Raw genomic sequence first — 57,671 nt, 5'->3', positions numbered from 1 at the left:
CAGGCTTTCCTTGGTTTTGGGTTGTAATTAAATTACAGCAAGATCTGAAAGTAAAACAATCGCCATTTTAGGTGTCAGTATTTATGTCACCACGTCTAAGTGTTTAAATATATGGTGTTTTTTAAGGCTGGTGACGTTGTTACTTCTATTTTTAGCGGATACGAGTGTATGAATGTTCAGAAGCAGACAAATGAGGATTTCATCTAAAAACAGTGCGAGATAAGTAACGACGGTAATGTTCAAAACCGATACCGCGAATGGCTTACCACCGCTTAGAGCAAGCTTCGTTGCCACATATGTGCTTTACAGAATAAGTATTTAAAAAGCTTACGAGGCGTAAGGTGTTGTGTAGAAGTCGATTAAGGAATGCGGCGCGTATCAATTTGAGAATGCTATTGATGACGTTATTACAGATGGTGTTGTAGCAAACGGTGTTATAGCAGATGGCGAGAGCGCGCTTATAGTCATACGAATCGATTTAAGTTCTGATGAGACAGCAAAGCTTATGGGCTTGTTTGGTCAGCACTTAAGAATCTAACGGGTGCTTAATTGGAGAGTAGATATCGACAGGGCATTAATGGCGTGTGATTGAGTATTGGCCGAGAGTTGAATGTGTAGCTGCAGTCCAGTATAGCGAGCCTTAATAAAACGTAACGACTTGGTTTCTTCCGTTGTCTTTAGCTTGGTAGAGCGCTTTGTCTGCACGTTTGATGGCAGTACGTATCGATTCATGCTGTTTAAGCTGTGTTACTCCGGTCGAAGTCGTTACTTGAAGCGCTTTAGGCCAAGGGCTTTGGTTCATTGCTAGGTAAAAATTATCGATAGATTCGTTACACTGTAGCGCAGTTTGTTCCAGGCAAACTAAAAGGAACTCCTCACCACCCCAGCGATAAAGCAAGTACTGTTCACCAAGGCTCTCGTTCGCCGTTGCGACAAACTGAATAAGTACTTTGTCACCCACTTCATGGCCATGTTGATCATTGATCTGCTTAAAATGGTCTAAATCAAACAACGCGATGTGAATCGTTTTTCCTTGTTGCGCCAGCCATTCGAAATCATAGAAGGTATCTAACGCTTCGGTTCGGTTTCTACATCCGGTCAACGGATCGGTTGTGGCCTTTACCTTTAGCTCTTCAATTTCTTGGGTTAAATGGCGTTGTTGCTCTGCTGCACGCGTTTTGCTTCTTTGCGCGATATGTAACGCACAACCCACATAATAGATGGCATACGTCACCCATAATCCAACCAAAAGCTCACCCAACAAAGCTTTGCTGATGACTTTACCGTGGAAAACAATGCTCGAGATCTTAAGTGAATGGTGTCCATCTAGCGTGCTGGCTCCAAGCCCGAGCTCAACAGACACCGCATTTGTAATGTCTACCGCGCTACTCGTAATAGGTTGGTTGTAATGATCAATCCACCAAAAAGGAACGTTGAAGTAGTTTAAGTCGATGTGGTTTTTATCTGGTAGCGAGAAGTCTAAGCGATTGAACTTGTTCGACATAGCATCGCCTTTCACGCTGTAATTCTTGTCGTAATTACGAATGTAGAAGCGAAACCTTGGGTCTTCTTGGCCTTGGTAATCCATATTAATGGTGACCGAATCGAACGTTGAGAGATCGAGCCCTTTACCTTGTGTCGATATAACGAACTCAATTTCACAGAAGGGTAAACTATAGGTCCGTTCAAAGTCACACTGTAACTCAATTCCATCTTCTAACTTATGTAATGAGCCTACGGTGCCACCATCGTGGTCTCTGTCTGTGTTAACGCGTGTAGGGTATTTGTCTGGTGTAATAACGTAGCTCTTATTCATGAGCGTATTAAAAGAGCTCAACGACACTAGCGTGATTGCTAGGCAAAAAATCGAAAGGAATATGTTGAGTTTTCGGAATGCTTTGTCGCTCATGATACTAACCCGTACACGTGATTCGAATGTAATGCGCAATGCCTTAGAGTTGGCGCAATCGGAGATTAGAGTATTAGCATTGATAAAATTGCTATACCCAAAACTGATCCAGAATTGACGTTTATACAGGAAAGCGCACCATTAGACCAAATTCAAGTTTAAAAATTGAACGCAGACTCTTGATTCTGAATGTTATTTGCTCAATAAGTACGGTTTTTACGGGGGGCATAATTTAACTGTATATTTATACAGTTAAATTTAAAGTGGCTCGGTTTGTGTAATCAGAGCGGTGTGTGCGAGCTTTATGGCTTGCTGTGATACGAGTCACGAGGCCACTGTTACTGCTCATCAATTAAAGTGGAGGGCTATTTTGTTACAGTGTCACTTTTTAAGCTCAAGTTTTATCGAAACACTTTGTTGTCTATGAGAGCGTTCGTACCACTCATCTAATCTTTCATTCCCAATTACGCGCCATGGTGCGATACCTACTTGAATACTACGCATCTCGATGGAAAACGAAGTGATGGCGTTACTTGATGCGTTAATCATCGCACTTATTACAGGTTGAGTCTCAAGCCTTGGCACGATTGCGGCTTTGAAAACGGACATCAACTGGATAAAGCGAGTGCAGCAAGACCAAGAGCAACGGATACGAAAACTGGAGATACCGAATGAAAGGACACAAGTGCAAAGGCCGCCGCCCAAACGGCCAACTTAAGAAAGGTTACACGATCAAGAATGGGCGCGTGGTGAGGGCGAACACCACACGAAAACGCTACAAGAAACGCCGGTAAGAACACAGAATTTAAAGAGCTGCTTTGTTATAAAAGTGGCTTTTTTTTATTTCTTCTATAGGAGACTAAATCCTTAGCATCTAGTTTTACAGCTAATGATTTAAATCACTGTTATAAATAGGATTAATAGTTATAATCCTTGTTCGGAATTCACGCAGACAGAACTATATCTGTAAGTCGAAATGTTCGCCAATACTGCAGATAGTCTATGTCAATTAAAGTCAATAGGAATGTTATGGATAAGCGCTATCAAGTATTTGTGAGTTCAACCTATGTTGATCTTCAAGACGAAAGGCAAAGTGTGCTGCAAACATTGATGGAGATGGATTGCATTCCTGCGGGAATGGAGTTATTCCCTGCAGCAGATGAAGAACAGTGGGAATTTATAAAAAAAAATCATTGATGACTGCGATTATTATCTATTAATAATTGGAGGTCGTTATGGTTCAACCGCTGATGACGGGCTCAGTTACACAGAAAAAGAGTTTGATTATGCAGTAAGCAAAGGTATTAAGGTAATAGCTTTATTACATAAATCACCAGATGAATTACCAAGGGCAAAATCAGAAAATGATGAAAGTAATTACCAAAAGCTACAAGATTTTCGTGAGAAGGTCAGTGAAGGTCGATTAATTCGTTTCTGGGACAATCCAGCCCAGTTACCAGGCCAAGTTTCACTTAGTTTAAACAAAACCATGAAAATGTTTCCAGCTATAGGCTGGGTTCGCGCTGACTCAACAGCTTCCCCTGAGTTATTGGCTGAAATAAATGAATTAAGGAAAGAAAACAATAGGCTAAGTATAGAGTTGGCTGAAAGTAATTCTCCATCAACACTAATTCCCGAAACCGAGTTAGCAAATTTTAGTAGCAAAATAATACTTAAAGGCGACTACAGCATCTATGCGAAAAGCTTTAATCAAAAGACTCGATATGCTAATTGGTCTAAAGAAACTACTTGGGATGAGCTTTTTAGCACGATTTCACCATTCTTGGTAGATAATCCATATGAAACCTCTATTAATGAGTTTATTGCTTCACATTATAGTGGTACGGATACAAATGATTATAATATTAGTAGTTTGCTTGTCGATACACAGGTGTTTTTTACTATTCGCATTCAGTTTGTAGCATTAAATTTAATCTCTATTAATAACGAAAGTGCTGTTTCCAAATGGGGGTTAACAGAGCTAGGCTTTAAAAAAATGTTGGAGACTAGAGTCGTTAGGAAGGGGGAATCAACTGAGCAGTAATTGTTGCCAAAAAAATGGTTTATTTAGGCACAAGTGGGCTATTTCTTCTTCGCTCTATTACGGCACACTGGTTTTTTGCCCTTCACAAGGCGTTCTACTTTTAATGCCAACCCGATGATTTATCGTTTAAAAGGTACAAGTGGTGTTTCAACAAATTATAGGTAAATGTGAAAACTCGTCTTTGAACTATGAGCTAGTTGAGGGGCAAGGTCTTCTTAAAATCGACATACCCAAAGCAAGAAAAACGTCTTTATTATTGATTAGTCACCACTCTTGTGAATATATACAGGAACACGACGTTAAGTTTTATGACTTCAAATGTATCGAAGGTTACGAGGCGATTTGGTCATCTGTTCATGACGTTATTGAGTGTGAGGTTGAGTTGCCACATAGAGGTTTCCCTTTTCGCCGAATGTTCAGAGAGCATGAAAGCTTAACTGAGGATGGTAAGTGGTTCATAGATACTCATATCGACGGTGTGCAAGCTGAAATTTCCGAAGCATCGAAAGAGTTCATGATATTTGAGTTGTGTCGAGAACGCGGTAGAATTCGCCCTTCGTTTCCTATAGAGAGGCTAGAAAAGTATAGGGCTTCAACAACTACAATTAAGATCCACGGTTGCGAGATTCAACATCACGATAAAGCCTTAGATATTATTGAAACAATTTTTGCTGCGATTTGCTTTGAGTTTGATTGTAAAACGAATATGCCTTTGATGTTGTCAACAGAAAATACATACCCACGAGGTGTGCCTCTTAAAGCAAACACAGACTTCACCTTGTCTAAGATTGGTCAAAAGTATGATAGTGAAGCGTTGTCTTTATATTGGTACGCACAATCTGCAATTGGTATGCCTTTACTAAGGTATTTGGCGTTCTATCAAGTAGTAGAGTTTTACTACCCGATTTATTCAGAATTGGCAGCTCAGAAAAAAGTAAGCAATCTACTTAAAGACCCTTGCTTTAACTCTCATAGCCAAAAAGACATAGCTAAAATATTTAATATAGTAAAAGCTGCTGATTCTTCTCGTTCAGAGTTATCACAGTTAGAAGCAACAATTAAAGAATGTGTAGATCCTCGTATTTTACGCGAGTGGCTAACTTCCGATAGTAGACGAGAAGAGTATTTTCGCTCCAAAAATGCCGTTAAACTTTCTACTTTTAAGATATTTTCAACAGCCGAAGACGATGATTTGTTAAGTCAAATGTGGCAACGTTTCTACAACATTAGATGTCGAATTGTGCATACAAAGGGAGCTGAAGGTGATCTGGAAGTCTTGCACCCTCAAAGTAAAGAAATTAAACACTTAGAACACGAAATCGAGCTTGCAAAATTTTTAGCACATAAACTTCTAATTGCGTCAAGTAAGCCATTGGGTGCCGTGTAGAAAATTTCTAAGAGAACGCTTTATGCAGACGTAATCAAATCTATAACTAGGAGTCATTTTGAGTGAAAAATCATGAACCATTACCAGTATTATCTATTACGAACCCAAACAAGGTATGGGTCTGTGAACAGTTAGACTCCCTTATTCATGAGTGGTTAGAATGGAATGACTTTTGCCAAAAGATAAACGAGGATAGTCCTGATTACAATCCAAGTACTTGTTCAGAAGCAATCAAAGACGGTTATGTAAATATTAGGAAGCATGAAATACTACGAGAAAAAACTCTGGTCTTTTTACGTAATCACTTTGCGGGTGCTGAGTTTGTACTTAACAATTGGAAACCTCATCCCCATGAAGATGTATGTTCGCGATTGAATAAAAAGATACCTTACTGGGTTCATCGCTTAGAAGTTATCAAAGCTTCTATGGATTTTATTTTAGTTCCTGAAAGCTATTGGAAAGAACAAGGTAAGGAATTTCTTAACACTCTATCTAGAAGTACCGCAGAAACAGCGGTTGAAGTTGCTGCATCATATCTAAAAAACCCTTTAGGTAAGTAAGTCTCGAGTATCGAGGAAGTGCTTAAAACGGAACTGCTATTGTTTGTTCCTCATAGCTTTACCAACTATTTATGCCTGCTTAAGCGGGCGTTGTTATCTTGATTTATTTAGAGGATTTACTTTTGAATACGGTTTATAACCCTGCGACAGAATTGTTGGGTCTCATCAATAAAATTATTGTACCAAAATATTCCAATACCAAAGCGAGAGTCATTTGGTTGGCAGTTTTAAATCTTGAAAATGAGCATATAACTCGACTATATGAAGAGCTCTCAAATATAACAAAATTACCAAATGAAATAAGGTTTAAACTAGAAGAACTAAATTTCCCGACTGAAACTATTGAGCAGTCTTTAGGTAAAGTCGATCATTTGTTTAAAACTATGGACTTTAACACTCCTGGTTCTATATTTGCTCAGCATTTAAGTGACGATGTTCAAAACCATCTCAAGCAAGTTATATGGTACATAAACCATCCAAGTATCAGTTCTTTTTCTCCAGATGAAATATCAACGCTCGGAGAACTTAATGAACAGTTAAAAAGTTTGTTTGAAGCTATATCAGGGGTCGAAGACATATCTCCTGACTTGAAAGTTTTTTTAGATGTTTACATTGCAGAACTAATTTCAGGTATCGAAGCATATTTGAAAGACCATGATATCCAATCCCTAAAAAGAGCGGCTACGTCAGCTATTACTGTCCTTGGATTAGAAAAAGAAATTCTTGAAGCAGCTCAGGATACTGAATTCGGGATTCAGTTCAGAACTATTTTGTTGAGTGTGATGGAATTCATAGGGTATGGGAATGAATTAAAGCAGTTATCTGACAATATTCAGTTACTCTCGTCGGCAGTAAACTAAGAATTTAATTACTAAAAATTGATAAAGCGTTATTTTCAACGCGCTGCTTATTCAGCAAAAGTTGATTTTAGTATTTACGACCTTAGCTAGTAGGTGGTTAACATCTATCACCCTAACTATAAGAAAAAACACTTGTTTTAGACGCTTCCTTCGTGTTTGTCAGCCTGTTTCTTCTGGTTTTTTCTCAACGCTTCGAGTATTTGTTTCATGCGCTCTGGGGTCGCCTTGGGCGCCGGCGCTGTGCGGTTTGTAGAGCGGGGAAGTTGTGCTGCCATATTGTCGCCCTCCATTGAGGCCCATTCGGCGATGAGCTCGTGATATTCTTCAATTTTAGCCCCGATGTATTCTCGGTAACTGGTGTCAGTATAACACAAGTTGTCGTAGCGCTGAGGCCACACTTTCTTGTGGATCCCGTTGCCGTGACTATGATTAGAAGCAATTCGCTTGAGTGTTGTACCTGCCTTATTTGAATTTAGTCGGCACCCAAGGCTTCGATGGTAAACTACGGCCGCCACGAAATGGCAATGGATGCTCTTTAGGTGGGTAGAACTTTGGGGAATCAATTCGACCGTGGCGTTCGTCGAGCCAATACGCAAAACTGAGCAATTCTTTCGGATTAAACTCGCGTCGTTCAGGCGTGATCAAGGTAGCACGGCCAAAGTGTATCTAAATCCATTCCAACGATGATCTAAGGGTCAAGTAACCACGAACGTGAATGTTTGTGAGTTTCGGTAAAGTAACTTAGTCCATGTGAACATGTCTGTTCGTGACATTACGTAGATCTGAGGAACACAGAGTAATCCAACAATCTAACCAACAAACATAAACTTTAGAGCGAGCTGTAAAGTTTGGTTTAAAAAACTCAGCATGGAAATTTACAGACGAGTTCACACGAGAAAAATTAACTGGCTTAGTGGATAACACAAAACAGAATTCAACGTGTGTAGCCAACAAGAAACACGGTGGCGTGTGTAAAATCTAAAAAAGAAACGACAGCAATGCCCACAAGGTTTACACACAGCGCGGTGAATCATGTAGATGGCGGCCACACGTATAATGATTGAGTTAAAAGAGCGTTTAAAGAATGCTGGTGAACTCAATATGCTTGAGGCACCAGTTGTATTAAGGGTTTAAGAGGAAACGATGATAAGGATAGCTTTGGAAAATAGTGACATTACTATCTGGGTCTTACAGTCTCAGTGCGTATTATGTACGTTATGTTAAATGGATTTTGATGTTTATAAGGCAGGTATCTTTGTGTGATGCCCTGCCTTTGTATTGTGCCGATATTCTCTAATTTATACTGTGTATTTAACCATACTGGCTATTTACCATAAAATACCTAATAACCAGTGATAATAATCTTCGATTTTAACCCTGGTATTAGTTAGAGATTAACCGCCAGCAAATTTAACTTTGTAGCCTTTCTTTTCAAGGTGCGCTTTGATCTTGTCGCGCGCGTCACCTTGAATTTCGATGTTGCCATCTTTTACTGAGCCACCGCAGCCGCAAACTTTCTTGAGTTCTGCTGCCATTAGTTTTAATGGTGCGTCATCTAGGTCTAAGCCAGTTACGACAGAAACGCCTTTGCCTTTACGGCCTTTGGTTTCTTTTTGGATTCGAACGATACCATCGCCTTTAGGACGTTGGACTTTCTCTTCTTCAGGCTTAATGCGACCTGTTTCTGTTGAATATACTAGGCTCATAATTTACTTCTTTTGTTGCTCTGCTTTTTGTTTTGCGAGTAAGTAAGCTTCTATATGGCGTTGGATTGCAACCTTGCCGCCTTTGATTAAGCGACCGTTAAACATGCAATACCACGCATTAGGCTCACCGGTGTCATTCTTGATTTGGTAGCCGTTGAAGTTTTCAGTCGAGCCACCAGTTCCTCTCGACTTATTTAATGACATGAATTCTTTTGGATCAATAATAGATGCGGTATCAATCCACCAATCAATACTCTTTTTCACGGCAGCTAGGTTGCCCTGAATAACGTTGTTTTTTAACTTAGCACGCCAAACTGTGTTGTTAGCATCTATCGATTGAAGATGGACGCTTCGGTAAATTGAATTAGCCATATCTATTAATCATCTTTCTGTTTTCACTGCATTAATCATAAGTATACTAATAATGATATCAAGCATAATATGGTAAAAACACCTGTCGAGGTATGGTAATTTGAGAAAAAAAGTCCCTATTTTAACTGACTCTGTGATAATTAATTCATTTGTTGAAAAATTAAACAGCAACGCGACAATAGAAATTATAGATGAGTTGACAGGATTTCAATACTCTCGCAATTCACTGTTGGGCATTTACAGTGATTGGAATCGCTATCATGCGTTCTGTACCAAACATCGTATTAACACACTTCCCGCATCTATAACCGCTGTTCGTCGTTTTCTTGAAACGGAGTCTAACGATAGAAAATACGCATCGCTAAAACGTTACACTGCAACGCTTAGCATGTTACATACTGTGTTGAGCTTTGCTAACCCGATCAAGCACAGGCAAGTTCGCTTTACCCTACTCCACTTACAATCTCAAATGGCCGGTGACGCTAAACAAACCAATGCTATGACATCTGTGCATCTCACTGATTTGAATACGTTACTCTCCCATGAGAAAGCAAACCTGAAAGAGATCAGAGACATTGCTATTTATAACGTGATGTTCGAGTGTGCTTTAAAGCGCTCAGAGCTTAAGTTGTTATCGATGAGTGATGTTGAGTACGTTGAAGATCATTACCAAGTAACAGTCAAAGATTCGGCTTATCAGTTGTCACAAATAGCCAGTGTTGCACTTCAACGTTGGCTTTCGTTTACTGGTATACAAGATGACTTGCCAGTATTTCGTGCGATAGACAAGCATGAGAATATTGGTTTGCAGCCTTTAGATGATTCGTCCATCTATAGGATATTGAGAAGAGCTAGCGACTTACTTCAACTGCCAGAAAATCACCATTTCTCTGGAAATTCGATTCGTGTTGGTGCTGCACAAGAGTTGTCGAAACAAGGTCTTAAGGTGAGAGAGATTCAGGACTTTGGTCGTTGGCTTAGCCCGGCAATGCCAGCTCAATATGTCGGTTTCACGGGAACGGCTGATAGTGAGAAGATGAAGTTTAAGGCGTTAATACCTTGGCAATGACGGGTCGCAGATTACTTGGATATTACTATTTTGATATAAGTTATGGTTAAAACGATATTTGTAAAAACGGTTAGCGTTAAAAACAAAAAGCGCCTTGGCGAAAGCTCAAGGCACTTGTTGGTTCAGCTCTAAGTGAACGAAAACGAGTTAGAAACCTAAGAAAGGCTTGTTCTCACGCAGTTTTCTAAGAACTGGCTGAATTTGTGGCCGTCATGCTCAACCATTTTAGGGAACATGGAGATTGGCGTCATACCTGGGAAGGTGTTGACTTCGTTCAGGTAGATTTCGTTGTCTTGCGTTAAAAAGAAGTCGATACGAGACAAGTGACGAAGCTTCATCTGGGTGAAGACTTTTCGTGCGCTGTCTGCAATCAATTCACGCTGTTCGTCAGTTAAATTACTTGCTTCAACTTCAGTGATCGAGTGGCTGTCTGCACTGTACTTCTCTTCGTAAGAGTAAAATGCGCCATTCGGTGCAATCACCTCACCCGGCTTGCTGATGTGTAGCTCGCCATCGATTTCATAAGCAGCAATTTCTAGCTCTCTAGGCACCACTGATTTCTCAACCAATACTTGGTCCGAGAAAGTGAACGCCTTGTTGATAGCCTCGCTTAAATCTTCTACTTGGTTAACTTGGTAACAACCTACAGAAGAACCTTGACGAGCCGCTTTCACAAACACTTTACCCCACTTTTCAAATGCTTGAGTTGCTTGTGAGTGAGCTTGATCATTGTTGTCTGATAAGAACAGGTACGGCGTGTTTGGAATACCAAGTGCGTCGTACCAAAGCTTTGACGTGATTTTGTTAAAGCTGTTGTTGCTTGCTTCTGGACCACAACCTAGGTATGGAATTTTAGCCATTTCAAACAGTGATTGAATGTCACCTGTTTCACCTGGGAAACCGTGTATGCAAGGCACAATGAAATCGACTTTAGATGCTAAATTGTCACCGCGTAAGGTTTGGTCGTTAATATCAAGATAAACCAATTCACCTGAATCAAGACACCAGCCTTCGTTCTTAATTTCAACTCTTACAACGTTAAAATCTGCAACGCTATTAAGTTGTTCAAAAAGGTAATTGGCTGAAACTAAAGATACTTCATGCTCTGAAGATCCACCGCCGCAAAGTAGAAGGATGTTTGTGGTGTTCATGGGTAAATTCGGTCCTTGAAACTAGGAGTACTGACTTCAATGATAAACAAAAGTCGAGATAGGTACAGTGTTTTGATTGTTAAAATTGCGCTCGAAAGATCGAGCGATTAACTATTAAACAAAACTGTTCGTCTTAAAACAAAAGAAGGAGCATTTGCCCCTTCTTTATGAATTAAAACTTAGTTCAACTTGTTAAGCGTTGGGTATTCAGAGTTTTTGATGTCATCAATGCTCTTAACAAACGGCTTCAAGTTTTGGAAAGTGGTCGGCAGAGTTGAAATTGCCTTTTTAGCTTCTAAGCGTGTCGCGTAATCACCGTAAAGGACAGTGAACCACTTAGTGCCGTTAACCATTTTGTAGTTTTCCCAAACTGGTTGAGAAGTCGTTGGTAGCATTTTCACGAAAGAATCGACTTTAGTCTGGCTGCCAACTGCAACAACTTGAACTGTGTAACCAAAACGCTGGTTCATGTCTTGTTGTTTCTTAGTTGGGCCTGTTACTACTGCAACGGGTTTAGCCCTAGTCGTTTGAGTCACTTTCTGTTCAACAGGTTGGGTCTTGATAACGTTGACGACATTCTCTTCAACAACGCCTGTTTGCTCAGATTGAGATACAACTGGAGCTTCAACTTTGGCCGTCTTGTACTCTTCTTGATAACTATCTGAAGTGACATTGGTAACGTAGTCGTCAGATACACACGCAGCCAAGAGCAGTGGCAAAGTCACAATTGCAAATTTTTTCATGGAAAGCTCTATATCCTTAATAATAATTACTATAAATCATGCCGATACGTCGGTTTAGAATCAAGTTAACTTTGGGATTATACACCATTAGTGGGTGACCTATTTCACAAACTTTATGCAGTGTTTGCTTATTCATCTGAATTCGGTGAATTTGCCATCAACCTGTGAGTGCAAAGTAAGTTACGATGAACTTACGTGCATTGCTAGGATATGTCTATGAATCATCTTGATCCCCTACTTAAACCCCGTTCAATCGCTGTTGTTGGTGCTTCTCAACGAGAAACACGCGCAGGATATATTGTTATGAACAATTTGTTGCATGGGGATTTTAAAGGTGCGGTGATGCCGGTTACGCCGAAATATGATTCAGTGGCCGGTGTGCTTTCTTACAAGAACATTTTGTCGTTACCGATTGTTCCTGACCTCGCAATCTTGTGTACCAATGCGACCCGTAATGTCGCTATTTTTGAAGAACTGGCTGAGAAAGGTATAGCCTCTGTCATTGTGCTTTCTTCAGACATGCAGCAAGAAAGCGATAATGGTGAGACGTATGATGAACGATGCCTAGCGATTGCCAAAAAGCACAACATTCGAGTGTTGGGTTCCAATAGTTTGGGGGTGATTGTTCCTTGGTTAAATTTGAACGCCTCATTCTCTCCAGTGACAGCATTACCCGGTAAGATCGCCTTTGTTTCTCAGTCGGCAGCTGTGTGTACCACTATTCTCGATTGGGCTAATGACAAAGAGATCGGTTTTTCGGCGTTTATCTCTATAGGCAATGGTAGCGATATCGAATTCTCGGAGTTATTGGATTATCTCAGTACCGACTCTCACACCGAAGCGATATTGCTTTATGTAGACAGCATTACTGATGCGAGGCGCTTTATTTCTGCAGCGCGTGCGGCTTCGCGTAACCGACGAATTTTGGTGTTGAAAGGCGGTCGAACGGCGAAAGGCAGAGCCGCAGCAATGGCTCACACTGGCGGTGCCGATACATTAGATATTATTTATGATTCCGCAATCCGACGCAGCGGCATGCTACGAGTTAAGAACTTACATGAACTGTTTGCTGCGGTAGAAACACTGACTCATTCAGTACCATTGCGAGGCGAGCGCTTGGCTATTGTTACTAATGGTGGCGGCCCTGCGATTATGGCTGTGGACACCCTATTTGACCGCGGTGGTAAGCTCGCAGAGTTTTCAGAAGAGACACTTGATAAGTTGAACAAGGTTTTGCCATCGAGTTGGTCTCATAGCAATCCTATCGATATTGTCGGCGACGCTGGTGATCAACGTTATATCGACACTATAAACATCTTACTCGATGGCGATGAAGCAGACGCGATTCTTATCATGCACAGCCCTTCAGCGGTCGCACATTCCGCTAAAACGGCAGAACGAATTATTGAAGCGATTAAGAAGCACCCTCGCCACAAGCGCTTTAACATCCTGACGAATTGGTCTGGTGAGCTAACAGCAAGGCCCGCACGAAAGCTGTTTACCGAAGCGGGTTTCCCAACTTATCGGACCCCTGAAAGCTCTGTGGTCGCATTCATGCACTTAGTCGAGTACAGACGTAACCAACGTCAGTTAATGGAAACGCCGACCACTGCAGAAAAAGTACACATTGAAGATCTAGCAGATGCGAAAGGTTGGATAGAAAGAAAACTACTGGATAAAGATACAGTTAGCCTTGATACTCACCAAAACAGTCAGTTTTTCAAGAGCTTCAACCTCGATGTGTTACCAACTTGGATCGCTTCTGACCCAAGTGAAGCGGTACACATCGCTGAAACGATCGGTTATCCCGTCGCAGTAAAATTACGTTCGCCGGATATTGCACATAAGTCAGACGTACAAGGCGTGATGCTCAATTTGCGAAACAGCAGTGAAGTTGCCAATGCGGCTCAGGCAATTCTCGATCGTTCTCAATTATCCTTCCCTACAGCAAACATCCACGGCTTGTTAATTCAAGGTATGGCTAAGCTCGCGGGCGGCCAAGAGTTGCGTATTAAGGTTACAACAGACGAAACCTTCGGCCCAATCATATTACTTGGACAAGGTGGTTCGGAGTGGGATGAGTCGATTGATGCCGCAGCTGCTTTTCCACCGCTCAACATGACACTGGCGCGTTACTTGATTATTCGAGCGATAAAAAGCGGCAAGATTCGTCTACAAAAACTCCCTAACCCCATCGATATAGAAGGTTTGTCTGAGTTATTGGTACGTATATCGCAAATGGTAGTGGATTGCCCTGAAATACATGATTTGGATATCCATCCAGTACTGGCAAATGGTGACAAGTTCACGATATTAGATGCCGATATCATCTTGAAAGCGTACGAAGGCGATCCACAGGAACGTCTTGCGATTCGCCCTTATCCGGTCGAGCTTGAAGAACGTATCCAGCTAAAAGATGGAACCGAAGTGTTGTTACGCCCTATTCTTCCCGAAGATGAACCGCTTCATGCTGACTTCATTAACCGTGTGTCTAAGGAAGATCTCTATAAGCGTTTCTTTAGTGATGTCGGTGAATTCAATCATGAGGCGTTGGCGAATTTCACTCAGATTGATTTCGATAGAGAAATCGCCTTTGTGGTCGTTCGCGAGGAACAAGGCGTTCCAGCGATCATCGGCGTGTCCCGTGCGCTGATTAACCCTGAGAACACAGACGCCGAATTCGCAATATTGATTCGTTCTGACCTTAAAGGTGTTGGTCTAGGTCGCATTCTTATGACCAAGGTTATCGATTACTGCCGTGCGAAGCAGACCAAGCAGATGTCGGGTATGACGATGCCAACCAATAGAGGGATGCTGACACTAGCTCAAAAGCTCGGTTTTAAGCTAGATATCAGCTTTGAAGATGGTACTGCAGATATGGTGTTACCGTTACTTTAACGCCCATGTCTTTTTAAGATGTTGGATACACCAAGACTTGGCGTCGCCCATTTTGTTGCGTCGCCAAGCCATAACAATATCGATCGGTTGTGGTTCTGTACCGGAGATCTGCTGTAGTACGCCAGATTCAATCAAAGGTTTAGCGACACTATTCGGTAAGGTGCCAATCCCTAGTCCTGATGTCAAAGCCTCTACTTTCGCAGGAAAGCTTGTCACGGTTAAACGTGGCTGTTTCTCTAGAATATTGATGCTTAGTGCTGGCTGATCGCGTGCGGTGTCTGCAATGGCAATAACCCTGTAACTTTCTCTCGCCTTCTGATCGAATTCACCAGAACGATTGTGAACATAGTGGCTTGATGCCGCGACCCACACCATCTCCATTTTACCAATTACGTCACTTTTCATATCGTTTGGAATTGTATCGAGCTTAGGGCATATCAATAAGTCAGCACGACCATCTGTGAGAGATTCCCAACAACCCGCTAAGATTTCCTCTTGCAAACGAACGCGTGTTTTACTGATTTTTCCTAGTTCATCTACCAGTGGGAAAAAGTTAGCAATCGGGATAATGCCATCAAAGGCGATGGTCAAATCGAGCTCCCAACCATTGGCTAGAATGCTTGCCTCGTTAACAAGACGTTCTGTAGCTCCAAGAATGATTCTACCTTGCTCAAGTATCAACTGACCCGCTTCCGTGAAATTTGCACGGTGGCCTGAGCGGTCAAAAATCATGATGTCTAGATCTTGTTCAAGCTTCTGTATTTGATAGCTGAGTGATGAAGGCGCTCTGTCCATTTCATTGGCCGCGGCGGCGAAACTTCCACGTCGGTCGATGGCGTCTAGGATGTGTAACGCTTCAAGTGTTATTGGACTATGCATAGCTTTCCTACTTTATAAATGAGACTTGAATCACAAAAAAAGAAGCATTCAAACTGTGAATGGAACTGTAAAAGTCTTTTTAATACAGATATTTAAGAGTATTAATTATGAATTAGTTGATAAAGTTGAAAATTAATTAAATGCAAATAATAGTAATTATCATTTAGATCCAATATCATCTTCGCAAATCAAGATAATACTATGGAACTAAGGTAACTATCAGATGTATAAGCAATCCCTACTCTCTGCTTCAATCGTTTTAGCGCTTTCATCAACATCAGCCTTTGCTGAAGATTATGCCCTATTTGATGAGGTTGTTGTATCTTCGACTCGTACTAATCAACAACTTGAAGATGTTGCTGCGTCGATAACTGTGATTAACGATAAAGATATCGAAAAAAACATGGTTACGGATGTAGAAGACTTATTTAAGTACACACCAGGTGTCACGGTGACTACGAATTCTCGCCAAGGGATTCAAGGTATTAACATTCGTGGTATGGAAGGTAACCGAGTAAAGGTTATCGTTGATGGAGTATCACAAACTAGCCAATTTACTCCAAGTGGTACTCAGTCATATAACTTCATTAACTCTTCACGCATTGATGTCGATACGGATATGTTGAAGTCTGTCGAGATTGTTAAAGGTGCGGCTTCTTCTCTGTATGGGTCTGACGCGATTGGTGGTATTGCTGCGTTCGAAACAAAAGACCCGAGTGACTTTTTAAAAGACAAAGACTTCGGTGGCCACGCGAAGTTCAACTACTCTTCATCTGATAATACCTTTAGCGAATCGGTTGCTTTAGCAAATCGTATTGGCGACCTAGAAACGTTAGTTGCTTATACTCGCAGAGACGGTGAGCAAACTGATAACTTTGGTACACCTGATGAGCAAGATACTCAGAACAACAACTTGTTGGTTAAGCTTCAGTACCAATTAAACGAACAACACCGTTTAGAGTTTTCTGGTAACTTCATTGAGAATTCTGGTGATACCGATTTAAATAGTGCAAGTTACACCGACTACACTGGCGAAGACACAACTAGCCAACAGCAAATCGGTATCAAACATATTTGGGATGCTGACCTAGCGTTTGCAGATACTATTACTTGGCAAGCTGACTGGCTGAGCAAAGAAGAGAATGGCGTAACTAATCGTACTTCTAATGGCGGTATGTTCCTACCTCCGGCAGGTAATGTTCAGAAAAAGGACTATATCTACGAGGATGAAGGTTATCAATTTGATGTGCAATTCGATAAGTTCTTCATGACGGGTAATGTAGAAAACTACTTTATCTATGGCGCTTCATATTCGGACAAAGACATTAAAAACGTTAATAACGAATATAACTCCATCAGCGCAGACCAAGTTATTTTCTACATCCCTGCCGCATCTGAAAGAAAATATGGATTCTTTGCTCAAAATGAAATGACGATCGGAAATTGGATGATTACTCCGGGTGTTCGTTTTGATGGTTTTGAAACTGATCCAGGTGATACAAGTCAAAACCCAAGTGGTAACCCAGAAGAGTCTTATGCAAAATATTCAGACTCAGCTGTTACCGGACGTTTGGGTACAACTTACACGCTTAATGATGAAAATAAGATCTTCGGTCAAATCAGCCAAGGCTTTAGAGCTCCTGATTTCCAAGAGCTTTACTACTCATTTGGTAATCCTGCTCACGGTTATTTGAATGCCCCTAACCCTGACTTAGAAGCTGAAGAAAGTATTTCATACGAGTTAGGTTGGCGTCATAACACAAATTATTCATCAAGCGAAATCGCTATCTTCTACAGCGATTATGATAACTTTATTGATAACGTAGCAGTTAGTGGCTCAGCCACTCCGGCCGATCCAACAATATATCAGAATGTAAACATTGATGAAGCCGTAATTAAAGGTATCGAAGCGTCAAATACACAGTCTTGGAATAGCTTCATGCCAGTGAAAGGTGTTAGTACTCGTGTTTCTGCAACGTATACTGAAGGTGAAGATGGCGAAGGTAATCCTCTTAACAGTGTAAACCCTTGGAACGCTGTCGTTGGTTTTAACTATGATGCTCCTTCAGCACTATGGGGTACATCACTTAACATAAGCTACACAGCAGGTAAGAAGTCTAGTGATATCAACAGCGATGGTTTGAATGATGAAATTCTACCAATTGATTCAGCAACTGTAGTTGACCTAACAGCATACTACTTGCCGATGAAGGATCTTACGCTTAGAGCAGGTCTCTTCAACGTTACGGATGAAGAGTACTACTCGTGGAATGACGTTCGTGGATTCTCACAAGAAGATAAAGATTACACGCAAGCAGGTCGTAACTGGTCAATTACAGCTAAATACGAATTCTAACTCGTTAGAAAACTTAACGACAGAATCTGATACAGCAGAAACTAAAAAGCCAGCTTAATTGCTGGCTTTTAATTTATTTCACTAAAAAATTGTATAAAAAAGGTAATAAGTGAAATTACTTCTCTGCCATCTCTTTTTTAACCATTACTGCAGCAGCAACGATGAAAGTGATGATTAGGCCTAGTTCCATGATTAACTCCAAAGAAAATTAACATTAAACATATAATTCGCGAGCATAATAACACAGCGGATACAGAATGATACTTTTTAACCACTAATTTACTTTTTATTCGATTAAGATCAAAAAAGATGCCCGAAAGCATCTTTTAATTTTTGAATCATTCACGAAACCACTAGGTTAACCAGGGAATCCATTCGGGTTTGTTGACTGCCAGCGCCATGTATCTTCGGTCATTTCAGCCAATGTGCGGCTTGCATTCCAGCCCAGTTCTTTCTGAGCTTTAGCTGGATCTGCCCAACACTCTGCGATGTCACCAGGACGGCGTTCAACTAGCTTGTAAGGGATCTCTTTACCGCTTGCTTGTTCGAATGCTTTAACCATGTCTAACACACTTGAACCGTTACCCGTACCAAGGTTGTAGATATGAAGACCGTCTTTGCACCCTACTTTCTCAAGCGCTGCGATGTGGCCATCAGACAGATCCATTACGTGGATGTAATCGCGAACGCCAGTCCCGTCTTTTGTTGGATAATCGCTACCAAATACAGATAGGAATTCACGGCGGCCCACTGCTACTTGAGAGACAAATGGCATTAGGTTATTTGGGATACCTTGCGGGTCTTCACCTAGCTCACCACTTGGATGTGAACCTACAGGGTTAAAGTAACGCAGCAGTGTAATGCTCCAATCAGGATTGGCTTTTTGGAAATCGGTTAAACACTCTTCAACCATTAGTTTACTACGACCATATGGGTTGGTAGCGCTTGTTGGGAAGTCTTCAGTAATTGGCACACTTGCAGGATCACCGTATACCGTTGCTGAAGAGCTAAATACCAAGGTTTTTACACCCGCATCACGCATTGCATCAACAAGAACTAAAGTGCCGTTTACGTTGTTGTCGTAGTATTCAAGAGGCTTTTCCACAGACTCTCCGACGGCTTTCAGACCAGCAAAATGGATAACCGCTTCGATGTTGTGTTGCTTCATAGTTTCAGTCAAAAGCGCTTTATCACGAACGTCACCTTCAATGAAGTTGGGACGAACGCCCGAGACTTTTTCGATGCGCTCTAGAACGCTTGGTTTGCTGTTGTACAAGCTATCAAAAAGTACAGGTGTCATACCTGCGTTGATCATCTGGATACTTGTATGGCTACCAATGTAACCCATGCCACCTGTAACTAAAACATTCATGCTTAGCAGACCTTTTAATTAAAAATATTCAACCTATCACTTATGATACAACAACTTAGGGTGAGCTCACAAACACCGGTGCCTATTTACCCTCACGAGCGAACACAAACTGACCTTTTCCTTTGCGTTTCGCTTGGTACATAGCCTCATCAGCAACCTTTAGAATCACGTCAATATCACGCTCTGAGCCATCAACTAAATTGATACCTAAGCTCGCCCCAACATGAAGTGAACGCTGTTTATAATTCACTTCTTGCCCGATCAGATCCAACAATCGCTCGGCTAACTTCGCTAATAAGACTTTGTTTGTCTGTTTAATAATAAGAACAAATTCATCACCCGACAAACGTGCAACCAAATCCCCCGCTCTTACCTGAGATAACAACCGGTTTGACACTTCTTTAAGGATTTCGTCACCCGCATCGTGTCCATAATTGTCATTCACTTCTTTGAAGCCATCCAAATCCAAGTAGATAACCGCAAAATGCTGATTTGAATAGTGGCTCGACGTGACAACATCATCCATAACCTTATACAGCTGCGCTCTATTCGCTAACCCGGTTAATGCATCGTGATGAGCCAAGTGTTCGAGTCTTTCCATCTCTTTAACGTTGGATAAATCAGACAGCGTTAATACCATATCAAACTCGTCTTTCTCGTTGTCTGAGGCAACTCGATTCACTTTGACAAACATTGGAACTAACGTACCAGACGCACTCTTCTCCCACACTTCGCCTTGCCATTGACCATAGTTGTCTAACGAACTGCGAATTGTCGGCATCAATGATGAAAATTGCTGCCACGAAAATACTTCAAATGGTGTTTTGCCCACCAGCAGATCAGAGTGATAACCGAGAAGTTGTGTGATCGCCGGGTTAACCATGGTTATCACATTGGATGAGTTGAGCACGATCAAGCCGTCTTTACTGTTTTCGAAAACACCCGCAGCAATACGTTGGCGACTCATGGCCGTTTCTATGTCGGTGACATCTTGGATTGCATAAAGAATACGACCATGTTTTGTCAAAGAACGACTGCTCACACGAAGCCAGCGTTTTGATTGAAAGAGATCGGTGGTTTCCAGCAATTCGTCATTAAGTTCAATATTGGCATCAATAACATCTTGTAAGTAACCCGTTTGCTTGGTCGCGATCAACTCTTGGATCAACAAATTCTCAAGAAAGGCTTCCGAGCATTTAAAAATATCCCGAGTAGCTGCGTTCGCATGAAGAATGAGCCCTTTTTCATCCACCACCAACAAAGAGTGCTGAACGGTTTCAATGACCTCATTTGCGAATGATTTTTCTTCTTGTAACTTGTCTAACGTAAAATTGATTTGGTTATCGCGATGTTGAAGCCTTTCTAACATGGTATTGAAAGCTCGAACCAGATCGCCGATTTCATCGCGGTTCGTTACGACTAATTTAGGCTGCTTCGAACGACGCTCAACAAAGGCTTGCATCGCCTCATTGAGGTCAAACATCGGTTCGATAATCAAGCGTTGCACCAATTTGACCACTACTCCGCCTAACATCACCAGAAACAACAGGTAGACGACCGCAACCTTGAAAATATTCGTTAAGATCGAATTAAACGTCTCTTTCGATATTGTTACTCTCAAGTTCGCGATCACTGCGCCATCCAGTGTCACTGGAACGAGCAAGAAGATGAAATGCTCAGAGATGGCAAATTGATGATCGGCGATATCGTCTAATTCTTCTGCGTTTGGCCTTGGAACCAGAGTGTTGCTCACCTGATAGCTGGCAAAAAGCTGTTCGTTGATGTCATAGAGCTTCACTCTAACAATATCTTTATCTGCGACGAAAGCTGACAATATTTCCTGAGCCGATGACTTGTCTTCAAATAAAATCGCGGCTTGCAAGTTATAAGCAACACCTTGTGCTAGCACTTTAACACGCTGAATAAGACTCTCTTTCTCTCTCTCAAACGTGACAGTGTAATTTACCGATTGGATCGTTACAAAAGTGACTGCGATGAAGATGATAATGGGTAATATCAGCTTGTTTTTAATCGATATGTTATTAATGAAAGACAACATTATTGGCCCTCCACTATAGCGATTCGTAACAGGTTCGAGCCAATGACGTAGTCACCGCGCCTTGCGTTCTCTAGATTGATCTTAGGTTTGAGCTTATTATCGATGTGCGTGAGTTCAATGATTCCACCTAAGTCCGTAAAGTTAGGGATATCACTGATTGTCACAGTATGTGGCGAGTGCTCTTGACTAAGAAATTGGTCATTTTTACGGTCAGACAAATACGTAATATCACACTTAGAAGTAATCGACTGTTGAACTCGGATAGCGAGCGAACGAATAGATTTCCCCTCGGTAATTGACGTTAGCACTTGGCTTACCTTTTCATCGCCAATCACACAAAAGTTCACAGCGTTCATTGAGCTTTCATCATTCCAACGTATAAAATTCGCAATTCTAAAAAGGTACACCGCTTTCACTTCATAAGGTTTGAAGCTAGCAGCTGAGGTGTTCAACGGCACAATAAGCATCGTTAAAGCCGCTAAGCCTAGTTTAGATAAGCCGAGCTTAATGCGGTGCTTAAGCCATTTAGAATTCATGAGAGATCCTCACATATACGGACTCTTGGTTGACACAAATCTCGGTAAGTTTTTGTGTCACTTTCGAAGCCGTTTCCATTTCAACATCTAACATAGACAACTCTTCAAGGCTCATCGACATGAGCTGGTCTAGAGAGTTTTCTTGAGCAGAGACAAAAACAGGTATCGTTAATGCTAGTCCTAAGCAAACCTGGCGGGATATCATGTGCTCACCTAATATACAGATAGATATTAATCCTTTAATCAATAGTTCAACTATATATGAAATGCCATACTGGTAAATCTACGGTGTCGAAAGTTTGAGTTAGGTCACTGTTTATTTATGGTATTTATAAGACCGTCATTACTTACCTCAACGTAAAGGATTAGCACCACGTGACAACGAAGATTTTGCTTAATTGCGACATGGGAGAAAGTTTCGGCAATTGGAAGATGGGCGATGACGAGTCGGTCATGGAATGGGTCGATATGGCAAACATCGCTTGTGGCTTCCACGCGTCTGATCCGCACGTTATGTCCAAGACGATAAAACTGGCGCAGCACTATCACACCCAAATTGGTGCTCATCCCGGTTATCAAGATCTCGTTGGTTTTGGTCGCCGTTCTATTCCACACACCATGGACGAAATCAGTGAGCTGGTTTGTTATCAAGTCGGTGCATTACAAGCCCTTTGCCGCTATCACCATACCACTGTTGGCTATGTGAAACCTCATGGCGCTCTTTATAACGATATGATGGCAAACATTGATGTGTTCAATGCGGTAGCCCAAGCCGTCGCTGAGTTTAACATCCCGTTGATGATTCTCTCTTCATCAGACAATCAACAGTATTTGGATATTGCTGACGACCATGACTTGCCTATCTTGTTTGAAGCGTTTGCCGACCGTGCTTATTTAAATAACGGACAATTAGCGCCACGTACTCAAAAAGGCTCGGTTTACGTCAATCAAGACGATATCTATAACCAAGTTATGCAAATCATTAACTATGGCTCGGTTACGACTTTAGAGGGCGAAAGACTGCCTATTGAAGCTGATACTATCTGTGTTCATGGTGATAACCCTCAATCCATCGCATTAATTAGAAAAATCAGACAAGACCTCAACGCTTTTAATTAGTATGAAGCGTGTGATTGGTATGACGCATGGTCTAATCGCTCGTGAGATCTAATTGATTTGTATTGGCTTGGACACGGAAGTGAGACACGCCAAGTAAGCTAAAAAAGGCAAGATAACAAACGTATGGAAACGAAATGACGACGAATCAGATTGAATTCAATATAGCGCCAGTCGCGGAATGCAGCGTTTTGGTGACCTTGACGCTATCGCCTTCAAATAATCAATCTAGCGCCGAATATGCGCAATACATAGCTCACTTTTCCGATGCCATTCGCCAAAACTTAGCATCGGTGTTGATGAATGTGACACCGGCTTACCAAACAATATTGGTCGACTACCTCCCTTATCGAATATCAGAACAGCAGCTCATTGAACAGCTCAATAATTTGTTGAGTCATGCTCTGTCGTCCTTTTCTAGTGTTAGTAAAACTCGCGATACGATTGAGCTTCCTGCCTATTACTCACCAGAAACGGCGCTCGATTTAGACCGATATCAAAACAAAGGCCTGTCGCTCGACCAGATAATTCAACATCACACCTCACAGACATACAGCGTCAGTGCGATTGGGTTTACGCCTGGCTTTGCCTTTATGTCGGATGTGGTTAATGAGCTTGCCTTGCCCCGTCACTCCACACCCCGCTTAATTGTGCCCAAAGGCAGTATCGCCATCGCGGATACGAAAACAGCTGTGTACCCTTCGGATTCACCGGGCGGTTGGAATATTATTGGCAATTGCCCACTTCCGTTGTTCGATCATAGCCAGTTGAAGAACGCCGATATCACGCAAAGACCACTGTCTCTGCTTAATGTTGGTGATACCGTCCGTTTCATAGCGATTTCAAAAAAAGAATTTGTAGAGTTGGGTGGAGGCATCGTAAATGGCTAAGACAAAAACTAAACCAACACTGACAGTGATTAAGCCCGGCCCGTTGAGTTTGATTCAAGACTTTGGGCGATTTGGTGTTGCTCATCTTGGATTAACGCAAGGTGGACCGGTTGATGACTACTCTTATAGCTGGGCTAACCATCTATTGGGCAACCCAGTCAACCAAGCGGCGTTGGAAATCACGCTTGGGCAATGTGCGTTGAGAATCGATTTTGATTGCGAGATGGCACTATGCGGGGGTGATTTACAAGCGAAACTCGATGGTAAACCACAGGCTAACTGGAGCACTTTTCAAGCTTTTAAGGGGCAAGTTCTCTCATTTGGTTTGCCTAAAAATGGTCTAAGGGCGTATTTAGCCATTAAGGGCGGTTTCGATGTTCCATCAACTCTTGATAGCTGCTCTACAGTCACTCGTGAAAAGATTGGTGGATTAACGCAAGATGGAGAGCCATGCCAACAAGGGCAACAAATCGCTTTTACCCAACACCAACTCTCTCATCCATTTAAAGCGTTGAGTGTTACCTTCCGATACACGCCTGATTACAATCTACCCGTGAACCTACGAGTGATTGAAGGCTATCAAAGCGAGCTATTCTCCGAGTCAGCAAAAGAGACTTTGTATAACGCGCAGTATCACGTTGACCAAAACTCAAATCGGATGGGTTATCGACTCAGTGGCGAACCCGTCGACTCGCCTGACATTTCGCTATTGTCAGAAGGCATTGCCTTAGGTGCGATTCAAATTCCACAAGATGGACAGCCTATCGTGCTGCTTAATGATAGACAGACCATAGGTGGTTATCCGAAGATAGGATGTGTCGCCAGAATCGATTTACCACGCTTGGCGCAAGCAAAACCTGGACATGCGATATCGTTCAGCAAGGGCGATCGCTTGGGCTTACAAGATGTTTGGTGCCAATGGGCTCAGTTTTTCGGCTATTAGTTTTTGCGATGTGTTATGTGCTAAATGCTATGTAGCTGAGAATAATCAACTAGGAAGATGTCATTTAGATGAGGTTCGGTATCTAAGCAGATGTTGAAATGAAGATTCGGCTTACCTATTACAGTAAGCCGAATTGAAGAAATTAAACGCAGTCGATGATGATAGACTAATTATAGGCTATTAAGCGTGATCTTGACCTGACACCTTGGCAAGCGCTTCTGGGTATCCACGTTCTTGTGTCAAATCTATCGCTCTGTTTTCAATATCATTTAGATTAAGTGACATTGTCACTGAGTGTGTGTCTTCAATAGATGCCGCCTCTGATACATCAAACCATTGCTCAGCGACCTTTTGTGCCGCTTCTAATGTTGAAGAAGCTTTTACTACTTCAAGTCGAGCATAGCGATCCCCACAGAATGAAACGTCTGAAGCTCTTAAGCTTGGATCGGTTCCCGGAATCTGTTGTGCACCAAACAAAGGTTTACCACCGACCAATGCAGAACTGAAACTTGGGATGAACTGAGACATATGCGTTATTGCCGCGCGAGTTCTTAATTCAAGCTGATCTTCACTCCAACCCGATACGATTTTCTTAAGCAGCTTCGAAGGCAACTGTGGCTGTGACGAGTCTGTTGACGATGAAACAAGCCCACCCTCAAACAGAGTAATCCCTTCTGTCATGCCGTGAAGTTGGAACACACCATCAGCATACGGCGTTAATTGCGCCATGCCTTGCGGTGTGCCTCTCGGGCCATGGAAGATAACTTCTGGCCACTCTTCCTTACATTCTTGCGAATATGGCCACTCTGTAACGTATGCAGCTTTAAACTCAACAAGTCTTTGCTGCTTAGAGCCAACAAAGTCATCTACGATACCCGTTTCAAACCCACTCGCATTAATCAAGTAATCGGTCGTTAGTTGGCAGCTTTGGTTTTCGGCATCGGTATAAGTCAAAGACCAACCTTGACCTGTCGACTCAACAGATTGTAATCGGCTGTTGGTTAACACAGTACAGTTAGCTTGTTGCCCCAAAGAGAGTTGAGCGGTCGCAGAAAGTCGGAATACGCTCCAGCCATACTCTTGGACCATCGCAACAGGATACTTTAGGGTCTCTAAATCCGTATGCTTGGCGAAAGGAATACACCAATCATCAAGCGATGTTGGTTTCAGAGGCTGTGTTTTCGCAGAAAGTGCTAATAAATCTTCTTTGCTGTACAGCTTATAATACTCTTCCGGATCACCGAGCACTTGGTTGCTTTTATCTTGTTTAACAAGATCGGCATAAGCGCTTTTGATTATCTTGAGACGAGGAAGCAGATCCAACGGCTCTCCACCATCACTGTGCGGAACGGCGATGATTGTCGGACGAATATTGATCGTATGAGGGAATAAGCGGACGGTATCAATTGACTGTGTGAGCAATTGAAGACACTGCTCTACAGAAATATCTCGATACAAATTGCCGCCAGCGTGCAGGTGGCAAATTGGTGGACCATTAACCAAACTCGGCCCTTTTTCTAAGATAGTGACCTTAAAACCCAACTCACTAAAGTGAATCGCGCTCGTTGTTCCGGCAATACCACCACCAACAATGGCAATAGAAGGTTGATTTGTATCCGTTTTGTTGTGGTTCATCGTGTTCTGTAGAATAAGATTAACTGCCTCTATTCTACTTTTGTTCTGCGATGAATTAAAACACATTTTTATCAAGGTCTTAGATAGGCGGGATTTAATATCTATGTAAAAAACATAAATAATCTCTTGACTCAATAACTCCAGATAGGGTTTTAAAGGTTATTCTAACAGTCAAATTTGTCCTAAGTGACGCCACATAAAGGCTGCCTCAGTACTCTTAAAACATAGCGGTTAACTTATCCCTAAAGTTATCCACCGTTTTTGTGGATAACTGTTGATAACGTTCTTGCTAAGTTGCGCAAACCCTTTGTTTACAGGGACTAACCGCTGTTCACTAAATCGGCATTATTGGGTAATTAGTTTTAAAAAATGCTAAAAACAGTGGAATCTAAGGTGCGATATTTTTTACTTATGCTACCGGTTGGTTAAATAAAAAACGGTCTAAAGCGACGTATTATAAATAGTGCATGACTAAGTATAAATAATCTCACTTTTAGACCGTTTTAAGCGCTTGGCTAGATCTCGCTAACGACTAGCCAAAATCCTTGTTTACTGGTGCCAACAAACGTTTGATTAAGCTATTCACTACCGCGGCTAATGTGATGAACGTTAGCACCGGTAGCGCTATCCACAACATCGGGTGAAGTGAAGGTTGTAACTCAAAACCAAAGTTCATCACTCCTGCCACGCTGAGCTCAGAACCAAGGGCTGCAATTGAGCCTGCGACTAACGCCATTAAACCGTACTCACACCAAATAGTATTGAGAATTCGCTTCTTACTCGCGCCTAATGTTCGATACAAGCGTATCTCTTGTTGTCTTTGAGATAAGCTCAATCGCAATAGAGTGAAGATAAGCAACAGCCCCGCCACCACACCTAGCGCCGCAAGTACGGTAATCGACCAAACAATCTGCTTAAGCAACTCTTGGATCTTGCTACCCATCTTACGAATATCCATCAAACTCACGGTTGGATGATTTCGAGAGAGTTCGTTGAGCATCTGATTGTGTTGTTCTTCTAATCTGAAGCTCACTAGCCAAGTAGAAGGGATTGAACTCAAGACATCTGGAGTGAAAATGAAGTAGAAGTTCGGCTTCATTTCTCGCCACTCGACTTTGCGGATGCTATTCACCTTGGCAGAAACATTCTGGCTGTTGATTGTGAATGACAGCTCATCGCCAATCTTTAGATCCAGTTGCTCCGCGACATCCGATTCCACAGATACGCCATGCTCTTGCGTCCAGTTACCTTCTAACACTTCATTGTACTCGGGTAAGCTATCTCCCCAAGTGAAGTTGATCTCTCGACTTAGTGCGTCTGTTTCGCCTGAGGTATCGCTGTATTCCGACGCTTCAACACCGTTTATCGTCGTCAGTCGTCCTCGGATAATTGGAAACGCTTGAGTACGCTCTACTTCGTTTGCATCAATCGTCTCGAGATAACTGTCTTTCTCATAGCTTGCAATGTTAAGTGCAAACGCATTCGGTGCGTTCTCGGGTAAGGTTTGTTGCCAATCTGACAGTAAATCACTTCTTACCAACCAGATGATAGACAGCAACATCAGTGAAAGCGCTAAAGAGCCAAATTGAATCCCTGTTGCTAATGGTGTGCGATTAATTCGGCTCAATGCCAAGCGCATAGACGTCGACGTCGGCAGTTTGCCGACCAAACGCAGAACAAGCGTACTCACAATCGCAAGCACTAAGAACAGGCAAGCGATACCCGCTAGAACTATCCATACCAACAGGTTATCGCCGTACATCAGCATCATTGGAATAATAGGCACCAGTAACAACAAATATTTCTTGTAGCTTTCATTGGACTGGTGACTTGATTGGATAACGCTGATTGCCGAGGTGTTGACCAAGCCAATTAACGGGATACCAAGAGCAGGAACACCAATTAGGATGCTTGATAAAATCGCCAAGATTGCAGGTTCAATACCATAGCTAGGAAGTGGCGTTGGTAATAAGTCGCCCAGAGGTATACGAAGCAAAAACTCCAAGCCGATACCGATGGTTATTCCCAGTACTGCACCGATAACCACTAACAAAGATACCTGTACAGACAACCATTTAACGATCCACTGCTTGCTTGCACCTAAACTCTTAAGCATCGCGATGGTTTTACGACGACTCGCAACATAATGTTGGCAAGTGAGTACCAAAGTGGTCGCAGCCATGATCACTACGATAGCTACCGTTAGTGATAAGTATTGAGTGGTGCTTTCGAACATGTCGTTGGTACGACTGGCTGAGTCTTGTGTACGCCAGCGGTCACTTGGTGTCAGTTCGATACTGTCTTGTGCGGCTTTGAGTTTCGATTCATCACCATTTAAAAACAATCTAAAGCTAACGCGACTGCCCGGTTGAATCGCTCCCGTGGCATCGATATCACTTGTATGAATCAGCACAGCTGGCATTTGTTGGAATGGGTTAAAGCTTAAGCCTGGTTCTTGAGTGATTCGTCCAGTTATCGCTAAATCGGCATCACCAATAGTGACATTGTCACCAATTTCAACCTCTAACTGTGCAAATATACGCTCGTCTAGCCAAAGTTCACCCGGCTCAACATGGTTACTTGATGCTTTATCAGCGCCCTCTAAGATCATTTCACCGCGTAATGGGTAATTACTTTCAACTGCTTTTACCGTCACTAACTGCATTGAGTTATCACTGAATGCCATGGTTGAAAAACGAGTCAACTGAGATCTTTCTAATTGTTCAACTTGAGTGAGGTCTAACAAGGATTGCGGAATTGGGTTTGCTGAGATAAACACGCTATCAGCAGTAAGCGCATCTTTGCCCTGTTTAACAATTACCTGCTCCATACGTTCGGCCAACGCCGACAATGCAAATACACAAGCAATAATAAGCGTTAAAGCGATTGAAACTGGCCACAACTGGCCGTGTCGAATCTCTTCGATACTCCATGAAAACAGGCGTTTATTCAGTCCGTTTGATGAATTCAATTTAGACTTCCTCTATCTGACCGACATGCATCTTGAGTGTTCTTTGGCAACGTTGTGCAAGCTTAGGATCGTGTGTCACCAAAACTAAAGTTGTGCCGTGGGATGAGTTCAATTCAAACAACAACTCAACAATTTTGGCTGCCGTTTGTTGGTCTAGGTTGCCTGTGGGTTCATCGGCAAAAAGAATTTTTGGCTTAATCATAAATGCGCGCGCCAACGCGACCCTTTGTTGTTCACCACCAGATAGCTGCGACGGTAAGTGATCAAGCCTGTCTTTCAAGCCTACTGATTCAAGCAGAGCAGTCGCGCGTTCGATGTCTTCGTCTTCTCCCTTTAACAAACAAGGTAACGTGACATTTTGTAGCGCTGAAAGACTTGGAATTAACAAGAAGCTTTGAAATACAAACCCTACCGATTCACTGCGGATCTTCGCTCTTGCCTCGTCATCAAGCTGTGAAAGTGGCTGTCCTAATAAACTGATTTCGCCTTTCGTTGGTACATCAAGACCAGCAAGCAGCGTCATTAAGGTCGATTTACCCGCGCCAGACGTGCCGACAATCGCGACAGTTTCGCCTTCACGAATATCGATATCGACGTGCTCTAGGATTGTTAAATGTTCTTGATTAGTAGACACTGTCTTCGAAACAGCTTCTGCTTTAATGATGGATGTATGCATGACTCGACTAATTTCCTTTTTATTCTTTATTTTATTTTCAACCGCTTCTTTGGCTCAAGATACCCGCTTAGATTCTAAGTTACTGGTCCTTGGTGATAGCCTGAGTGCTGGTTACAACATGGACATCAAACAGAGTTGGCCAAGCCTGTTACCAGACGCGTTAGCAAAGCATGACAAAACGGTAACCGTGGTTAACGGGAGTATTTCTGGTGATACAACGGGCAATGGTTTAGCCCGCCTACCACAATTGCTTGAAGAACATGCTCCAGACACCGTTCTTATCGAACTTGGTGCGAATGATGGACTTCGTGGTTTCCCACCTAAGCTGATGTCTGCAAATCTTGAGCAGATCATTGAGCAGATAAAAGCTGCGGGCGCCAAACCTATAATGATGCAGATTAAAATCCCACCAAATTACGGAAAGCGTTACAACCAGGAGTTTGAATACGTTTTTGCAGCGCTTGCTGATCAACAAAACGTGCCACTTTTGCCGTTTTTCCTAGAGCATATCATCCTCAAACCTGAGTGGATGATGAACGATGGACTGCATCCAAAACCAGAAGCTCAACCTTGGATTGCTGAATTCGTCGCCGAAGAATTATATCAGTATCTTTAAGTTTTAATGGTCTAGCTCAATAAATTTTACACAGCTTTACGTTAGCCTGAGTGCATATCACCGTTAACTGTAAGGTTATTTATGCTGATCGAACCTGTTATCAAGGGTGTGGTAGCCAAAAGCGCTCACCCTCTTGGCTGTCAAGAAGCCGTAAAGCAACAAATCAAGTTTGTTAAGAGTGCGCCGCAAATCAAAGATGGCCCTAAACGAGTACTGATTATCGGCGCTTCCTCAGGCTTTGGCCTTGCCGCTCGTATTGCCCTTACCTTTGGCGGCGCAAAAGCTGACACTATCGGCGTCTCATTCGAGCGCGGTCCAAACGAAAAATCCCTAGGTAGTGCTGGTTGGTACAACAACATCTACTTCAAAAAAGAAGCCGAACGAGAGCAACGCACTGCTATCAACATCGTTGGCGACGCATTTTCGCAAGAAACACGCTCACAAGTTGTCGAAGCCATTGAAACCTACTTCGAAGGTGAAGTGGATCTGATTATCTATAGCTTAGCTGCAGGCGTTCGTCCTAAACCAGATTCCGATGAGTTTTGGCGCTCTGCCATCAAACCTATTGGTGAAAGCGTAACTGGCGCAACCATTTCTCTGGAACACGACAACTGGGTCACCAACACGCTTGAAGCCGCGACGGAAGAAGAAGCCGAAAGCACACTCAAAGTGATGGGAGGCGAAGATTGGGAACAATGGATAGATGAGCTCATCAACGCAGAATCTATTGCTCCGGGTTGTAAGACAATCGCGTTTTCTTATGTGGGTCCAGAAGTCACACATCCTATCTATTTAGACGGTACATTGGGACGCGCTAAGATCGACCTTCACCAAACCAGCCACGCTCTTAATCTAGAGTTAGCTAACTTTGATGGCAACGCTTACGCGGCGGTATGTAAAGCCCTAGTCACTAAAGCGAGCGTTTTCATCCCTGGATTAAGCCCTTACTTACTTGCTTTGTATAAGGTGATGAAAGAGAAAGAGACCCACGAAGGTTGTATCCAACAAATGCAGCGTCTGTTTGGCAGTAAACTTTATGGTCAATCCAAAGTACCACTTGATGGTGAGCGATTGATCCGTATGGATGATTGGGAATTAGACCCAGAAACCCAAGCGCACGTAACTGAACTGCTAGAAAAGATGGACGAAAATAACTTCCAAACCTTAGGGGATTACCAAGGGTTTAAAGAAGAATTTCTACAATTAAATGGGTTTGCTCAACCATCGGTAGATTATAGCCAGAAACTTAATACAGAAGATTTTATAAAGTTAAAGCCTTAATCTAAAATTATCTCATTACTGAGACCCGGATTCACATTTGAAAACCTCTGCATAATTGCGGAGGTTTTTTCGTGCAACATTTCTTATACTTAGTTAACGTAAGATTCACAGTTTTCTTTGGTTCATCATAATTAACACAGGATGTGTTGATGCATTTAGCATAATTGACTCGGAGTCATATGAAGAAAATAAAAACTCTCGATTTAGATATCCCAGACGATATGGAGCACGGTTGGCAGAATATTGTCGACCTCTTAGCTCAAATTACTCAAGTGCCCGCAGCACTAATCATGCGTGTTCACGCCAATTACATTGAAGTTTTTTCAACCAGTCGTAGCGAGAACAACCCATACAACAAAGGTGATTCTGAAACGCTGGGGAATGGGCTGTACTGCGAAACAGTGATGGAAACTCAACGACAGCTTCTTGTGCCTAACGCGCTTGCCGATCCTAAGTGGGACAACAACCCAGACATCAAACTCGGCTTAGTCTCCTATTGTGGTATTCCATTACTTTGGCCTAACGGTGAACTGTTTGGCACCATTTGTATCTTGGACTCGAAAGAGAATCACTACACCCCTACTTATATCAAACTGTTAGAGAGCTTTCGGACTTCGATTGAATCTCAGCTTAAAACCCTATTCCAACACGCCAAGCTTACCCAAATGAATCGCGACCTAAAAAACCGCGTTTACAATCGCACTAAAGATCTCGCGAGCCTTAATTACTCGTTGAATCAAGAAATTGATAAACGAAAAGCGGCTGAACAGAAGATTAACTTCCAAAAGAATCACGACCTCGGCACCGGCTTTTTAAACCGAAACGCATTTGAATCTCGCTTAAACCACAAGCTACTGTCACAGAGAAGGCTGACAGACAGCTCATTTGCAGTCGTTCATATTGGTTTTACCAACGGTAGACGCATACAAGCACGCTACGGCTATAACGCGTTAGACCAAGTGCTTGTTGAATACCGAAAACGCATCGACTGTATTTCTGATATCGATGTATTAACTGCACGCCCTACTTCGGTTGACTTCGTATTGGCGTTTAGCGTTAAAGATTTACACCATCGCCTTGAAGAACTTTGCCAGACGCTCGTTAAAGTTGGTCATTCAGAATTCGACATCGAAAGTGACAAAGTGCATTTGCACGCGTTTATTGGGATTGCAATTACGAACGACGAAGATGACGCGGAAAGCATTCTGCAGAAATCTTCTGAAGCGATGTTAGCCTGCAAAGATTCAGGACAAAAGTTCGCTTACTACTCTCAATCCCATACCGAAGAACAAACTCACATTAATAAGATCGAAGGCTATTTGCTTCAAGCCGTTCGTAATGATGACCTTATGCTCTACTTTCAACCCAAAGTTAGCCCGTTGACGCATCGCTGGGTCGGTGCTGAAGCTTTGCTTCGTTGGCGACATCCTGTTTTGGGTGATATCTCTAACGAAACCCTGATCCACATGGCTGAACAAAACGGTTTGATTTTCGAAGTGGGCAGCTTTGTTTTACGCAATGCGATTGAAAAAGCCAAAGAGTGGTCCTCATACGTTGAAGATTTCAAGATGGCTGTGAATGTGTCTGCAATTCAACTCAAGAACGTACACTTTGCGGAACAAGTGGTTCACCTACTCGAAACCTATCATTTAGAGCCTCGTTTCTTAGAACTTGAAGTTACGGAGAGTGGACTGATAGCAGATGAAGTGGTTGCCAAGAATACCTTGGGATCTTTGCACGATATTGGCGTTACATTGTCACTAGATGACTTCGGTACGGGCTACGCCTCCTTCAGTTATCTGAAGAAGTTCCCATTCGACACCATTAAGATTGATAAGAGCTTTATCGACCAAATGCTCAACTCACACGAAGACTCGGAAATTGTTCGTTCTATTGTCCAAATTGCCAAAAAGCTCGACTTAAAAGTGACGATTGAAGGCATAGAAACGGAGGTTCAGGAGCAATTTATTATTAACGAAGGCTGCGATGTGGGCCAAGGTTACCTTTACGGAAGACCAATGCCGAGCCAAGAATTCGAACACAGCTTAATCAATCAAAACTATTTGGGGACAACTCGTTACGCTTAAAGCGAAAAAGAGCAGTTAGTTTTGGATTTAGGCCTACTTTCTCTTTACTCTAAAGGTGGTGATTTTTATAATCGCCGCCTTTCTGTTTTTATCTTTCCCCTTATATAGGCATTCCTCGTTATGGATCAGTTGACTGCAAAGCTTAAAAAGCTCGAAAAACAAAACTACCGTGCATATCAACAAATTAAAGGTCAATACGACTTTGCTGATTTTGAATTACACATCGACCACATCCAAGGTGACCCATACGCGTCAGCTTCTCGTTTTCGTGCAACGCGCGCGTGGTCTTTGACCGGGTTAGATTGGCTGAAAGAAAAATCTTACGAATACCAAGTAGCCGCTCGTGACTTTATCGCACGTAGCTTCTCTGAGTTCGCGAAACAAGAGTCGACCGTTTCTATCGCGCTGACGGGTCAAACCGTATTAGACAACACAGCTGTTGTATTCACAGACCACGGCATCGAAATTCGTTTCCGTATTAATTTACCAGCTGATGGTCGTAGCATTCTTGCTAAGAAAGCGAACAACATCATCACTTTCTACTTACCGAAGTTTATTCGTCGCGCGACGCTTGAGCGTGAGTTAAACATCGATGCAATGATCAAACATTGTGAAACGATTGAAGACCAAGAAGCGCTGCGTGCTCAATTGGATGAAAACAACCTAGCCGCTTTCGTTGCAAACGGCAGTGTGTTACCTCGTATCGCGGGTAACTGCGACCTTCCAATGAAAGACGCGGTACCTTTCGCGGCTCCAGAATCATTGAGTGTTACGTTAAATACTCCAAACCAAGGTGACGTGACCGGCCTAGGCATTCCAAAAGGCATTACGCTGATCGTTGGTGGTGGTTTCCATGGTAAATCGACACTGTTGAACGCCGTTGAACGTTCTATCTACAACCATATTCCTGGTGACGGTCGCGAAGGCATTGTAACTGCGATTGATACGATGAAGATCCGCGCTGAAGATGGTCGATGTGTGCACAGCTTGAACCTGTCAAACTACATCAACCATTTACCAATGCAGAAAGACACATCTGACTTCAGCACACAAGATGCGTCAGGTTCTACGTCTCAAGCGGCTTGGTTACAAGAATCGATTGAAGCCGGCGTTCAAACTCTACTTATCGATGAAGATACGTCAGCGACTAACTTCATGATTCGTGACGAGCGTATGCAAGCGCTAGTGTCAAAAGGCGATGAGCCAATCACACCACTTGTCGACCGCATTGGTCAGCTTCGTGAAGAGATGGATATCTCTACCATTGTTGTAATGGGTGGCTCTGGTGATTACCTAGATGTCGCGAACACTGTGATTCAAATGCACGACTACCAAGCGGTAGATGTGACTGAAAAAGCAAAAGACGTGATTGCTCAGCACCCTACTCAGCGTACTAACGAATGTGAAACTGCTTTAGAAACGTTTGTACCGCGTTCATTGAACCGTGCTTCACTGATGAACATTCTGACTGACGGTAAATTCCGTGTTAATGCTAAAGGCAAAGAGTCACTGCGTTTTGGTAAAGAGTTCGCAGACCTTTCTGCGCTTGAGCAATTAGAATCACCGTCTGAAGTGAATGCGATCGGTTGGGCTTGGTTCCAATTCGCACAAACTCCAGGTTGGTCAAACAACCCTGCTAAAGAGTTTAACGCTATTTTAGAAAACGAATGGCACGCTAACATGCCTAACTACGGTGACCTAGCGAAACCAAGAACGTTAGATGTGATGGCTGCTCTGAACCGTATGCGTAAATCTCAGTTCAAGCCTTCGAACTGATTTCGTTAAATATCGGATTTATTGTGCTTCTAGGTTTTTGAAGTTTTAATCTTCTAATTTACTAAAGCTTCTAAGCCACTAAATAAGCAAATTAACCTTCTACGGCTCTCATTCTGAGGGCCGTAAATTTATCTAACCTCTTTTGACCTAACCTCTAGTGTCGTCAAAACTCTTGAACTTTATAAATTCATAAAACCAATCTTTACATCAATTACTTATCATCTTTTGTAATGAGAAAATTAAAGGCACTGTTTACCGCCATCTAATGCTGTCGATCCCTCAAAACATGACACAGCTTTTACAAAACCCTAGTGATATTCAGATAAAGTCCCGACTCGACAAGTGTAACCAAATGTAACAGACCCTTGAGGCTTCAATGAATCATAAACGCGTTAAGATGCGTGACCATAAAATCGAAGTGAACCTATTCAAAAACCGCGTAATCGTCGCGTTTTGTGGGATCTTGATGTTCACTCTTGTCTTAGTCGGCAATCTATACCGACTTCAAGTTGAAAATTTTAAAAGCTATCAAACTCGTGCCGATGGCAACAGAATCAAAGTATTACCTATCGCCCCTACTCGTGGACTTATTTACGACCGTAACGGCGTGTTGCTTGCAGAGAACAAGCTTGTCTTTGATCTAACCATGATTCCTGAGCAAACCGATGATGTCGATGCAATGCTCACCAAGCTAGACAAATATGTCCCCCGTGATGCAGAGCAGATCGCTCGTTTCAAAAAACGCTATCACAACACCCGCCGTTTTAAATCTGTGACTATTCTAGAGAACTTAACGGAGGAAGAGATCGCCAAGTTCTCCGTGCACCAGTACCAGTTCCCCGGCTTATCTATCGATACCAGCTTAAAGCGTTTTTACCCGAATGGTGAGGTGCTTACCCATGTTCTTGGTTACGTGGCGCACATCAATGATAGCGATCTCAGAAAGCTTGAAGAACAAGGGATAGAAGCGAATTATCAAGCTACAACAATCATAGGAAAACTGGGTGTTGAACGTTATTACGAAGATATTCTGCACGGCACCAAAGGTTATCAAGAAGTCGAAGTAAACAGCCGTGGGCGAATAGTCCGAACCATTGAGTACGTGCCGCCAGTAGCTGGTAAAGATATCGTGTTAAATATTGACCTTGAGCTGCAAAAATACGTCTTTGAACAACTTGATCACCGAACTGGAAGCGCGGTTATTCTCGATCCGAAAGACAACAGCGTGTTGGCGATGGCATCAAGCCCGAGTTACGACCCTAACCTATTTGTCGACGGCATTTCGAGTAAGAACTACCAACGTTTATTGAATGATCCGGCTCACCCGTTGGTTAACCGCACCACTCTAGGCGTTTATCCTCCTGCCTCAACCGTTAAACCATTTATGGCTGTGGCAGGACTGCAAGAACATGTCATCTCTGAAGATACCATCCGTAACGACCATGGCGTTTGGAGAATTCCTGGCTCTAAACGAAACTCTAAATCGTGGCGTGACTGGAAACGTTGGGGTCACGGACCTGTCGATGTCACTCAAGCCATTGAAGAGTCGGTAGATTCATTCTTCTATCAAACCGCTTTCGATTTGGGTATTGACCGAATTTCAAGTTGGATGAACCGATTTGGATTTGGTGAACCGACAGGCATTGATATCTATGAAGAAAGTACCGCCAACATGCCGACTCGAGAATGGAAGATGATGCGTTATCGCACCCCTTGGTATCAGGGTGACACAGTTCCGATTGGTATTGGCCAAGGTTATTGGACATCGACACCTATGCAACTTGCTAAAGCAACGTCAGTATTGGTTAATCATGGTAAGGTGATGCCACCTCATATCTTAAGAGCCACCTTAGATCATGGTGAAGATTTCAGTACACAACAACTTGTCGAACCGGAGCCAATGCCCTCAATCACCGAAGTACCGGATAGAATTTGGGATGTGCCAATCAATGCGATGCGACTCGTAAACCACGGTAATCGAGGCAGCGGCAGACGTGCATTTAAGGGAACTGAATACACGAGCGGCGGTAAATCAGGAACTGCACAAGTCTTTGATCTTGCGAAAGACCAGGTCTACAACTCGAAGAAACTCGCTAGACACTTGCTTGACCATGCGCTTTACACGGCTTTCGCACCGTATGAACACCCTGAATATGTCGCAACTGTGGTTATTGAACACGGTAACGGTGGCTCAAAAGTTGGTGCGCCTTATATCCGTAAAGTACTCGACTATGCCTTTGAACATAAAAGTGGTGAGAGCAAAGATCACTCCTAACACCAATAACTTAAGTCGCTACAGCACATAGCGTAATAACGACAAAGCCCCACTTGTGTCACTCACAATGTGGGGCTTTCTGTTTTAGGGTTCTAAGCAATTAGACAGCTAAAAATGCCTGTCGATTATGAGCTTCTTAATACATGCCATGCTTCACAGAGCGTCTGAAATTTTGCGGTGTTGCCTTCGTCTCTGTCCGGATGCCATCTCAATGCCAGTTGTCGCCAACGTTTTCTAATTTCATGGTGTGTCGCGTCTAAAGGTAACTCAAACAGGTTCAATGCTCGACTTCGATCCATATCGAGTTCATCACCACCCACATACTTTCTATACCGAGTCCAAAATTCGTTCAACAGCCTTTTGACTTCACCTTCATCCGCTTCATAGTTAACCCAATTAATGTAGTATTCTCGAAGTGGGTCTTGATGATCGATGCTGTGACTGCTTCCGTGATAACGACCATTCATCAATTCGATGTCCATCGCTTGGACTTGGAGCCAACCATCTGGGTGTAAGGTTTCTTGAAGCTGATAAAGCGCATTCATGATAAGGAAGTTCTTTTTAAACAACTCTTTCTCAGGCACAGCATCCAACACTGGCACAAACCCAAGATCGTTCAGATGAGCTGCCAATGTGTGTACTTTCCATCCACTTGGCTTTTGCTTAAGCACTTCCATTATCGGCCAAAGCAATGGGTTTTCCATATGGCAATGAAAGTTTGCTCTCACATCTTGATAATTCGACATAGTTGACTCAGTTAGCTTCTCTGAATTAATGGATTTCTAGAACTGTGGATACTATAAGTAACCTGTTTCGCATCCGTTGCGTATCTTCTTTAATTGAAAGCGATTTTCTAAGATTTGTCGAGCTTAAGGACAAACAACTTTCTAACGTTTGGCTTAAAGGCACCTTTTATCGTCAAAACTGAGTACCATTTCGTTGAATACAACCATTAGGGCGTGTTGACCTTTCGCGGTTAAATTTTGTTCGAGATAAAAGCGTTTTAATCGCGGCGAGGGAGAAGTAGCCTAGTCATTCTAAGCAAATCTCCCTCAACAAAGAGTAAAACGCTTTTAGCCGAACCCTTCGGGCAGCGTTTGCTGGTCATTTCTACTACGTTATCGGCTTCTCATGTAGGCTAGCTACACATCGATGCCTCTGCCTTGTATAAATACCCAGCAACTCGCTGCAAAAATCAGCTCGAAAGATCAACACGCCCTAGTAATAAAGCCGCAATTCTTTGGTACGGATACAAAAAAGGTCAGCGACTTAGCTGACCTTTCACATCTATCCCAATTTTAGGGACGAAGCATTGAACTGACTAGATAACGCCAAGCTCTCTTAGACGTTCCATTAGGTATTCGTTTGCTGTGTACTTTTCAGATAGCACTACTTCTGGTTTCGGGTGAAGGAATAGAGGCAAAGAGATACGAGACTTCTCTTGGCGTTCACCTGATGGGTTGATTACACGGTGAGTTGTCGATGGGAAGTAACCACCAGATGCTTCTTGAAGCATGTCACCGATGTTGATGATCATGTTACCGAAGTCACATGGAACATCTAGCCACTCGTCATTTTGAGCTTTAACTTGAAGGCCCGGCTCGCTTGCAGCAGGAAGAACCGTCAGTAAGTTGATGTCTTCGTGTGCCGCAGCGCGGATTGCACCTGGCTCTTCATCACCTTGCATTGGTGGGTAGTGAAGAACACGAAGCAGAGTCTGTTCACTGCCGTTGATCATTTCTGATAACGCAATAGAGAATTTCTCTTGTACTTCTTTAGGAGCATGAGCTTCAACCCAACCTAGCAGCTCTTGAGCAAAAGCATTCGCACGTTGGTAGTAATCTAGAATCTGTTCTTTCAGCTGCTCAGGGATTTGACCCCATGGGTATACGTGAAAGTACTCTTTGATGTCTTTTACAGTGTGGCCCTTAGCAACTTCAGACACTGAAGGTGGAAAATATCCATCTTGTGTTTCAACATTAAAGTGGAAGTTCTCTTTTTCTTCAGAGATGAAGAATTGGTACCAGTTTTCGTAAATTGACTCAACAAGCTCTTTCGGGATTGGGTGGTTCTTAAGAACACCAAAACCAGTTTCACGTAGAGAGCGAACAAATTGTTCTGCTGCGTCGTCAGCAAGGTAATCGACAGTTTCCAGTTTCATGACTTTCTTTCTTGTTATGTAGTAATAGAGCGATTTTAAGGATCGCTTTGTTGTAAATCAAACTTTTGTGAAACTCTCGCAACCGTTTGTCTAGATACTGGGCGATAACGCCGGTTTTCAACAAATATGGTGATTAGAGCACAATTGAACACTGTTCATTATTGTGTAACTATACATGAAACTAATACAGGATCTGATGATGACAATTACGCCACTTGCTCAAAATAGACCATTACTGTCATTGACGACGCTGTATCTGATTGTGTTTCTATTTTCAGCGTTTGCTCCCTCTTCAAGAGCGGTATGGATTGCCGAAATTGTCCCAGCGCTTGCGATATTGGTGGGAATCTGGTGGTTATCAACAAAGCTCACCTTCACTAAGACAGCTTACGTTTTAATGTTTATCTGGCTAATTTTGCATACGATAGGCGCGAAATATACCTTCGCAGAAGTGCCATTTGATTGGTTCAACAACATGATAGGTTCTGAGCGTAATAACTTTGATCGTGTCGCGCATTTCTCAATTGGCCTTTATGCTTACCCACTCGCTGAGTACTTGATTCGTAAAAAACTGGCTCAACCGGTGCTGGCATGTTTCTTTGCGCTATTTGCGATCATGAGTGTGGCTGCAGGTTATGAAATTATCGAGTGGTGGTACGCGGAGATTGCAGGTGGTGATGAAGGTATCGCGTTCCTTGGCTCACAAGGTGATATTTGGGATGCACAGAAAGATATGCTGTGTGACACCACGGGCGCAATTGTCTCGCTATTACTTCTTAAGCTTCAATGGCGTGTCAGAGCTTACTGAGCTCAATTCTTTACTCTGAGTATCAAAAGCAATGTTGAAATGCCACACACAAACTGCGCTGTGGCATTTTTAGTTTCAGCATTGTTTGCTCGTTTTAATGCGACAGGTTATTTCATCGTTACCTTGCCACCAACAAACTTGTAGGCTGGCGTACCTCGAACCAAAGTGTCTCGCGCAAATTCAATCCCGCATTCAGGGCACACACATGGTTTTTTCGTGAAATCTTCAACGATACGCTCCTTAAAACATTTCACGAGTGCACCTTTACCACCTTTCCGATACTTAAAAAGCTGCGTTTTACATTTGGCACAGAAAATCTGAACCGTCTTGGTCGGTTGTTTCTTGTTTGGTTTAGCCATAGAAGTTAATGATTGAACTCTTTATTTCTTAAGTTTAGGGGCGACAAGAACCAAGCTTATCCCCAGAAGTATAACGGTTGATGAGACTATAAATTGCATAGTGACAGGTTCAGATAACAGTAATACACCACCAAGTGTTGCGATAACTGGAACAGAAAGCTGTGCAATAGACGCAACCACGGTATTCAGTTTTTTCACTACGTAATACCACAAACTATAACCCACACCGGAAGCCACCGAGCCCGATATAACCGCGTAAATCAAACCTGGTTCAGTGATAGACACTTGCGTTAACGCATTAGGAATCAAAACTAACAAGCTTAATGCCACAAGGATAACTAGCGAACTGAATCCAAAGTTAGCGGTCGTCGATTGCAGTGCGTTTGACGATGTCTTTCCTGCCAATGTGTAAATACCCCAACCAACTCCGGCCAGAGACATCAAGATAATAGAAACTAAGTCGGGTACTTGAGTCGATTCCGTTGGCATTAACAAGTAAACAAGCCCTGCCACAGATAACAAACACCCGCCCCACTCAATGAGTGACATTCTGTTGCCAGAAAGCAAGTGCGCGGCAATCATCGTAAATTGCACTGCGACAAACAACACCAGAGCACCAAGACCTGCGCCGAGCTCTAAGTAAGCAAACGAGAAACCAAACATATACACGAGCAGTGACAGTATTGACGTGAATTGAAACTGTGATTTTAGCCTTGTGTATAGCGATGTGTTGTTTGTTAACACACGTCTAGCTTTAGATTGGGAAGACAAAGTTAATAAAATCAGAAGCGTAAGCGCACCAGATAAGATGCGAACGATCGAAAAGCTCAAAGGATCGATCGTTTGATCCATTAAGGCCCAGCGACACAAAACTGAATTCGCAGCAAATGCCACCAGCGTAATAAATGTAACCATCAGAGTTTGCATCGTTTTTCCTAAATGAGTTATTTGGTCCTAATTGAGTTTTCTTGGATTTCAATCAACGTCAGGCTTCACCCAAACTTGGCTAAAGTCGAACCAACCTAATGCATTACATTTCGCGTTTTGCAACGTACCACATTGATCTTTATTGACGCCTAACCAGCAATGGAACATCGGGATCAATTGATTGCTTTGGACTAGTTGTTTACCTAACTGTCTTGCTGGGAATTGCTCGAATTCACCAGAACGCCAACGGTCAATCATGTGACACCATTGGTCGAAGTCTTCTGCCGGGCTAGATTCATCAAGAAAACTGTAGTCCATTAGCCAACCGGCTAAAGCGTCGTCTCTGTTATTAGCGATACCCATAGGGTTAATCCAAATATCGACATCATCAGCGTGTGGAGGATCGGTTTCGTAACCGTAAAGATCAACATCGACGTTGTATTGCTTCAGCATCGTGACAATCGCCTTGGCAAGCGTTGGAAACATTGGATGTTGGCATTGATACGCCAATCTTATCGTTGGTTTGGAATTTGCTGGTGGACAAACGGGCACTTTTAACTTTATGTCATACCAACCGGGTTTTATCCCATAAGCGTGTAACACGCCCAAATCGATAACAGTCTCTTTTGGAATATGAACAAACAGATCCGCCGCATTCAACGCGTTAGATAAAAACTGTGCCCATGCGGGATCTTGTGCAATACCCTTCTTTCTATTGAGCAGTAAATACGTGCAACCAGGATCGAGTTCTACTTCATCGCTATCGCCACGGTCGGCCATAACAGGCTTAGATAGGCTTGGGTAAACCATTGAAGAATAAGCCTCATCCACCACCCAAACTTCAACGCGATCAATTAACGGTCTGAAACCAAAGTACCCATTGAAAGCGGTTAACACGAGTTGTTTCTCGTCGTTCTTTTCAATGCGATAAGGTCCCGTTCCAATCGGTCGAATATCGTAGTCTTCACCACGTAAAGTGATCGGTAATGTGACTTTAGCGACCGATTCCGTTAGTGCGAGGGGAAAATACTTGTCTGGACGTGTGAGAAAAACATCTACTACACAATTTGCAGGTGAAGAGACATCTTTGATATGCGAAAACATGTTGAGAGGTTCGAGTGCAAGCAGTGTATCCACAACATGATTGGTTAACAGAGGTTCCCCGTTATGGAAACGAACACCGGGTCTCAAGAAGAATCGCCATTGGTAATCGCTGATTTTTTGCCATGAATGAGCAAGATCGGGTTGAAGTTGGTCATTCTCATCTAGACGAGTCAACCCACTGAATACCTGACAAGCGATATGTTGCTCTGAACGACGCATCGATTTGGTTGGGTTAAGCATTGAAAGCGGCCGGTAATAAGGCAAACGAATAACTTGTTCGCCTTCTTGATACTGTACGCCCAAGTAGTTTTGAATAACTTGCGTGAGTTTGGCAGCATTGTGATCAAGCACTGACAGCGCCTGTCCAATTTTTCCTTCCTGCAAGTAGCGTCTTGCTAAGTTCTCGCTGACATCACAACGATTCTGTTTAAAGATAAGTTGAGATAACTTTCCTCGACCTGCTGCAGGTAACCATTCTACCCACCCTTCTTCTTCAAGCTTGTTGAGTACCATTCGGGCATTACGACGGGTACAACAAAGCACATCCGTGATGTCGTCGAGTTGAACATCAGAATCTTTACCATCGAAGTATTCAAACAGGGTTTCAAATTGAACGCGAAGTCTTGGGCTGCTCATAAAGAGGAAAACTTATTCAAAGGACATTGAATTCAGTTTCCCTATTTTATGGCGTAAAATCAATATTACTGACACAATTTTATTGTGAATTATGAGTACGACATCCTAAGATGTTATTCAATCTTAAGGGTTAAGTGCCTTTACCGTAAAGGATTACATTACATCGCAGCCAATTTCATTAGCGATTTCACGGAGCTGCTGTTCATCGTCTAATTTTATCGACCATTTACACTCAGAACCGTTAGCTGAAATGACATTTGCCCCTTTTCCGATGAGTTGAATTGCATCAACTTGGGCTTGCAGCGTGACTCTATGCTCACCATCTAAACGAACAACCAGCTCATGTGCGGTTGCGATGACTTTTCCACTTTTAAACGTTATGACCATGAGATTCTCGGGTTACTTCTTTAAATACTGATTGCTTGTTCTAAGTACTGATTACTTCTTCTAAAGACAAAACCAGCGTACGACTGCCTAGTCTGTTATCGCTTATGTTTCTTAACGGCAATGGTTAAACGGCTGGTACAAACTAAGCGTTGACGATCATCAGTGATATTGATCTGCCATACTTGAGTAGAGACGCCCAAGTGAATAGGCTCAGCAGTACCAATGACATGCCCTTCACGCATTGACCTTACGTGGTTCGCATTGATATCGAGCCCAACGCAATAATAGCCTTCTGGTACGCAGAAGTTTGCAGCCAATGAGCCAAGCGTTTCTGCTAGCACAACCGATGCGCCGCCATGAAGCATACCCAGTGGTTGGTGCGTAAAGTGACAAACCGGCATGGTTGCTACCAAAGAATTGTCATTTACTTCGGTGTAAACAATGTTGAGGTGTTCAATTAAGGTATTTTTTGAGGTCGCGTTGAAGGTATCTAGGTCAACGGGCTTTTTCCAAATACTCATATAGGTTCCTTAATTATTGATCTTGTTATCGCGTGCATAGCTTTTTTCTATATTACCGCTGTTAGTTATCTTACAGCCCTTAGCTATTACGCAAGTTGATGTTAACATGCATAAAAACCGAATACACAGAGGATATTGTATGACGTCATGGATGAAGTTTGCCTCGCTTCTCACACTTGCAGGCCTAACCGCGTGTAGCGCTTCTCCGACAGGCAGAAACCAATTGCTGCTTTTTTCAGATAAAGACATGTCTCAGCTCGGAGCACAATCTTTTGAACAAATGAAGAAAGAACAACCCATCAGTAAAGATGCCAAAACTAACGCTTATGTACAGTGCGTAGCGAACAGTATTACTCAACACATTCCTAAGCAAGGCTTTAGTGAATGGGAAGTGGTGGTTTTTGATAGCGACCAAGTGAACGCGTTCGCTCTGCCAGGCGGAAAAATTGGCGTCTACACGGGTTTACTCAATGTTGCAGTAAACCAAGACCAACTCGCGACGGTTATCGGTCACGAAGTGGCACACGTTTTAGCGGACCACAGTAATGAGCGCCTTTCTCAGTCTCAAATCGCTAATACGGGCTTATCTATTACTAACGTTGCGTTAGGTGCATCAGAATACAAACAGTATCAAGGTATGACGATGGCCGCGTTAGGGTTAGGCGTTCAATATGGCGTTATTCTACCATATGGGCGAACTCAAGAGTCTGAAGCCGATGTTGTTGGTTTAGAGTATATGGCTCAAGCAGGTTTCGATCCAAACCAAAGTGTCAACTTGTGGCAAAACATGGCGAAAGCATCAGGGGGTAATCAACCGCCAGAGTTGCTTTCTACGCACCCTTCCCACAGTACGCGTATTAAAGATCTACAAGCAACGATAAAAACGCTTCCTCAATCAGGTTCACCAAGACCAAATTGCAAAGCGTAATCTAAGTAAGAATCGCCTAGCTGGTGTAAATACAAAAATGCCCTATCCATATTGGTTAGGGCATTTTCAGTTTCTTGCTTGCTAACAGTTCAAGTGCACTAAGCAGCTGGATAATTCCAACAACAGAAACTCACTCGTTAAGTACCAAGAATTTGTAATGGTAGGCTTAATAGCTGATCACCAGTAGATGCAAAATACCAGATAACACCAATCAAACTGCTCACTAAACCTACATACCAAACGAACGACACGACTTGCCCGTATTTGTCTAACGGTAACAAGTGACTGTGATGACGTCCTTTCCATTCAAACAGTATTTCAACACTGCCCATGATCAATAAGAAACCAAACAGGGTTAAATTCAACTGATAACTCAATACCACACCAGCAACGGCAGCCGCGACACAAAGTACAATGCCAAGCACACTGTTCATCGAGAAACTGATACTTTTAAGAACATGTCCGCCATCGAGAGGCAAAATCGGCAATAGATTGAACAGGTTTAATAGAGCATTAAATACTGCAAGGCCGGCAAAGAACATTTCGCCAGTCGCCCAATACAGCACCATAAATACTAACGACAATATCAGGCCGAACAATGGCCCCATGATTGAGATAACCACATCTTGCCAACGCGTATTAATCTTTTCATCGGATAACGCCAAGCCACCAAGAAATGGTATCAAATAGATCCCTTTGGTTTTCATGCCGAAGTATTTCATCGCTCTAATATGACCGTACTCATGGAACATTAAACAGGCGATTAAGGCCAAAGCGAACTGAATTGAAAACAACCATGAATAGGCCGCTAAACTCGCAGAAGCAAGTACGACCTTGATTAGCTTGGCGCTTTTAAGCGCTTTCATACCAAGCGACACCAACCCAATTAAGCTAAAACGCTTCTCTGGTTTAGGAGCGACAACAGGAGTTTGTTGTTCAATATCTTTGGTGTTTCGATTGCCTTCGGTAATGGTTTGCCCATTCACCGACGCTTTATACGTCATCTCAAACGGTTGCCACTGAACGGCCGATTCAACGTGACACTGCAACGTTTCTTCGCCAGCGCGTAGTGTAAATTCGTGTTTTCGGGCGTCTTCTTGGTCTGTGGTCGCATCTAATTGAGATACCAAAGTGTTATCCCAATACAACTGTTGCCACCCTGCCATTGATCCTTCTAAACGAAGCGGTTTACCAAGAAACTCTATCGCGAGTAATTCCAAACTTAAAATTCCAATTTAATGACTTCTAACGAGTGTCGATATTATGCCGATTTAGCGAATGGTGGTAAACAGAAACAAAGTTGTTACATATTGAGCTATTGAACACTATTTATACCGCAACGATGCATAAACACTCTGGTCACACCTCCAACCACGAATAAATTATTGATTATACTTATATTATCGATGTTAAAGTGCCGCCCCTTTAAAACATAACCTCACAAAATAACAACTCTTTCTTTGACTTTATATAAAACATGAATTTAACATGCCATTTACATTAGAGCTTCAACACCAAAAATGCTCAGTGTGTTTTCAAACCATAATAACGAAATTCGATGCCCTAGGAGGGTCAAGGATGAAAACAATACAACGCTCTCTCGTTTCACTTTCAGTACTATTTGCATGTAACTCACTTGCGGCTGGTTTCCAAGTTGCTGAGCATTCTGCCTCAGGTCTTGGTCGTGCCTTTTCAGGTGAAGGTGCAGTAGCTGATAACGCGAGTGTACTAGCGAGAAACCCCGCCGCAATGACTCTATTTGATACAGCCCAATTTTCAGGCGCGGTTTCTATCGTTGATCCAGAGGTTAACGTTTACGACGTTGACGCTAACGAGCATTCAAAAGATGTTGCTCCATTACAAGTCGTGCCAGCCGCATATTACATCAGCCCAATCAACGAAAAATGGGCTTGGGGTATCGGTATGTTCACCAATTATGGTGTTGCTACGGATTACCCTGATGACATCTCGGCAGGTGATATGGCTGGTGATACGTCGCTCTTATCTGTAAATCTAAATCCAAATATTGCGTATCGCGTGAATGAATCATTTAGCGTTGGTGCAGGTTTAAACCTTGTGTATGCGGAAGCTGAACTTACTCGCCATAAAGGCGAGCTCGCTAACTTTGTTGGTGGAAATCCATCTGACAAACTTATAGGCATGACCGGTGAAACATTTGCCTATGGTTGGAATGTTGGCGCGATGTATGAGCTGAACGAAAACAATCGCTTTAGTATCGCTTACCGCTCTTCTGTTGATCTTGATTTCGATGACGGTGAATTTACCAGCTACGATTCAGGTAGAGCAACATCTCCCAAGGTTGATGGTCGTCTTCAAATCGAGCTTCCTTCTATTCTGGAGCTTTCAGCATTTCACCAACTTAACGAACAATGGGCAATTCACTACGGTTGGCAACAAACTGATTGGAGTACTTTTAAGGAGTTAAAAGCAACAAGTCCAGATTGTACTGACAACGGTGTAGTAGGTCAGTGCTTCTACAAACCTGAAAAATATGAAGACAACAATCGATATTCACTAGGCGCAACGTACCAACTAAACAGTAAGTGGACATTAAGAGCTGGTTACGCTTATGACGAACAAGCTGGTGAAGCAACTTTAAGCATTCCTGATAGTGATCGTATGTGGTATAGCGCTGGCTTCACTTATGTTTGGAGCGAAAATATGACTGTCGATGCAGGATTCGCACTTGTTGTAAGTGATGACGGTGAGTTCACTGAGACAAATGGCGCTCAGCAAGAAAGGACTTTCGAAGCAGAAGGTACCGCTTACCTTTCTTCAGTTCAGCTTAACTACACTTTTAACTAAATCAGGATCGTATCATGAAACGTAACTTTAAGATCTCTCTACTATGTTCAGCGATCCTGCTAGCAGGTTGTGGCGACAACACCGAAAGTTCGGTAACAAGTAACCAACAACTTGAAGCCTATCTAGAAACGTCTTTGGCAAGAGCGACAACTCAAAAAATGCTCTTGCAAGGTAGTAATGCATCAGTTCCTTTAAGCAATAACCTATTATTTGACTCTACAGATGGCACGTTAGCGATCCCAACAGGTGGCGACGATAGCATTTCTAACCCAAAAGCAGCATTAAATTATGCCGATGGTTTTTCGACAAGCATGCCAATTTACATCGAGTTTGAAGGCGACGGTTTTGGTGATACTCCTGGAGTTGTTACTTCCGGAGTGACATTGTTGAAGCTTTCTAAAAAGCTAACAGACACATCCACAGCGGCTCAAGTACCAACACCTGTTGCTAGCTCTGAATACAAAGTTTACAAAGTAGGCTCAAACCTAGCAATTACACCTAATACTCTTTTTGATGAGAAGTCTGAATATTTGCTTGTTGTTACTGATGACGTTACAGATGTAAATGGTAACCCAGTAGGTACATCGCAAAGCTATGCGGCTCTCAAAACAGCCACTAAAACTTATTCAACCGGTGACTTAGCTAGTGCGCAAACTTTAATTAAAGGTCAAGAAGCTATAGCTGCCGCTGTTGGTATTGATGCGGAAAAGATTGTGTATTCAGCTTGGTTTACTACAACTTCTGTTGGTGATGTTCTTGCCTCTACAGCATCGTTGATTGGCGGAATGATTGATGCTGGGGCCCCACTTTCGACTTATTGGAATGGCAGCGCAAACCCAAATAATATCGATCTGACAAACGCTTACAATCTTAGTTTAGATTCCTCATCAACAACACCATTTGCTACAGCAATCGCTGCAGATGCTGACTTTAAAAAATATCTTGCCGATGACGATGCAACAGAAAATGCCACTTTGATTGGAGGGATAAATCTCCTTTACTCTAACGCTGGTATCAGCACTACGTCGGTAAACGTGACTAAAGGTACTGTTCAACTCCCATATTTCTTGGAAACCGATCCAACTAAGTTCTCTACAACGCCATTTGCATCAGCATTGGACAGTTTAGCGGTTATAAAAAGCGCACTAACGGATAACTCTACAAGTTCTTTCGTTGGTGGAGAGTTGGTTAAATTAGGATTAGACCCAACAAACCTTAGCGCAGCTGATGTCACGACTTTAATGGGAAAAACACTCACAAAGGACGCAAGTGGAACAGCTCTAGATAGTGATCGCATTGTCACTCAGTATTCACCAATACCACAAATTAAATCACTTGAAGCTGTTGATGTGCTTTTGTTTACTCCTGTGACTGACCCAATAACCGGGGTTGTAATCTACCAACACGGTATTACCTCTGTAAAAGAGAATGCGTATGCGTTTGCGGCAAACTTAACGGCTGAAGGTCTTGCTGTCATTGCAATTGACCACCCTATTCATGGGTCTCGTTCACTTGCCGGAGGTGCTATTTCAACTAACGATAATGCTCTGTACTACTTAAATCTAAGCGCTTTGCCCGTTGCGCGTGACAACATCCGTCAAAGTGCACTTGATGTAATAGGTCTTCGTATGGCACTTGAAAAAGTGGGGAATGACTTTACTGGTACACCATTAGCCGGAGTTGATGTAAAAGACACAACCGTTAAATTTATGGGCCACTCATTGGGCGGTATTACTGGATTTACGTCAGTAGCTACATCTGAAATTGCTGGTACACATAAATTTAGCTCGGCGGTATATGCTAATTCAGGTGGGCACATTGCTGAATTACTCTTCGCATCGGAAACCTTTGGCCCCGAAATTAAACACAATCTAGCTAAACAGTTAAATGCAACGTATCGGGATTCAGTGGCTTCAGCTTGTACTGCGGCTGACATTGAAGATGGCGATTGCTATACCGCTTTTGCTAAGGAAAATCCAACTAGTGCCGCAGCAATTGAAACTGAATTAGTTGCATTTAAAGTCGCCGCTCAAACCCTTATTGACACGGTCGATCCACATTCAATAGCAAACACTGAGGACCAGTCATCAATTAGCTCTAGCTATCCAACGTTGTTGATCCAGTCGCAAAATGATGAAACGGTACCAAACAATGGCAATGATGATAATGGTGCACCGTTATCATATACGGCTTCATTTGTTGGCTCTGAAGGGTTAGATTCGACGTTAGGATTGACTGACTCAACAAAAGCTAGCCCTTCAACTGGGAATCGTGTGTTTGTTCAATATAACGAAATAGCTAAACACTCAACGATCATCGGACCGCAAGCAGACCTTTCTGATGCCACTCATACCCTATCAATGAGAGCTCAAGTAGCTGATTTCTTAGAATCGGATAGCCTTGATGCAGCAGCACCGGATGCTTTATTGGAATAACTAAGACTTAAGCTTTTCACTAAACCAAATGCCAGCCTAACCGCTGGCATTTTTGTATCTGTCGTTCGAACAAGTCCCCTAGTTAACCGTTTGCATAAAACTTTAAAACACAAATGGTTGATCTCAGCTAAAATTAATCAAGACAGAATACCGTACGACCTCTTTCTTTATTGTAAATAAAGTGGATAATAGCCCCGTAATTTAATACCTAATAAATGTGAGTCCATTATGTCTTCTGAAGCTACTATGCTAGAACGCTGCCAATCTAAATGTGAACTATGTGGTTCTGATTCTTCTCTTACTGCATACGCAGTGCCGCCACACAGCCACGTAACAGTGGATCACGGCATCATGGTATGTGACAAATGTCTTGGTGAGATTGACGATCCTAAAGATATCAACCACTGGCGTTGTCTGACTGACAGCATGTGGAGCCAGGAAGCGCCAGTTCAAGTAACGGCATGGCGTCAACTTACTCGTCTGAACACAGAAAGCTGGGCTCAGGACGCGCTAGACATGATGTACCTTGAAGAAGAAACATCAGTTTGGGCACAAATCGGCATGTCTGCTGATGACAAGCCTCTTGATGTGAATGGCGTTGAACTTAAGAAAGGTGACGACGTAACAGTAATCAAAGACCTGCCAATCAAAGGTACTAACCAAGTGATTAAGCAAGGTACTGTTATTCGTGGTATCAGCGTTGGTGACGATCCTAAGCTTGTTTCTGGTAAAACAAACGGCGGTCAATCAATGTACGTAATCGCTGAGTTCTGCCGTAAGAAGTAATCTTACTGTAAGAAAGTGATAGAAAACGAAAAGGCGCTAATTAGCGCCTTTTTTCTTGGAAAAATTCAACCTATTCCGTTGTTCTAGAAACCACTGCCTACGTTAAAGTAGATAGCGCGTTCTTCATGGCTTTGCGCATAATCCATCCCAAGGTGCAAACCGTAACGTCTCGCGATTTGGTATCGAAAGCCGACACCTCCGGCATTGACGGTACTGTCGTGGCTTATGCCGTTATCTTGCTTTGCAACCCCTGAACCGTAAAACCCAGACACCTTCCAACGATGAGTGATGCTATACGTCAATTGGCCTTGAATTGTTTCAATCTCATCTCCTTGGTACCGATAAGATGACACCCCGCGTAACGACACGTACGGTTTCGCTGTGGGTGATACAAACAGGTCTTGCTGTTCGAAGCTTTGATAATTTGCAGCCAAGCCTAACGTCCATTTATTGGTAATTGGGATATAGGCTTCGCCATCTATGTTCAAATTTCGGTAATTGTAATCACTGCCAATCGCATCGTCGTACACCATGTAATCTGCAGACAATTTGTAACCTTTGGTTGGATAAAATAAATTATCTCTTGTGTCATATTCAGCCTCCAACCCTAAACCAGAAGTAACCGATTCGTTACCCAAAATTCGGTCTAAAACCATGTTATCAAATTCAATCTCAGACTTAGCTAATAACTGCTTTATTCCCAACATCCAAGGCGTATGCCCAATCCGGAACTGCACCTTTTGTGAAAGTACGGCTACCGAAGTTGACGTGCCTATTCTAAGGTCATGATCTATGGGGCCCCAGTTGATTGATGTGTACAAATCCAAATTCGCAACACCAAAGCCGCCGCCTCCTGTGTAACGAATGGAATCATTCATCCAAGATCGTCTATGGCCACCAAATACAAACCAAGTTTCGTTCTCTGTCCCTACTGCGCCCACTACTGACATTGCTGAGGGTACTAACTGCGCACCACCATCTATGGCAGAAAGAGCAGCTTGCTTTCTTTGTCGCTTTTCCTCATCCGTCTCATGTAAAAACAAACCAGCCACACCGCCGCCGTACCCCACCGCAGGCTCGGTAATCAAAATTGGGATAGGCAAAAAGCCATGTGCGTTTTCCGCAAGGTGATGCCCCATATCAAATTGACCATCAACAGGATCATAAAACGATGCGAAAGAAGATGTTGTAAATAAAAAGCAGGAAAGAAGAACAATGCCGCCGCAGCGAGTCATAAAATTTGCCTCATAAAAAAGACCGGGTGACGAAACCCGGCCGAAAGTTTGCTTCCTTGCAATAAACATAGAAAATAAACACTTATTGCCAATAAAGGGGGTCCTTAATCGACGGGCATAGAATAGGCCAAATAATGGTGTTGCCCTACTCCTATATAGAGGATGTCGCCCTACAAAATTAAAGAGCTTTCGAGATGACAGAAACGCAAAAGGCTCATATAAATGAGCCTCTATTAATAAGTTACCTACATTCTTCCTTTGCTAATATTGACTCAATACTCGATCAACATGTTCTTGTATAACAGATAAAACCGATAATTTTACATCCTTCACTTGCTTAGAATGATTGCACCAAAGCGCAAAACCGAATTTGAATCCTTGGTGCATTTCAGACGACTGTATAGGTTCAATGTCGTAATGGGAAAATTCAGAATGAGCAAACGTTTTTGGTAACAGTGCCCACCCTAAACCGGCTTCAACCATTTTAATAACTAACGCCAATTGATCGACTTCTTCGTTATCGGAGCTGATGGTTACTTTTTCTGACATTCCCTCTTCAATAAACGATCTCAAGATAAACTGCTTTGAATTTCTTAACGCTAAAAGTACATCCTCTTGCGCCAAAGATGAGAACTCACCATTTTTTTGAACGAATGGGGAAAACTCAATGTGACCTAGAAAAGTCGCATCAAAGCTGTGTATACCCCGGCTGTCATGCACATTGACTAGTCCAAAGTGATACTCTCCGCTTTGAAGGCCCTTCTTAATATCCTTTTTGTTTCGAATTAAAAAGTTCACTCGCATCATCGGGAAATCACGACGCAGTTTCTTTCGAATATCCAAAAGCATTTGATGAGGTATCACACCAGAATAAGCAAAGGTGATGTTTTCCAACCCGCCATAAGACAAGCTCAAAGCCACCTTGTCGAATGTTCTTGCCTGTTCAATCGTTTGCTTAGCGTAGTGGTAAAGATGATGACCATCTTCTGTCGGCTTTACAGTGCGTCCAACCCTTTCAAATAGGCTTACCGAGAGTTGGTCTTCAAGGTTAGTTATAACCTGCCCGATTGTCGTTCTGTGCTTGTTAAGCTTGACTGCTGCCTTGCTGAAAGAGAGTTGGTCATAAACGGTAACGAACGCGAGAAGTTGTTCAATGCTGAAATTCATGTTGTTGTGCTTACTTTTAATCGTTATGTATTTAAATTATCACAGGTTGGCGAAATATCTACTTTGTCAGAATAATATTAGTGAAAATAATTCGTCAATTTGAAACAAAAAAACCTACTTAAGCTAGTAGGTTTTATCGTTGATGTCAAACGAATAACTTAAATGTATTCGATAACTCGAGCTAGATAGTTAAAGTCCCCGGAATCACCGTGGTAATTACGGTAAACATCGACACTGAAATATCTAGGTTGGTCCACTTGAATATGCTCAGCAATTCGCTGCTCGATGGATTCTAGAGTTTCACCTGTTTGCGAGTAAATGTATTTCTTGGTGGTCTTTTGAAGCTGGCGTTCTTTAGCTTCTTTATGTGTGACGTAATTGTTCACGTCAACCCACTGACCAATGTAGTCAATCTCCACGTAGTCTGAATTTTCTTCAACCATGAACAACGCCGCTTCTTGTTGAACGTCGGCCAGTTGTAGCATGTCGTTATCGACTTTTTGCTGTTCCATTGAGGTCACATTTTGTGCCATGGCAGCGCTAGACGTTGCCATGATAAGTAGCGCTAAAACTGTTTTATTCATTTTACGATATCCCTAAATTAAGGTAATTCTGTTACCCAAGGTTTGCCCTGAGTTGCTTTGTGATAACCATATTCGTATATGGTTAATAAATAGTGTTCATCAAACATGTCTTTGGTTCGTTTGGCGTAACCAAAGTCGTGCTCGATGTAAGTAAATTGCATATCAATGTTGTTGATTTCACAGATGTATTTCATTCGATATAAATCACCACGTGTTTGAGCAAGAGTCAGGCTTGATACGCTCTTTGCTACTAAATCTAGACCCTTATCTCTCAGCGAGTGGTACGGCGCTTTCAGTGCTCCATTTCGAATAACATCGAGCTGTGGTGGTTTTTCTAACCCAAGAGCATCTGAGATCTGCTGATAGTCGAAGTTAGATGGATTGAAAAATACTTGAGCGGCTAAACCACCATCGACGTGAAGTTCTTCATAACTTTTACCTTCGTACTTCACATTGATAAACTGCGGTGGGAAGACTCCAGGAATAGAAGCACTTGCTGCTAAAACCTTATATATAAGTTCAGACTTATCTGGCATGTCACTATTTGCAATTGCGCCCACATTCCAAATGACAAGCTCTCCAGAATCAAAGTGTGTGCTACCAATAAACAAACGCTTACCGTTGCGGTGTCGCGCAGCAATTTGCTCGATCATCGGTTCAGGGAACGCCTGAGCGATAAATTGATTCAAGTTTTTACCGTCAGTAAAAGCATCTTTAAACACGGTGTTTAAAAAGTTCTTTTTGCCGAGCACTGATTTGTCATTGATGTTTAACATCACCTCCTTCATCTTCGGAAATGCATCTCCGCCGATGAATACAAATGGTGCCATTAGCGCTCCTGCACTGATGCCAGTAACTATTGAGTAGTCTTTCAATTGGCCAGATTCTTCCAGCCCTATCAAAATACCGGCTCCAAAGGCTCCGTTCGCGCCGCCTCCTGACAAAGCTAAGATATTTAGTTGCTCACCTGACACTTTAATTGGCGTTGTTTGATCGATTGGAGAGTATAAGAAGTCTGGGTTCTCACTCGCCCACATACGCAATGGCTCTTTTACTGATATCGCTTCTTCTACAACCACTTCTTTGTAATTGTCTTTGTGTACGCGTACATCCAACGTGTGGGGTGAGCTACATGCCACTACAAGTAATGACAAAGCAACGGTAAAACCCGAGGAAATTAGACGGTTCATAATTAGGCTCATTTAATGTTCTCTAAAATGATTCAGAGACTCTGTTTAATCAAAAGAACAGCTATAAACAGAGAAGTTAATAAATAGGGATAAAGTGAAGTCCGTCTCTTTCTGGGAGTAATATAGCTAGGTTTAGTCTTAGCTCGTAATCTCGTTTGTAGGATGCGACCCATCGAATAGGTACACCCTCCACCACTATCGGAGTTAAACGCTCTACCCGATTTTGACCACGTTGAAATCGTGGGTAGGCTCTACAAATTCATATTGTGCATTGATTGTTTGTAGCTCCCAAGTGCCATAGCTTTTAGTTAGCTCCAACACACCATAGACCGCGTTATTTGCATGTCGGAATGCAGCTACGGGAGACATTCTCTTTATTAACCCTGCGGTAAACAGGCCAGAGATAAGGTCACCGACACCAACCGGTTGTTGAGCAAATTCAATGTTCGGTCGTTGGGCTAAATAACATGCCTTTTTCGTTGCTAAAATCATACTGAACGCGTCATCGGGTAATGAGTGAAGATGCTTCACGAGCACCATCTTTGGACCAAGCTCCAATGCTTTCTTACATGCTGTAACCGCGTCATAAAGGGAGAGGATTTTAATGCCGGTCAATTCACTTAGTTCAAATTGGTTTGGCACTATAACATCGGCAATAGGAAGCAAGTGTTTAGTAATGGCGGTTCTAACGCCATCCTCAACGATACAACCTTTATCTGGGTCACCCATTACAGGGTCACAAACATAGAGTGCACTGTGGTTCTTTTCTTTAACTAAATTAACCGACTCGGCAACCGCTTTACATTGGTCTGCGCTTCCCTGATAACCCGATAGGATCGCACCACAGTCTTTCAGTACGTTGATGTTGTCTAAGCCTCGAATCAAGTTTCGAATATCATCTGAGCCGAATGTTTGCCCGGTCCAACCTTGTTGATATTGAGTGTGATTAGAGAACTGAACAGTGTGGATTGGCCACACATCGAGTCCCATTCTTTGGATTGGAAAAACCGCAGAACTGTTTCCTGCATGCCCGTAAACCACGTGAGATTGAATAGAAATAATGCTTTTCATGCGTCGCTCTTTCAGTTTGAAATGGATTTGAATACTTGGATAAGACGACTAAATAAACACAACGGAACATCAAGATAGGAAGTTTTATCGATCTAACCACTGTGCTTATTTGGTCGGAATAGCCTCGACATCGCCGAGGCTTATTCTTAATGAGTTGGACGTCATCGGCTTTAAATCATGTATTTGATTCTAAGCCAGACTTGAACTTATGCGTCTTGAAACTCAGCGAAGTACTCATCCAATACAGTGCGTGTTGCACGGCCGATTAGCTCGTACTCGTGGTGAGTAAGGTTCGCTAGTGATACACGTACTGATGCGTGTACTGTGTCGAAACCTTTACCAGGTAGTAAGATGACGCCGGTTTCGTGAGCAAGACGGA

At 42.7% G+C, this 57,671-nt stretch carries 48 protein-coding genes and 3 pseudogenes; 23 read left to right on the top strand and 28 right to left on the bottom strand.

What is annotated here, in order from left to right:
- Window positions 1–640: 640 nt before the first annotated feature.
- On the bottom strand, window positions 641–1,948 hold the full coding sequence (locus tag AB4154_RS14665; RefSeq protein ID WP_372123382.1) for a GGDEF domain-containing protein: 1,308 nt from the start codon (window positions 1,946–1,948) through the stop codon (window positions 641–643).
- A gap of 484 nt (window positions 1,949–2,432) precedes the next feature.
- Here AB4154_RS14665 and AB4154_RS14660 point away from each other — a divergent pair.
- The 7 genes and pseudogenes from AB4154_RS14660 (at window position 2,433) to AB4154_RS14630 (ending at window position 6,760) form a co-directional block, all read left to right on the top strand.
- A pseudogene (locus AB4154_RS14660) lies at window positions 2,433–2,627 on the top strand (hypothetical protein).
- Window positions 2,628–2,938: 311 nt separating this feature from the next.
- Window positions 2,939–3,106, top strand: a complete 168-nt coding sequence (locus AB4154_RS14655; RefSeq protein WP_372123380.1) for a DUF4062 domain-containing protein — start codon at window positions 2,939–2,941, stop codon at window positions 3,104–3,106.
- A pseudogene (locus AB4154_RS14650) lies at window positions 3,099–3,152 on the top strand (DUF4062 domain-containing protein); the annotation flags it as partial. The gene AB4154_RS14655 and the pseudogene AB4154_RS14650, both read left to right, overlap by 8 nt.
- A gap of 246 nt (window positions 3,153–3,398) precedes the next feature.
- A complete protein-coding gene (locus AB4154_RS14645; RefSeq protein WP_372123378.1) occupies window positions 3,399–3,953 on the top strand; it encodes a hypothetical protein in 555 nt (184 codons plus the stop codon).
- Between the two features lie 142 nt (window positions 3,954–4,095).
- Window positions 4,096–5,340: a hypothetical protein gene (locus tag AB4154_RS14640; RefSeq protein WP_372123377.1), complete on the top strand. Its 1,245-nt coding sequence runs from the start codon at window positions 4,096–4,098 to the stop codon at window positions 5,338–5,340.
- A 62-nt stretch (window positions 5,341–5,402) separates the two neighbouring features.
- The gene (locus AB4154_RS14635) at window positions 5,403–5,900 is read left to right on the top strand and encodes a hypothetical protein (protein ID WP_372123375.1); all 498 of its coding nucleotides are present in this window, start codon (window positions 5,403–5,405) and stop codon (window positions 5,898–5,900) included.
- 122 nt (window positions 5,901–6,022) lie between these two features.
- A complete protein-coding gene (locus AB4154_RS14630) occupies window positions 6,023–6,760 on the top strand; it encodes a hypothetical protein (RefSeq protein WP_371693800.1) in 738 nt (245 codons plus the stop codon).
- A 137-nt stretch (window positions 6,761–6,897) separates the two neighbouring features.
- Here AB4154_RS14630 and AB4154_RS14625 read toward each other — a convergent pair whose 3' ends face one another.
- The 3 genes from AB4154_RS14625 to AB4154_RS14615 all read right to left on the bottom strand — a co-directional run bounded on the left by AB4154_RS14625 (window position 6,898) and on the right by AB4154_RS14615 (window position 8,838).
- Window positions 6,898–7,356: a hypothetical protein gene (locus tag AB4154_RS14625; RefSeq protein ID WP_372123416.1), complete on the bottom strand. Its 459-nt coding sequence runs from the start codon at window positions 7,354–7,356 to the stop codon at window positions 6,898–6,900.
- 798 nt (window positions 7,357–8,154) lie between these two features.
- Window positions 8,155–8,466, bottom strand: a complete 312-nt coding sequence (gene yciH / locus AB4154_RS14620; RefSeq protein ID WP_008221404.1) for a stress response translation initiation inhibitor YciH — start codon at window positions 8,464–8,466, stop codon at window positions 8,155–8,157.
- A 3-nt stretch (window positions 8,467–8,469) separates the two neighbouring features.
- Complete coding sequence (locus tag AB4154_RS14615) at window positions 8,470–8,838, bottom strand: DUF3319 domain-containing protein (RefSeq protein ID WP_017060095.1); 369 nt, start codon at window positions 8,836–8,838, stop codon at window positions 8,470–8,472.
- Between the two features lie 100 nt (window positions 8,839–8,938).
- On the opposite strand from AB4154_RS14615, the gene AB4154_RS14610 reads away from it, so the two are divergent.
- Entirely contained in the window at window positions 8,939–9,907 is a 969-nt protein-coding gene (locus AB4154_RS14610; RefSeq protein ID WP_017060094.1) for a tyrosine-type recombinase/integrase, read from the top strand.
- A 155-nt stretch (window positions 9,908–10,062) separates the two neighbouring features.
- Here the strand turns inward: AB4154_RS14610 and AB4154_RS14605 are convergent, their stop codons facing one another.
- Both AB4154_RS14605 and AB4154_RS14600 read right to left on the bottom strand, forming a co-directional pair.
- A complete protein-coding gene (locus AB4154_RS14605) occupies window positions 10,063–11,058 on the bottom strand; it encodes a D-alanine--D-alanine ligase (RefSeq protein WP_017064584.1) in 996 nt (331 codons plus the stop codon).
- Between the two features lie 179 nt (window positions 11,059–11,237).
- Window positions 11,238–11,801, bottom strand: coding sequence for an SPOR domain-containing protein (locus AB4154_RS14600; protein WP_372123373.1), 564 nt, complete (start codon window positions 11,799–11,801; stop codon window positions 11,238–11,240).
- A gap of 216 nt (window positions 11,802–12,017) precedes the next feature.
- Between AB4154_RS14600 and AB4154_RS14595 the strand changes: the two genes are divergently transcribed.
- Window positions 12,018–14,699, top strand: a complete 2,682-nt coding sequence (locus AB4154_RS14595; protein ID WP_017069918.1) for a bifunctional acetate--CoA ligase family protein/GNAT family N-acetyltransferase — start codon at window positions 12,018–12,020, stop codon at window positions 14,697–14,699.
- Here the strand turns inward: AB4154_RS14595 and AB4154_RS14590 are convergent.
- A complete protein-coding gene (locus AB4154_RS14590; protein WP_065584957.1) occupies window positions 14,691–15,578 on the bottom strand; it encodes a LysR family transcriptional regulator in 888 nt (295 codons plus the stop codon). The genes AB4154_RS14595 and AB4154_RS14590 overlap by 9 nt on opposite strands.
- A gap of 223 nt (window positions 15,579–15,801) precedes the next feature.
- Between AB4154_RS14590 and AB4154_RS14585 the strand changes: the two genes are divergently transcribed.
- Entirely contained in the window at window positions 15,802–17,934 is a 2,133-nt protein-coding gene (locus AB4154_RS14585) for a TonB-dependent hemoglobin/transferrin/lactoferrin family receptor (RefSeq protein ID WP_372123371.1), read from the top strand.
- Between the two features lie 358 nt (window positions 17,935–18,292).
- Here the strand turns inward: AB4154_RS14585 and galE are convergent, their stop codons facing one another.
- From galE to AB4154_RS14565, 4 genes are all read right to left on the bottom strand, one after another.
- Complete coding sequence (gene galE, locus AB4154_RS14580; RefSeq protein WP_017060088.1) at window positions 18,293–19,306, bottom strand: UDP-glucose 4-epimerase GalE; 1,014 nt, start codon at window positions 19,304–19,306, stop codon at window positions 18,293–18,295.
- An 82-nt stretch (window positions 19,307–19,388) separates the two neighbouring features.
- Window positions 19,389–21,365 (bottom strand): diguanylate cyclase domain-containing protein, encoded by a 1,977-nt coding sequence (locus AB4154_RS14575; protein WP_136974594.1) that lies wholly within the window; start codon window positions 21,363–21,365, stop codon window positions 19,389–19,391.
- Complete coding sequence (locus AB4154_RS14570; protein WP_017060086.1) at window positions 21,365–21,901, bottom strand: YfiR family protein; 537 nt, start codon at window positions 21,899–21,901, stop codon at window positions 21,365–21,367. The genes AB4154_RS14575 and AB4154_RS14570 overlap by 1 nt, the downstream gene beginning before the upstream one ends.
- Complete coding sequence (locus AB4154_RS14565; protein WP_102394477.1) at window positions 21,891–22,106, bottom strand: hypothetical protein; 216 nt, start codon at window positions 22,104–22,106, stop codon at window positions 21,891–21,893. The genes AB4154_RS14570 and AB4154_RS14565 overlap by 11 nt, the downstream gene beginning before the upstream one ends.
- A 170-nt stretch (window positions 22,107–22,276) precedes the next feature.
- Between AB4154_RS14565 and AB4154_RS14560 the strand changes: the two genes are divergently transcribed.
- The 3 genes from AB4154_RS14560 (at window position 22,277) to AB4154_RS14550 (ending at window position 24,850) form a co-directional block, all read left to right on the top strand.
- Window positions 22,277–23,020, top strand: a complete 744-nt coding sequence (locus AB4154_RS14560; RefSeq protein ID WP_372123369.1) for a 5-oxoprolinase subunit PxpA — start codon at window positions 22,277–22,279, stop codon at window positions 23,018–23,020.
- 134 nt (window positions 23,021–23,154) lie between these two features.
- A complete protein-coding gene (locus tag AB4154_RS14555) occupies window positions 23,155–23,907 on the top strand; it encodes an allophanate hydrolase subunit 1 (RefSeq protein WP_017060083.1) in 753 nt (250 codons plus the stop codon).
- The gene (locus AB4154_RS14550; RefSeq protein ID WP_372058323.1) at window positions 23,900–24,850 is read left to right on the top strand and encodes a biotin-dependent carboxyltransferase family protein; all 951 of its coding nucleotides are present in this window, start codon (window positions 23,900–23,902) and stop codon (window positions 24,848–24,850) included. The genes AB4154_RS14555 and AB4154_RS14550 overlap by 8 nt, the downstream gene beginning before the upstream one ends.
- Window positions 24,851–25,030: 180 nt before the next feature.
- On the opposite strand, the gene AB4154_RS14545 is transcribed toward AB4154_RS14550, so the two are convergent.
- The 3 genes from AB4154_RS14545 to AB4154_RS14535 all read right to left on the bottom strand — a co-directional run bounded on the left by AB4154_RS14545 (window position 25,031) and on the right by AB4154_RS14535 (window position 30,132).
- The gene (locus AB4154_RS14545) at window positions 25,031–26,485 is read right to left on the bottom strand and encodes an FAD-dependent oxidoreductase (RefSeq protein WP_017060081.1); all 1,455 of its coding nucleotides are present in this window, start codon (window positions 26,483–26,485) and stop codon (window positions 25,031–25,033) included.
- A gap of 532 nt (window positions 26,486–27,017) precedes the next feature.
- Window positions 27,018–29,456, bottom strand: a complete 2,439-nt coding sequence (locus AB4154_RS14540; RefSeq protein WP_372123368.1) for an ABC transporter permease — start codon at window positions 29,454–29,456, stop codon at window positions 27,018–27,020.
- A 1-nt stretch (window position 29,457) separates the two neighbouring features.
- Entirely contained in the window at window positions 29,458–30,132 is a 675-nt protein-coding gene (locus tag AB4154_RS14535) for an ABC transporter ATP-binding protein (RefSeq protein WP_004730959.1), read from the bottom strand.
- Between AB4154_RS14535 and AB4154_RS14530 the strand changes: the two genes are divergently transcribed.
- The 5 genes from AB4154_RS14530 (at window position 30,131) to mrdA (ending at window position 38,167) form a co-directional block, all read left to right on the top strand.
- A complete protein-coding gene (locus AB4154_RS14530; RefSeq protein WP_372123366.1) occupies window positions 30,131–30,748 on the top strand; it encodes an arylesterase in 618 nt (205 codons plus the stop codon). The two genes, AB4154_RS14535 and AB4154_RS14530, sit on opposite strands and share 2 nt — an antisense overlap.
- Window positions 30,749–30,829: 81 nt before the next feature.
- Window positions 30,830–32,029, top strand: coding sequence for an enoyl-ACP reductase FabV (fabV, locus tag AB4154_RS14525; RefSeq protein WP_017067782.1), 1,200 nt, complete (start codon window positions 30,830–30,832; stop codon window positions 32,027–32,029).
- A 179-nt stretch (window positions 32,030–32,208) separates the two neighbouring features.
- The gene (locus tag AB4154_RS14520; RefSeq protein WP_372123364.1) at window positions 32,209–34,116 is read left to right on the top strand and encodes an EAL domain-containing protein; all 1,908 of its coding nucleotides are present in this window, start codon (window positions 32,209–32,211) and stop codon (window positions 34,114–34,116) included.
- A 120-nt stretch (window positions 34,117–34,236) separates the two neighbouring features.
- Window positions 34,237–35,892 (top strand): ABC-ATPase domain-containing protein, encoded by a 1,656-nt coding sequence (locus tag AB4154_RS14515; protein ID WP_017060076.1) that lies wholly within the window; start codon window positions 34,237–34,239, stop codon window positions 35,890–35,892.
- A gap of 376 nt (window positions 35,893–36,268) precedes the next feature.
- Window positions 36,269–38,167: a penicillin-binding protein 2 gene (mrdA, locus tag AB4154_RS14510; protein ID WP_017060075.1), complete on the top strand. Its 1,899-nt coding sequence runs from the start codon at window positions 36,269–36,271 to the stop codon at window positions 38,165–38,167.
- A 125-nt stretch (window positions 38,168–38,292) separates the two neighbouring features.
- Here the strand turns inward: mrdA and AB4154_RS14505 are convergent, their stop codons facing one another.
- Window positions 38,293–38,913, bottom strand: a complete 621-nt coding sequence (locus tag AB4154_RS14505; RefSeq protein WP_029235437.1) for a DNA-J related domain-containing protein — start codon at window positions 38,911–38,913, stop codon at window positions 38,293–38,295.
- 575 nt (window positions 38,914–39,488) lie between these two features.
- Complete coding sequence (locus AB4154_RS14500) at window positions 39,489–40,328, bottom strand: isopenicillin N synthase family oxygenase (protein ID WP_017060073.1); 840 nt, start codon at window positions 40,326–40,328, stop codon at window positions 39,489–39,491.
- A 199-nt stretch (window positions 40,329–40,527) separates the two neighbouring features.
- On the opposite strand from AB4154_RS14500, the gene AB4154_RS14495 reads away from it, so the two are divergent.
- A complete protein-coding gene (locus tag AB4154_RS14495) occupies window positions 40,528–41,136 on the top strand; it encodes a DUF2238 domain-containing protein (protein WP_372123414.1) in 609 nt (202 codons plus the stop codon).
- A 107-nt stretch (window positions 41,137–41,243) separates the two neighbouring features.
- On the opposite strand, the gene AB4154_RS14490 is transcribed toward AB4154_RS14495, so the two are convergent.
- The 5 genes from AB4154_RS14490 to AB4154_RS14470 all read right to left on the bottom strand — a co-directional run bounded on the left by AB4154_RS14490 (window position 41,244) and on the right by AB4154_RS14470 (window position 45,070).
- Window positions 41,244–41,495: a hypothetical protein gene (locus AB4154_RS14490; RefSeq protein WP_065584968.1), complete on the bottom strand. Its 252-nt coding sequence runs from the start codon at window positions 41,493–41,495 to the stop codon at window positions 41,244–41,246.
- Window positions 41,496–41,516: 21 nt separating this feature from the next.
- Complete coding sequence (locus tag AB4154_RS14485; protein WP_017060070.1) at window positions 41,517–42,422, bottom strand: DMT family transporter; 906 nt, start codon at window positions 42,420–42,422, stop codon at window positions 41,517–41,519.
- A gap of 48 nt (window positions 42,423–42,470) precedes the next feature.
- The gene (locus AB4154_RS14480) at window positions 42,471–44,162 is read right to left on the bottom strand and encodes an SgrR family transcriptional regulator (protein WP_017060069.1); all 1,692 of its coding nucleotides are present in this window, start codon (window positions 44,160–44,162) and stop codon (window positions 42,471–42,473) included.
- Window positions 44,163–44,315: 153 nt separating this feature from the next.
- Complete coding sequence (locus tag AB4154_RS14475) at window positions 44,316–44,549, bottom strand: DUF3389 domain-containing protein (protein ID WP_017064605.1); 234 nt, start codon at window positions 44,547–44,549, stop codon at window positions 44,316–44,318.
- Window positions 44,550–44,644: 95 nt separating this feature from the next.
- A complete protein-coding gene (locus AB4154_RS14470) occupies window positions 44,645–45,070 on the bottom strand; it encodes a hotdog fold thioesterase (protein ID WP_017060067.1) in 426 nt (141 codons plus the stop codon).
- A gap of 139 nt (window positions 45,071–45,209) precedes the next feature.
- Between AB4154_RS14470 and AB4154_RS14465 the strand changes: the two genes are divergently transcribed.
- Window positions 45,210–45,998: a M48 family metallopeptidase gene (locus tag AB4154_RS14465; RefSeq protein ID WP_017069658.1), complete on the top strand. Its 789-nt coding sequence runs from the start codon at window positions 45,210–45,212 to the stop codon at window positions 45,996–45,998.
- A 137-nt stretch (window positions 45,999–46,135) separates the two neighbouring features.
- On the opposite strand, the gene AB4154_RS14460 is transcribed toward AB4154_RS14465, so the two are convergent.
- Window positions 46,136–47,218 carry a site-2 protease family protein gene (locus AB4154_RS14460; RefSeq protein WP_372123361.1) on the bottom strand — a complete coding sequence of 361 codons (1,083 nt, stop codon included), beginning with the start codon at window positions 47,216–47,218 and terminating at the stop codon, window positions 46,136–46,138.
- Between the two features lie 358 nt (window positions 47,219–47,576).
- Between AB4154_RS14460 and AB4154_RS14455 the strand changes: the two genes are divergently transcribed.
- The 3 genes from AB4154_RS14455 to AB4154_RS14445 all read left to right on the top strand — a co-directional run bounded on the left by AB4154_RS14455 (window position 47,577) and on the right by AB4154_RS14445 (window position 52,045).
- Window positions 47,577–48,824: a porin gene (locus AB4154_RS14455; protein WP_136974605.1), complete on the top strand. Its 1,248-nt coding sequence runs from the start codon at window positions 47,577–47,579 to the stop codon at window positions 48,822–48,824.
- 14 nt (window positions 48,825–48,838) lie between these two features.
- The gene (locus tag AB4154_RS14450; RefSeq protein ID WP_372123359.1) at window positions 48,839–51,259 is read left to right on the top strand and encodes a VolA/Pla-1 family phospholipase; all 2,421 of its coding nucleotides are present in this window, start codon (window positions 48,839–48,841) and stop codon (window positions 51,257–51,259) included.
- A 228-nt stretch (window positions 51,260–51,487) separates the two neighbouring features.
- Window positions 51,488–52,045 carry a PhnA domain-containing protein gene (locus tag AB4154_RS14445; RefSeq protein WP_017060062.1) on the top strand — a complete coding sequence of 186 codons (558 nt, stop codon included), beginning with the start codon at window positions 51,488–51,490 and terminating at the stop codon, window positions 52,043–52,045.
- Window positions 52,046–52,128: 83 nt separating this feature from the next.
- On the opposite strand, the gene AB4154_RS14440 is transcribed toward AB4154_RS14445, so the two are convergent.
- The 6 genes and pseudogenes from AB4154_RS14440 to AB4154_RS14415 all read right to left on the bottom strand — a co-directional run.
- Window positions 52,129–53,280 (bottom strand): BamA/TamA family outer membrane protein, encoded by a 1,152-nt coding sequence (locus AB4154_RS14440; protein ID WP_048608357.1) that lies wholly within the window; start codon window positions 53,278–53,280, stop codon window positions 52,129–52,131.
- A gap of 261 nt (window positions 53,281–53,541) precedes the next feature.
- Window positions 53,542–54,447 (bottom strand): LysR family transcriptional regulator, encoded by a 906-nt coding sequence (locus tag AB4154_RS14435; protein WP_372123358.1) that lies wholly within the window; start codon window positions 54,445–54,447, stop codon window positions 53,542–53,544.
- A 158-nt stretch (window positions 54,448–54,605) separates the two neighbouring features.
- On the bottom strand, window positions 54,606–55,031 hold the full coding sequence (locus tag AB4154_RS14430; RefSeq protein ID WP_102394485.1) for a hypothetical protein: 426 nt from the start codon (window positions 55,029–55,031) through the stop codon (window positions 54,606–54,608).
- Window positions 55,032–55,048: 17 nt separating this feature from the next.
- On the bottom strand, window positions 55,049–56,221 hold the full coding sequence (locus AB4154_RS14425) for a patatin-like phospholipase family protein (RefSeq protein WP_017060058.1): 1,173 nt from the start codon (window positions 56,219–56,221) through the stop codon (window positions 55,049–55,051).
- Window positions 56,222–56,434: 213 nt separating this feature from the next.
- On the bottom strand, window positions 56,435–57,292 hold the full coding sequence (gene pdxY / locus AB4154_RS14420) for a pyridoxal kinase PdxY (protein ID WP_017060057.1): 858 nt from the start codon (window positions 57,290–57,292) through the stop codon (window positions 56,435–56,437).
- 206 nt (window positions 57,293–57,498) lie between these two features.
- A pseudogene (locus tag AB4154_RS14415) lies at window positions 57,499–57,671 on the bottom strand (bifunctional aspartate transaminase/aspartate 4-decarboxylase); the annotation flags it as partial.

Source organism: Vibrio sp. 10N.286.51.B11, assembly GCF_041469245.1.
In the GTDB taxonomy this organism is placed as follows: domain Bacteria; phylum Pseudomonadota; class Gammaproteobacteria; order Enterobacterales; family Vibrionaceae; genus Vibrio; species Vibrio crassostreae_C.
Note: the sequence above shows the minus strand (reverse complement) of the source record. Positions and strands in the feature narration are given on the sequence as shown.

Coding starts and splice junctions, on each gene's coding strand:
- AB4154_RS14445 (WP_017060062.1), top strand. CDS start 51,488: ATGTCTTCTGAAGCTACTATGCTAGAACGCTGCCAATCTAAATGTGAA.
- AB4154_RS14490 (WP_065584968.1), bottom strand. CDS start 41,495: ATGGCTAAACCAAACAAGAAACAACCGACCAAGACGGTTCAGATTTTC.
- AB4154_RS14575 (WP_136974594.1), bottom strand. CDS start 21,365: ATGTTGTCTTTCATTAATAACATATCGATTAAAAACAAGCTGATATTA.
- AB4154_RS14600 (WP_372123373.1), bottom strand. CDS start 11,801: ATGAAAAAATTTGCAATTGTGACTTTGCCACTGCTCTTGGCTGCGTGT.
- AB4154_RS14555 (WP_017060083.1), top strand. CDS start 23,155: ATGACGACGAATCAGATTGAATTCAATATAGCGCCAGTCGCGGAATGC.
- AB4154_RS14465 (WP_017069658.1), top strand. CDS start 45,210: ATGACGTCATGGATGAAGTTTGCCTCGCTTCTCACACTTGCAGGCCTA.
- AB4154_RS14545 (WP_017060081.1), bottom strand. CDS start 26,485: ATGAACCACAACAAAACGGATACAAATCAACCTTCTATTGCCATTGTT.
- AB4154_RS14475 (WP_017064605.1), bottom strand. CDS start 44,549: ATGGTCATAACGTTTAAAAGTGGAAAAGTCATCGCAACCGCACATGAG.
- AB4154_RS14430 (WP_102394485.1), bottom strand. CDS start 55,031: ATGAATAAAACAGTTTTAGCGCTACTTATCATGGCAACGTCTAGCGCT.
- AB4154_RS14440 (WP_048608357.1), bottom strand. CDS start 53,280: ATGACTCGCTGCGGCGGCATTGTTCTTCTTTCCTGCTTTTTATTTACA.
- AB4154_RS14455 (WP_136974605.1), top strand. CDS start 47,577: ATGAAAACAATACAACGCTCTCTCGTTTCACTTTCAGTACTATTTGCA.
- AB4154_RS14450 (WP_372123359.1), top strand. CDS start 48,839: ATGAAACGTAACTTTAAGATCTCTCTACTATGTTCAGCGATCCTGCTA.
- AB4154_RS14550 (WP_372058323.1), top strand. CDS start 23,900: ATGGCTAAGACAAAAACTAAACCAACACTGACAGTGATTAAGCCCGGC.
- AB4154_RS14570 (WP_017060086.1), bottom strand. CDS start 21,901: ATGAATTCTAAATGGCTTAAGCACCGCATTAAGCTCGGCTTATCTAAA.
- AB4154_RS14605 (WP_017064584.1), bottom strand. CDS start 11,058: ATGAACACCACAAACATCCTTCTACTTTGCGGCGGTGGATCTTCAGAG.
- AB4154_RS14615 (WP_017060095.1), bottom strand. CDS start 8,838: ATGGCTAATTCAATTTACCGAAGCGTCCATCTTCAATCGATAGATGCT.
- mrdA (WP_017060075.1), top strand. CDS start 36,269: ATGAATCATAAACGCGTTAAGATGCGTGACCATAAAATCGAAGTGAAC.
- pdxY (WP_017060057.1), bottom strand. CDS start 57,292: ATGAAAAGCATTATTTCTATTCAATCTCACGTGGTTTACGGGCATGCA.
- AB4154_RS14425 (WP_017060058.1), bottom strand. CDS start 56,221: ATGAACCGTCTAATTTCCTCGGGTTTTACCGTTGCTTTGTCATTACTT.
- AB4154_RS14655 (WP_372123380.1), top strand. CDS start 2,939: ATGGATAAGCGCTATCAAGTATTTGTGAGTTCAACCTATGTTGATCTT.
- AB4154_RS14595 (WP_017069918.1), top strand. CDS start 12,018: ATGAATCATCTTGATCCCCTACTTAAACCCCGTTCAATCGCTGTTGTT.
- AB4154_RS14485 (WP_017060070.1), bottom strand. CDS start 42,422: ATGCAAACTCTGATGGTTACATTTATTACGCTGGTGGCATTTGCTGCG.
- AB4154_RS14535 (WP_004730959.1), bottom strand. CDS start 30,132: ATGCATACATCCATCATTAAAGCAGAAGCTGTTTCGAAGACAGTGTCT.
- AB4154_RS14470 (WP_017060067.1), bottom strand. CDS start 45,070: ATGAGTATTTGGAAAAAGCCCGTTGACCTAGATACCTTCAACGCGACC.
- AB4154_RS14585 (WP_372123371.1), top strand. CDS start 15,802: ATGTATAAGCAATCCCTACTCTCTGCTTCAATCGTTTTAGCGCTTTCA.
- AB4154_RS14520 (WP_372123364.1), top strand. CDS start 32,209: ATGAAGAAAATAAAAACTCTCGATTTAGATATCCCAGACGATATGGAG.
- AB4154_RS14530 (WP_372123366.1), top strand. CDS start 30,131: ATGACTCGACTAATTTCCTTTTTATTCTTTATTTTATTTTCAACCGCT.
- AB4154_RS14565 (WP_102394477.1), bottom strand. CDS start 22,106: ATGATATCCCGCCAGGTTTGCTTAGGACTAGCATTAACGATACCTGTT.
- fabV (WP_017067782.1), top strand. CDS start 30,830: ATGCTGATCGAACCTGTTATCAAGGGTGTGGTAGCCAAAAGCGCTCAC.
- AB4154_RS14500 (WP_017060073.1), bottom strand. CDS start 40,328: ATGAAACTGGAAACTGTCGATTACCTTGCTGACGACGCAGCAGAACAA.
- AB4154_RS14590 (WP_065584957.1), bottom strand. CDS start 15,578: ATGCATAGTCCAATAACACTTGAAGCGTTACACATCCTAGACGCCATC.
- galE (WP_017060088.1), bottom strand. CDS start 19,306: ATGAATGTTTTAGTTACAGGTGGCATGGGTTACATTGGTAGCCATACA.
- AB4154_RS14645 (WP_372123378.1), top strand. CDS start 3,399: ATGAAAATGTTTCCAGCTATAGGCTGGGTTCGCGCTGACTCAACAGCT.
- yciH (WP_008221404.1), bottom strand. CDS start 8,466: ATGAGCCTAGTATATTCAACAGAAACAGGTCGCATTAAGCCTGAAGAA.
- AB4154_RS14495 (WP_372123414.1), top strand. CDS start 40,528: ATGACAATTACGCCACTTGCTCAAAATAGACCATTACTGTCATTGACG.
- AB4154_RS14505 (WP_029235437.1), bottom strand. CDS start 38,913: ATGTCGAATTATCAAGATGTGAGAGCAAACTTTCATTGCCATATGGAA.
- AB4154_RS14435 (WP_372123358.1), bottom strand. CDS start 54,447: ATGAATTTCAGCATTGAACAACTTCTCGCGTTCGTTACCGTTTATGAC.
- AB4154_RS14515 (WP_017060076.1), top strand. CDS start 34,237: ATGGATCAGTTGACTGCAAAGCTTAAAAAGCTCGAAAAACAAAACTAC.
- AB4154_RS14480 (WP_017060069.1), bottom strand. CDS start 44,162: ATGAGCAGCCCAAGACTTCGCGTTCAATTTGAAACCCTGTTTGAATAC.